Here is a 57,671-nt window from a genome sequence, read left to right as displayed (position 1 = left end):
TTACATTCCTAATATCTTCAGGTAACTCTTCATATGGTGTTTCGAGACTAAACTTATATTCTTTGGATAATGCCAGTAAAATTGCATGTGTAAACGAACCTGCATCTGTTGCTGATTGCCAACCCATAACAGCAATTGCCCCTTGTGCAAGACTTAACTTCTTATCTGGTATCATTAATTCTTCATCAAACTCCATCTTAATACCAATACCCACACACTCTGGACATGCACCAAACGGATTATTAAACGAGAAGTTTCTCGGCTCTATCTCTTCAATGCTAATACCACAATCTGAACAAGCAAAGTTTTGACTAAAGTTTAATGATTCTCCATCTACAATATCAACAATAAGTAAACCTTCTGCCAACTTCAATACACTTTCTATCGAATCCGATAGACGCTTTTCTATGCCCTCTTTCACTACAAGACGGTCTACAATAATCTCTATATTATGTTTTTTGTTCTTATCTATCTTGATTTCTTCACTAAGTTCATACAAAGAACCATCAACCATTACACGTACATAACCACTCTTCTTCGCTTGTTCAAACAATTTAACATGTTCTCCCTTACGACCACGCACGACTGGCGCAAGTAGTTGTATCTTTGTACGCTCTGGTATTTTCATGATTTCATCTACCATTTGGTCAACTGTCTGCTTTTTAATCTCCTTACCACACTTTGGACAATGTGGTATACCGATACGAGCATATAGAAGACGGTAGTAATCATAAATCTCTGTTACTGTTCCTACTGTAGAACGAGGATTTCGATTTGTCGATTTTTGATCAATTGATATTGCTGGTGGTAACCCCTCAATGCTCTCTACATTTGGCTTTTCCATTTGACCAAGGAATTGTCTTGCATAAGAGGACAATGATTCCATATATCTTCTTTGTCCTTCTGCATAGATGGTATCAAAAGCAAGTGAAGACTTTCCCGAACCACTGAGTCCAGTTAGTACAACAAATTCATCTCTTGGTATATTCAAGCTAATATCTTTTAAATTATGCTCTTTTGCTCCACGTATCTTTATATACTTTTTATTGTCTCTTTCTTCTTTTATCATGTTAATAACCATGCCTTTCTAATAGCTTGCAAACACGCGCTTGGAGTGCATGCGTATATTCGTGTGTAAAGAATCACATTTTTCACACTACACTCCTCCAGCATTGCTAGCCTATCTCGTTCAAATGCTTCTTCAATTCAAGAAGTTTATCCCTTAACTGCGCCGCCATCTCAAAGTTAAGCTCTGCTGCCGCTTTATGCATCTCTTTCGTAATCTTCTTAAGTACTGCTTCTAACTCTTTCTTCGACATAGATTCATAATCTTTATCCATATCATACATCTCTTTGTCAACTCTCTTCGAAATACTAATTAATTCTCGCACTTTCTTATTAATCGTTGTTGGAGTAATACCATGTTCCTCATTGTACTTTTGCTGAATCTCTCGACGACGATTGGTCTCCGTTATGGCTTTCGTCATAGAATCTGTCATCTTATCCGCATACATGATTACATGTCCATCCGAATTACGTGCTGCACGACCAACCGTCTGAATCAATGATGTTTCGGAACGAAGGAAACCTTCCTTATCTGCATCTAGTATCGCTACTAATGTAATTTCAGGGATATCAAGTCCCTCACGCAATAAGTTGATTCCAATTAAAACGTCAAATACATCTAGTCGCATATCTCGAATAATCTCTGAACGTTCCAATGTATCAATATCAGAATGAAGGTACTTCACCCGAATGCCAACTTCTCGCATATAATCTGTTAAATCTTCTGCCATTCGTTTTGTTAACGTTGTAACAAGAATTTTGTTTTTCTTAGCAATTTCCTTATTAACCTCACCTATCAAGTCATCAATTTGACCTTCAACTGGCTTAACCTCAATAATAGGGTCTAATAGACCTGTCGGACGAATAATCTGTTCTGTTCGGAGTAATTCATGTTCTCTTTCATAGACATTCGGAGTCGCGGATACAAACATCATCTGATTAATCTTACTTTCAAATTCTTCAAAATTCAATGGTCGGTTATCGAGTGCTGATGGCAAACGGAAACCGTAATTAACAAGTGTTTCTTTACGTGCTCTATCGCCCGAATACATTCCACGTACTTGTGGTATTGTAATATGTGATTCATCTGCAATAATTAAGAAATCCTCCGGAAAATAATCCATCAACGTAGAAGGTGTACTCCCTGATTTCAGCCCAGACATCGGCCCAGAATAATTCTCAATACCAGAACAAAATCCTGTTTCACGAAGCATCTCAATATCAAAGTTTGTACGCTCTGCAATTCTCTGTGCCTCAAGAAGTTTTCCTTCCTTTTTGAAAAACAACACTCGTTCCTCTAATTCATCCTCAATCCTTTTAACTGCTTCATTTAGCTTTTCTGGTGAAACAACATAATGTGATGCAGGAAACATAACTGCATGTTCCAGTGTAGATTTCACTTCACCAGTCAATACATCAATCTCTGTAATTCTATCGATCTCATCGCCAAAAAATTCTACACGTACTGCAGTATCTGTAGCTGTAACCGGAAAGATTTCTACAACATCTCCTCGAACACGGAAACTACCACGTTTGAAATCCATATCATTTCTTGTATATTGAATATCAATCAGCTTTCTAAGAATATCATCACGGTCTTTTATCATTCCCGGACGCAAGGACAACGTCATATTCTGATAGTCAATCGGCGCACCCAATCCATAGATACACGATACACTGGCAATAACAATAACATCTCTTCGTTCTGTCAGTGCTGCCGTAGCAGAATGTCGCAGTTTATCTATCTCATCATTAACTGCCGAATCCTTCTCTATAAAGCTGTCTGTCGATGGAACATATGCCTCTGGCTGATAATAATCATAGTAGGATACAAAATACTCAACTGCATTCTCCGGAAAGAACTCTTTGAATTCCCCATACAACTGCGCTGCTAACGTTTTATTATGCGCCATGATAAGCGTTGGTCTATTCAATGCTTGTATTACATTCGCCATTGTAAATGTTTTACCCGAACCTGTAACTCCTAGCAACGTCTGAAACTGATTACCTTCTTCAAATCCTTTAACCAAATCACGTATCGCTTCTGGCTGATCTCCTGTAGGAGCAAATTCCGATACTAATTTAAAATGATCCATCGTCATATCCTTTCTTCTGTGACTATTTCACAATTGTTTTATAACCGTTCACTTAGGATAATAAGTCTAATTCAAGCTTGTCTCAAGTGGCATTTTGAGTAAATTGCTTCCTTATCATCTTGGAATTTTATCATCCAACTTTTCTACCAATTATATCACATGCATTTTCCAAAAGCAACAAATTTCGAATGTTTGTTCTGTGTTATTATAGCAACATGTTACTGTTCACACATAACGTTCACAGCAACAGCAACATAACTCTTCACATAAAGCGTTTATATTAACAAAGAAATCTTCATCACTTATCTTAGTATCGCCAAAAAAGCTAGGGATACATCACAAAATTTGCATCTCTAGCCATTTTATCGTTACTGCCAAATTCATTCTTTGCAGACTCTTTTTTCTCTTATCTATTTCTAAAGCAATATTACATTTTAGTTTTATTTAATTTATATCTTCTGGTTTTGTTAGTCCCTAATAACTGAATTTTCTTTTTATCAACCAACTCATTTTAAATTCTTCTAGTTTGTGGTGGTTTTAAACCAATAGCCTCAGCAATCTCAGCAGTCTTGTACTCTTTATCCTTCTCCATGTAATCTAATATTTTTTCATAATTAGCTTTTGTTATTGCGGAAGTCTTTTTATCGCTGATTTTTATCGCTGATTTTTTATCGCTGATTTTTATCGCTGATTTTTTATCGCCGATTTTATTTTTTTTATTAAAATCAAACGAATATTCATCATTCAAAGGAACAATGATTTTAAACACATCGCCTTCAATCATTTCTGGTTCTAATCCCGAATACAATTTCCCATATTTAAACAAATTTCTTACTCCAGATCCTAATTGATCCGACAAGCCAATATTTCTAAAAAACGATGCAATAATTGGATTCTTCGGATTTGGCTCAAAATCATCTGGTGTCATTATACCTTCACGAACTGCCCTATTTGCGTTTTCTACAAACATTCTATCCTTTTCAATCACAAATTTCGCAATATAAGAACTCGTCATCTCCCTGTGAATCAGCGTATTCACAAGCATTTCACGTGCAATAATATTTCTTATACTGACTCTCTTGTCATCCTCAAGGAAAAACTTATCCCACAAATGCTTTTCAGCAAATCCCATTAGTTGATCATAACTCTCAATCAAATTCGTCTGAACGATTAATCTGTCATCATATCTATCAATATTCACCTTTCGCAATAATGCATCCGTCCTATATCCCGAAGCAATCGACAAAATTATATCATCTTTTCCTAACAGCATTGCTGCCGCCAAATTATAGCCCTGTTGACCAGTACTCGCATCTTTTCCATATAATCCAGCACTTTTTAATACTTCCTCATCACTCATGTTCTTCCATGGATGCTTACCACCCGCATGATTAACTGCCATCTGCTTAACCCTTGCCAATAAATCCAGTCTCAAATCTTCATATTTTAAGTATGGATATATCTTCTTCTCTGTAAAGATATTCTGCTTTCTTATATACATAGCTGCAATCTGGCTAGTTGCAGTAACCTTTACATCCGCATCATCTACTCTGTCATAAATAATTTTCTTAAAACTATGAACCTCCGAGCTTGGTGGTACATGAATATGAATAATTGTTTTACCCTCATATTTTATCATCTTCGGCTCCAAATAAGCTATTGGTTGAAACATATTCGGATTACTTATAATTTTTATAAAGTTTTTAATCATTTCAGATGCGGCTTTTTCCGATACTCCGACAGCAGTTCCATCATCTTCAACTCCAAGATAGATATCCCCATTATACCACACCACATTCATCTTTATATATCTGTTTTTTCATTCGCGTGCTCGTTTTTCTTCTTCCTAGAATATGACTACGTATTTTTCCTCGAAACATATACCGATTCTTCTGCTAGTTTATTAAATCCTTTACAAGCAAGCTATAAATAAGATAAACTCTAACCCAAAAGCTAGAGATACAACATAACCTCTGCATCTCTAGCTTTCTCTTACTATTCTATCATTTTGTTTTCAACTTACTCATATGTGACGATTTCTTTAATAAAGAACTCTTTCCCACTTAGCATCTCAAATTCCTTTGTCTTGCATTCCGGACAGACACCTTTATTGTCAATCAAATTAAAAATCTGACCGCATTGCCTGCACCTGCCATTTCCAGGAATGATTTCAATCTGTAGTTCAGAGCCATGCAAGAGTGTTCCCTCTACTGCCGCAGGATAGAGCTTTGTTAGATATTTGGGCACCATAGAGCAAAGTTCTCCGACTTGAAGCACTAGTGTTTCAATACGCTCCACTTCATTCTCTATGGCTATTTTTTCTACTTGCTTAACAACTTCTAACAATACACCCAATTCATGCATTCCACATTCCCGCTTCCCAATTAATTGAACTTGTCCTTTATCTTCTTCACTGCAATTTTGGCTTTTCTCTTTATTACAGTTTTAACAACTACTGGTTTCAAATCTTCGTAACTAACGCCTTCTTTGTCATATGCTCGAACTAATTTGATTGCGTCGAATTTACATTTTGTTGTACATTGGCCACAACCAACACACATGAATTCATCTATTACCGTCGCTCCACAACCAAGGCAACGCTCTGTCTCTTTCTTCATCTGCTCTTCTGTAAATGTAGCTCGAACATCTGCAAAAACATCTTTTTCTTTTGAATGGTCATGCTCTGCCTTTTGTCTTGGCATACGGTCATATCCACCAAAATCGATATTACCTTTATCAAGTGATTGATATGCACGTCTATCTCTTCCAAACACCAAACTTTGTCCTGGTTGAACAAAACGATGAATCGAGATTGCTCCTTGCTTTCCTGCTGCGATTGCATCAATTGCAAATCTTGGCCCTGTAAAGGAGTCTCCACCAGCGAAGATATCCGGTTCTGCTGTTTGATATGTAAATGGATCTGCTTGAATTGTCTTGTTTGGATTTAGCTTAACATTTGTTCCTGCAACAAGTTCTCCCCATTCAATCGATTGGCCAACAGATAGTAATACATAATCTGCATCTACGATTATCGTTTCATTTTCATCATACATTGGACTGAATCTGTGATCGTTGTCAAAAACAGACTTGCAACGTTTGAATTCAACACCTACCACTTTGCCATTTTCAGTAAGAATACGTTTTGGTCCCCAGCTATTATTGATAACAATTCCTTCTTCTTCTGCTTCAAGACACTCTTCCTCTAATGCAGGCATTTCTGTACGATTTTCAAGGCAATATAAACCTACTGTCTCAGCACCAACTCTTGTTGCGTTACGAGCTACGTCAATCGCTACATTACCACCACCAATTACAACAACTTTACCATGTAATACTTCTGCTTTACCAAGATTTACATTACGCACGAAATCAACACCAGCAATTACACCACTCGCATCTTCGCCTTCAATACCAAGCCCTCTTCCACCTTGTGCTCCAATCGCCAAATAGAATGCCTTGTATCCTTGCTCTCTTAATTCCTTTATTGTGATATCCTTACCAACTTCCACACCAGTTTTAAATGTTACACCAAGTTCTCGAAGCGTTTCAATTTCCGCATTAACAACATCTTTTTCTAGTCGGAAGTTCGGAATTCCTAATGTAAGCATTCCACCAAGAACTTCTTGCTTTTCAAAAACAGTTACAGCATAACCATCAATCGCTAAGAAGAATGCGCAAGAAAGTCCTGCTGGCCCACCACCTACTACTGCAATCTTCTTGCCATATTCATGTTTTTGTCTTGGTACAAATCTGTTTTCTGATTTTAATTCCTGATCCGCAATAAACTTCTTGATTTCATCAATTGCAATCGCATCATCAATATCGCCACGTGTACATGCTGATTCACATTTTCTTGGACAGATACGGCCGCACACTGCCGGAAATGGATTCTCATGTTTGATTAACTCAAGTGCTTCTCGATATCTTCCTTGCGATGCTAACTTTATATAACCTTGGATTGCTATATGCGCTGGGCATTCTGTCTTACATGGGCTCGTTCCAGTATCTACAACATTCTTTCGATTAATGCGGTAATCTGCATTCCATTTTTCTGGTCCCCATTCGGTATCTCTTGGAGTCTCTACTTTCTTCTCAGGAAGCGGATTTTTCGTACATAATTTTTGACCTAACTGCGCTGCATTTGTTGGACAATTCTCTACACATTCGCCACAAGCAACACATTTCTCAGAATCTACCTTTGCTTGATAGTTGGAACGTGACATATCAACATTTTTAAACATCTCTGCCGTTCGAAGTGCAAGACAAGAGCAACCACAACAATTACAAATCGCATGTGTTTTTCCAGAACCATCTAAGTTTGGTATCTGGTGCATAAGACCATTTTCTTCTGCTTTGCGAATAATCTCAAAGGCTTCTTCCCTTGTAATCTGGCGTCCTCTGCCTGTTCTAATATAGTATTCTGCTGCATGGTCAAGCTGAATACACATATCTTCTGCTAAATGTCCACAACCTTCTCCCATAATCTTACGAGAAGTTCGACAAGAACAATCCGACACCGAAAACATATGACTATCATTCAGGTACTTCGAGATTTCTTCATAGGATGCTTTTCTTGTCTCTCCATCAATCGCCATCTCAATAGGAATAACGCGCATAAGCCCTGTTCCTGGCGGAAAACTACCTACTGATCTTGGTCCATTTTCACGTCCATAGGCTTCGAATGCTTCTGCTATCTGTGGATACTTCACAACATTTTCTTTGTTGTTTACCATCATCTCCATGATACCTGGAACCCAAGTATCATACCAATATACGTCTACACCATCTCTTTCATTGATGAAACATACTCCCGCCATTGCTAGATCCCAGCAAAGCTCTTTTGTTCTCTCTAATGATTTATTACATTTAAGTGCTAACTGTTCTGCATTTTGTGGTTTTCTAAACTCCATAACCAATGCTACTTCTGCCATCTCATCCGTAACTACCGGTTCAAGAATTCGATATCTCGCATCATCTACCGTAATTGACCCTTTTGCACCAACTTTTTTTCCACTAACTTTATTCGCAAATTCTAATACTTTTTGTTTTGTCGCCATAAGCACACGCTCCTATTCTACTTAATACCCTCTTTTACTTGCTCTTTAAGCCAATCTGTCCATTCTGCGATACCTTCGCCTGTTCTTGCCGAAATAGGTATTACTTTAATATTAGGATTTAATTTTTTCGCTCTCTGTGTACATACGTCAATATCAAAATCAAAGTATTCTAATACATCAATTTTATTAATCAGTAGCACATCGCAAATAGAGAACATTAGTGGATATTTTAGTGGTTTATCATCACCTTCCGGAACACTAAGAATCATTACATTCTTGGTAGCTCCTGTATCAAATTCGGCTGGACATACTAGATTCCCTACATTCTCTAATATAACCAAATCAACATCTTCTGTTCCAAGCTCTCGTATGCCTTGTCTTGTCATATCTGCATCTAGGTGGCACATTCCACCTGTATGAAGTTGTATCACTTTAACACCTGTCGATGAAATCGTATGGGCATCTACATCCGAGTCAATATCCGCTTCCATAACGCCAATTCTTATCTCGTCTTTTAATCCGTTAATTGTGTTGATTAGTGTTGTCGTCTTTCCTGATCCTGGTGAAGACATTACATTTAGCAAAAATACATTTTCTGCTTTCAATTCTTCTCTTAAACGATTTGCATCGGCATCATTATCCTCAAATACACTTTGTTTGATTTCAATTACTTTAAATTTGCCCATAGACACCTCTCTATTTTTATATAGCCAATTATGAAACTCTTTTCCATATCTTTAAACTCTACAAAGAGTTCTACATTTAGCTAATTTCATGCTGCATTACTCCGCTAATTCTTTCACTTCTTGATACTTTCTTAAATCCACATATAACTCGCCTTTGTATGGATTTCTCTTTGTCTTTACTGCTTTATAAATCATGTAAACAAATACTGCAACGTTTGCTAATAACGCTAGTAAACTCCAAATAAATAATGGTGTTTTATTATAAGTAGAAGCTACTGCGAATTTACCTTCATCAATAAATGCTGGTACTGTTTGTGCAAACATACACCATAATGCTAATGTTTGTGCTCTATGCTGTAGCCAAGCACCTTTTCCAATTGTAAATGCACAAACGGTTGGAGCTAATAGCAATGCAAATCCACAATACCACGCATGTCCCGGCAAACAGTTATATGTATACGCAAAATTCCATAAATCATATGCTATAATCCAAAACCATAACATATCTGGCCATAACATGTCTTGACTTCCATCTTTCTTTGTTTTCTTACGAATACAAATTCCAAACCAACCTGTGATTGTTATAATATTGAGAATACCCGCCGCTGCATTCATATAGTTCCATGAACCACCAAGAACATACATTGCTTCATCTGCAAGAATTCCTCCACCTGCATAATTCATTCCCACTTCAATATCACGAGCTACTGCTTCTAAGATATTAATGGCAAGAATCAATGGTGGAAAACATAATGCAATCTTATTCGTTCTTAATGTCCACTCTTTTCCTGTCTTTTTGTTTCTTCCATGTAGATGACGAATACACCAAAAACCAATACAGCCTGCTGTTGATGAATATACTTTCGCCAAATGGAACCAATCTGTATACGTGGTATCTTTTAATACTGTGAACCACAGAATCGATAAAACGGTTGGCAATACTACAAAGCACGCAAAGCCTGCAATTGTTGATCTTCTTGAAAATTCATTAAGACCAAACAATATCAAAAATACTGCAATCCACACAAGCCATACGCTGAGCAGATTTGCACCTTCTGCATAATTAAATGTAAACATAATTACATCCCTCCTAATTGTGTTTTTCATCTCTGGTTATACCAGAAGAACACACTTCTCATTGTAAAAAACACTACCCTTTTTTATTCATTATATCAACTATAAATTATATTGCAATATTTTTTTAGTATATTTTCACAATGTTTTTATTGATTTTTCACCTTTGCTCGATTATACTATTTCTGTGGATTGTGGTTCTACCAAGACATTGTATTTGTATCTATACAAGGATTCATATAAATCCAATGGTTTGAACCACTATCAAAAAACAGTACCGTATCAAAAGGAGAGACAAAAATGGATTTTGAAAAACTAAGTGCCCCTTCGCTAAAAGAATTATTCATACAGCAATTAGAAACTATGATTCTTTCTGGCAAGTTACCTGTCGGAGAAAAACTTCCTCCAGAGCGCGAACTTGCTCATAATATGCAGGTCAGTCGCACCGTAGTCAACGGTGGAATTACCGAACTAGCCCGAAAAGGATTTCTTACAATTAAACCACGTATTGGTACTTTCGTTGCCGATTATCGCAGAAATGGAACTATTGAGACTTTGATTTCCATCATGAACTATAATGGTGGAATTTTAAGGGATGATGAGATTCGCTCTATATTAGAACTCAGACTAGGACTAGATACATTAGCAATTAATCTATGCATTCCAAAAATCACAGAAGAGGAACTTAGCATCCTAAAAGAAAAAGTTGATTTTCTAAAAACTGCACATACACCAGAGGAAGCTTCCATCATAGCTTTTGAATTCCAGCACGAATTAGCTTGCCTTTCCGGAAACACACTTATGCCTCTGATTTTCTCAAGCTTTAGAATTCCAGTTACTACACTATGGGAAAGATTCTGCCGTTTATACGGAATTGAAGCCTTACACAATAACACACTTACACTCTTCCAACATATCGAAGCCAAAGATACTCAAAAAGCCTTGAATTGGTTGACAACCTCCATCAACGATACCATTCAAGGCAATCGTCCTATTTATTATTAAAAAAACAGATGTGATTTTCCCTTACAGGAAACTCACATCTGTTTTCTTTGTACTACTTATTATATTTAGATATTCGCGAAACTCTCAATACACTTGACTGCTTCTTGATTCACGTACATTGACTAAAAAACAATAGCAAAACATCTACAGTACTTCTTGGTGTATACTGTTAAACCTAGAAAGGCAAGGCATGGACGCCGAGCCAGCCCGAGCTGAGGCAGGACGCCGAATCGAGGGCGATTCCGTAATTTTTAGACATCATAACCGTATACGCCTAGAAGTCCTTAGATGTGTAGCGTGTTTTGTGTCAATGTATGTGAATCAAGAAGCCTCCACAACATAAACCGAGTTTCGCTACTACCTACTTATTACTTTTGTCAAGAATAATCTTAATCGCTTCCTGCAATTGATTATCTTCTGATTTATCTATTGATACCTTTGTCTTTAACTCATCATTCAATTCCACAACCACATCTGGATCAATACCAATTCCATGAATGTTACGTCCTTTTGGTGTATAGTATTTTGATACCGTTACTTTAACACCACTACCATCAGTTAGAGGTATCACAGATTGAACAATACCCTTACCAAAACTTGTTGTTCCAAGAATTGTTCCTATTCCATAATCTTGAATTGCACCAGCAAACACTTCTGAAGCACTTGCACTGTTACCATTAATCATAACAACAAGTGGCTTATCAAAAGATTCCTCTGCTGTTGATTTCACTTCTTCTGTTCTAGTACCATTCTTATCTTCTGTATAAACAATCAATCCTTCTGGCAACATACGATCTAACATATCACAAACGGTATCAAGTAATCCACCTGGATTGTTTCTCAAATCTATTACTAAACCTTTCATTCCTTGCTTATCAAGTTCTTCTATCGCACTTCTGAATTGTGGTCCTGTAACTTCGTCAAACTCAGCAATTTCAATGTAACCAACGTTATTATCTAACATCTCATACGCGATTGTTGGTACTTCTACCTTACGTCGTTCGATTGTCAGCTTAATCGGCTCACTTTCTCCCTCACGAACGATCTCCACATCAACGCTTGTTCCTTCTTCCCCCTTCATCTTACCTACAACTTCAGAAAGGTCTACTCCTGTTACTTCATCACCTGCTACTTTATAGATAATATCACCAGGTAATATTCCTGACTCATAAGCAGGCCCACCTTCAAAAGGTTTTACAATTGAAATCACTCCAGTTTTAACATCTTGGGTAACATAAGCTCCAATACCACAATAACTTCCAGATGAAGATTCCATCAAGGAATCAAATTCCTCTTTCGTATAGTATACGGAATATGGGTCTCCTAAACTGCTAACCAAACCTTTATATATACCATCTACCATCTTCTCTTCATCAACTTCATTTAGATAATACTTATCAATAATTGACTTTATCCGATTAATCTTTAACCTAACATTTTTGTTCACTAAAGAATTATCTGTATCATCTTCTGCAGTTATATTTGTATTACCACTCCCAGTACTCTGTGCTGAATTACTCCAAACATAGCCAAACACAATACTAAATAAAAGTGTTGAAACTAAGACTCCAACCAGCATACCTTGAAAAAAACGATTTTTCATAAACGCGGTCCTATCCTTTCTTTTTCTGTCCATACTATTATTTTTATAACATATTTTTTAATGAGAACACACATAGCGAATCATTTTTAATTTACGTAATTTAATGGATTTACATAACTTCCATTGACAGATACACCAAAATGTAAATGAGGGCCTGTCGAAACGCCTGTAGAACCTACCAACGCAATTTGCTGTCCTTTACTAACCGTTTGACCTGCTGACACTTGCAATTGCGAGCAATGCATATAAACAGTGTATACACTATTGCCGTGAGAAATCATAATATAGTTACCTGCTCCTGCACTATAGGAAGCGGTTACAACTGTTCCTCCTTTCGCCGCTACAATAGCAGTACCTGTAGGTGCACTTATATCAATTCCTTGGTGATAAGTACTTGCTCCAGCCGTCGGTTGGTCACGATTACCAAAATACGAGGAGATTTTATGACTCGAAGGTACCGGCCACGTAAACCCTCCCTCTGTAGCTGCATCAGACGTTCCCGAATTATTGGACGAGTTATTTGACGAACTACCAGACGAATCATTACCATTCGATGAACTATTTCCATTTGATGAATTGTTACTATTCGAATTACCATTGCTCGAATTTCCTGTATTATTATTCTGATTATTCTGCTCTTGTTTCTTTTTTTCCTCTTCCTGTTTCTTGCGTTCTGCTTCTTCCTTCTTCTTACGTTCCTCTTCTTCCTTTCGTTTCTTTTCTTCCTCTGCCTTCTTACGCTTCTCTTCTTCCTCGATTCGCTTTCTTTCCTGTTCAAGAAGCTCTTCTATTAACGCTTCTTGTTCTTCAATTGCATTCGTATAATTAGAAACCATCGATTCCGATTGTTGAATATTCGCATTATATTTTACTAACTCTTCTGATTTTTTATCAATCAATTGCTCAACAGTATCTTTTTCATAATTAACTTCCTCTGTCAATTGTTCCAGCTCTACAATCTTGTTCTCAATATCCGTTTTCGCCAATTCAATCTGCTTCTTTGTATCTTGATAATTCGTCAGCATCGTCCGATCATATTGCATAATTTTTTCTATATATTCAGCTCGATTTAACATATCCGACATATCGGCTGCACCAAGAATGATTTCTATGTAATTCGTAGTACCATTCTCATACATATACTTTATTCTTTTCTTCATCGTCTCATACTGGTTTTTTTCAGTTTCTTTCGCTTCTTTCAGTTTTTCTTTTGTTTCCTTCAAATCCACATTTGCTATATCTATTTGATTCGTCAAATCACCAATTTCTTTATTCAAATCATTCAATTGACCATCCATCTTTTCGATATAGGTAACGATATCCCCTTTTTCCTTCTCTAGTTCTTTAATCTTAGCCTCTGTTTCCTCTTTCTTTTTCTCCAAGTTACTCTTTTCTGACTTGGCATCATTAATCTCCGAAGCAAAGATTGTATACACAGAAGTAAAAGTCAAAAGAGAGATTAACATTAGAATTCCAAACTTCCGTATTTGTTTCTTTCTTTTCATATTGTAATCATACCTTTCTTCTAATTGAAATACCTACTCTGTTCTATACTCGCAGATGTTTTCTCACTGTAATCATACTTCCAACTAAACCAATTCCCATTCCTATTGCTAGTGATAATGGTATCAACGTTGCAAAAACATGATTTACATTTAAGAAATGCAAAATATTTGATAATATACTGAATTTCTGTCCAATATACGCTATTGCTTGGTTGTATATAATATATAATAAAATCAACGGAACGCAAGCTCCTATCAATCCAATAATCATCCCTTCTACAATAAACGGCGAACGTACAAAATAGTCAGTTGCTCCTATTAATTTCATGATTGAAATCTCTTCTTTTCGCACAGATATACCCATTGTAATTGTCGTACTAATCAAGAAGATTGCAACTGCTAATAGCAATATAATAATCGCTCCTGATCCATAACCTAAGAGGATATTAAAATCACTCAACCCTTTTGCAAGCTTGTCTGAATTAACAACTTTACGTACACCACTTAAGCCTTGTACATACTCTACGAATTCAGGCTGCTTTGCTACCTCATCTAAATATACCATATATGATGCAGAATCCGCTAGCGGATTATCATTCTCAAACGTATCAATTAATTCCTGTTCCTCTGCAAATGTGTTCTTTCTGTACTTTTCCCATGCAGCATCTCCAGATATGTATTCCAGTGTAGCAACTTCCTCACATTGTTTAATTTGGTTTCCAATCTGCGTAATCTGCTCCTGCGTTATGTTCTCATCAAAGAAAATAGATACACCTACTGACTTTTCCTCTATCTTTACTGTATATTGAAAATTCGCTAATATGAAATAAAATATACCAAACAAGAACAAGCATGTTGCTATCGTTCCTATTGATGCTAGTGAAAACATTCTATTTCGTTGAATATTCTTTGCTCCTTGTTTAATGCTATATATAATCGAACTAATTTTCATTTGAATAACCACCCTTTTGTTCATCACTGGCTAGTACGCCTTTGTTCATTGTTATAACACGCTTCTGCATAGCATTCACAATGTCCACATTATGCGTAACAATAATTACTGTTGTTCCTCTTTTATTTACCTCTTCCAACAAAGTCATAATCTCCCACGAGTTCTTAGGATCTAAGTTTCCTGTCGGTTCATCTGCCAGTAATATCAGTGGATTATTCACAAGTGCTCTTGCTAATGCAACCCTCTGTTGTTCTCCACCTGAAAGTTCCTTTGGAAATGCCTCTAACTTATCCGACAATCCAACGAGCGATAGAATTGCTGGCACATTTCGCTGAATTGTTCGCAATGGTTTCTCAATTACGCGTTGTGCAAATGCCACATTTTCAAAAACGTTACGGTCTTTTAATAAACGGAAGTCTTGAAATACAATTCCTATATTACGTCTAAACTTAGGCACTAATCTTCTTCTAAGTCTTGTAATATCCCTTCCATTCACATAAATTTTACCTGATGTAGGTTCAATTTCCTTTAACAGCATTTTTATTAATGTTGATTTTCCAGAACCACTGCTACCAACTATAAAGACAAATTCGCCTTTTCTTATCTCAATTGTAACATCCTTTACTGCATCTACATCTTTTTGATATGACTTCGATACATTCTCCAATAGAATAATAGGAGGTTCTATTGACTCCTGCAATAATTCTTCTACTTTTGTTCTCATTTTAACTAGTCCCATGCCCTTCCACAGACCACAAATCTCTCATTGTCATAAATTAAAGTTCTAAAAAAATGTAGCACCAACTACTCTATTCGAGTAAATCGGTGCTATATCTGTTATCTCGGTACTAGAGTGTGTTTTAAAAACCTTTACACTATTCTGCACCCTAGTTTAATAACGTTCAAGACTATGTCCCTCCAGTTATCTAAACCAGTTACAATTTAATTAATACTCTAGGCTTTCCATATACTTCATATATTTAACTACCATAAGAGCAATCTTAAATGTTATAGCATCCTCAAATACACGCAAATCTAGATTCGTGCTCTTTTGTAATTTGTCCAAACGATAAACCAATGTGTTTCTATGAATATATAGCTGTCTTGATGTTTCTGATACATTAAGGCTATTTTCAAAGAATTTATTAATTGTAGCTAATGTTTCTTCATCGAAATCATCTGGTGATTTACCATCAAAGATTTCTTTAATAAACATCTTACATAATGGCATTGGTAATTGATAGATCAAACGACCAATTCCTAAGTTATTGTACGCAACTACGTTACGGCCACTATAGAAGATTTTACCTACATCAAGAGCCATCTTAGCTTCCTTGTATGATCTAGAAACATCTTTTATCTCATTCACAATCGTACCATATGCAACATGTACTTTTGTCATTGCTTCTGTATTCAGCATATCAAGAATTACTTTTGCTGTCTTATTCATATCTTCGTATGTTTCATTTGGTTTCATTTCTTTTACAAGAATAATATTCTTCTCGTCAACAGCAGTAATGAAATCTTTTGTCTTTGTAGAGAATAGTCCACGAACAGTTTCAAGAGCGTTCATGTCTTTCTCATTCTTTGTTTCAATAATGAATACAACACGTTTTACATCTGTATCGATATGAAGTTTCTTAGCACGGTTGTAGATATCTACTAGCAACAAGTTGTCCAACAATAAATTCTTGATAAAGTTATCTTTATCATATCTTTCTTTGTATGCAACTAATAGATTTTGAATTTGGAAAGAAGCAATCTTTCCAATCATATATACGTCTTCACTATCACCTTTTGCAAGGATAATATATTCTAGTTGATGTTCATCAAAAACTTTAAAAAATTGATATCCTTGAACCACTTGACTGTCCGCTGGAGAGTCAACAAATGTTAAGACATCACTTTCGTAATCCTCTGCATTCGAAATAGTTGAAGCCAATGCTTTACCTTCTGTGTCCATTACGCATATATCAATACGAGTAATTGTTTTTAAGCCTTCAATTGTATTTTGAAGAATTTGGTTTGATATCATATACTCACTCCTCTATTTTCACAAATCGTAATCTTACTTACTAATAATAGTATCACTATTTTTATTAAATGTAAACTAAATCCCCATTAAGTTACTATAAATTTTAGCAATTTTAATCAAAATCATAGTAAATATATTTAGTTCATTCATTAAACTATATGTTTTTTGCAAAAACACCTTGCATCAATCAAAGAAACGGTATAGCCATTAGCCATACCGTTTCTCCAATATATTCCTATTGTAATATCTGATTAGTGACAGATAACTTGTTCTGTTTCTTTGTCAAATACGTGAATCTTAGTTAAATCAAATGCAACTTTGATTGTATCGCCAGGTCTAGCAGTAGTACGTGGGTTAACACGTGCAGTAACTTCGAATTGGTCGATTGTGAAGTATAAGTAAACTTCAGCACCTAATAATTCATATACTTTAACTGTTGCATCAACAACACTTCCTGGTGAAGATTCCATGAAGATTTCTTCATCATGAATATCTTCTGGACGAATACCAAGAACAACTGTCTTGTTTTCGTAACCTTTTTCAAGTAAAATCTTAGCTTTAGCTTCTGTTAACTTAATAGATAACGCACCAAATGTTAAGATTACATCTGAACCAGATTTAACAACTTTACTTTCAATAAAGTTCATTTGAGGTGAACCGATAAATCCAGCTACGAATAAGTTGTTTGGTTTGTTGTATAATGAGATTGGTGAATCTACTTGTTGAACAAGACCATCTTTCATAACTACGATTCTTGTACCAAGTGTCATAGCCTCTGTTTGGTCATGTGTTACGTAGATAATTGTAGTTTCAAGTCTTTGATGTAATTTAGAGATTTCGATACGCATTTGAACTCTAAGTTTTGCATCAAGGTTTGATAAAGGCTCATCCATAAGGAATACTTTAGGATTACGAACAATAGCACGTCCCATGGCAACACGTTGTCTTTGACCACCAGATAATGCTTTTGGTTTACGATCTAACAAATGTTGGATATCAAGGATTTTAGCTGCTTCATTTACTAATTTGTCAATTTGATCTTTTGGAGTTTTTCTTAATTTAAGACCAAATGCCATGTTATCATATACTGACATATGTGGGTATAATGCGTAGTTCTGGAATACCATCGCGATATCTCTATCTTTTGGTTCTACATCATTAACTAATTTGTCTCCAATCCATAACTCACCTGAAGAGATTTCTTCAAGACCAGCGATCATACGAAGAGTTGTAGATTTACCACAACCAGATGGTCCTACGAAAATGATGAATTCTTTATCTGCGATATCAAGACAGAAATCTTTTACTGCAACAAATCCGTTAGGATATGTTTTATTAATATTTTTTAATGTTAAACTTGCCATTGAGCAGTTCCTCCCTAAATTCTTTTTTTATTTTATCAAGCAATTTTTATACCAATTCGATAATCTAATAATACACTATTTATCTGTCAAAAACCATACTCCATTTTACCAAATAAAAAAATAGCCTTTTGTATAATTTGTATATCGCTTAGTAAAATCGTTTGCTTTGTTAAGAAATTAGATGAAAAAATCTATTTTTCTTGTCTATATTCTATAAAACCTTCCCCCATAACCTCTCTAGCATCACTTACAATAATAAAAGCACTTGTATCTATAGAAGAAACAATCTCTACAACTGTTACAATCTCTTTCTTTGACACTACACAAAACAGCATCTGCTTCTCTGCATTAGAATACATACCACGTGCTGAAATGCCTGTGACACCTCTATTCATTTCTACTAAAATCTTATTCGATATCTCTTCATAATGATCCGATATGATATACGCAACTTTAGCAAACTTAAGCCCTTCTAATATGGCATCCATTACTTTTGAATTAATATAAACAGCTATAACTGCATATAATGCTTTATTCAAACCAAATACTGCCGCACCTGTTAATACGATTATACCATCAATCACAAGCAATAATTGAGGTACTGTATAATGTCTGAAATACTTTTGTACAATCATGCCGAATAAATCCGTTCCACCAGTTGTTGCATTTGTCACAAACACAAGTCCTAATCCAATACCTCCAATAACACCACCAAATACTGCTGCTAACAGATAATCTTGATACTCAATATTCATACTTGGCACAATATACAAAGCAACGGTAAAACATACCGTTGCAAACAATGTCTTTCCGACAAATTTCTTACCCTTTAATACGATGGCCACTATAAATAATGGAATATTGATTACAAGGTTACTAAGCCAAATCGGAATACCACCACTTATTAAACTACTTGTAAAATACTTAATAACAATTGCAAGACCAGAGACACCCCCTGTTACCATTCCTAGAGGCTCGTATACAACATTAACTGAAACTGCTATAAGCAAGGAACCTATTATAATCAATAGGGAATCCATGGCTTTTGATCTTTTTACTAACATCTCCATATTCAACTTTAACTCCGCTACTTTATCTTATTGTTATTATAATGCTCCAATTTCTTTTTTAATATACGTCTTGCATTCGCCTGTTTCAAAGGTCGCCAAGCTCTCATATGATGATAGATACCTTGTAAACCAAGCTTCTTTATTATTAAAGGAATCTCATTATACTCCTTTAACATACCATCTTTAATATCAGCTAATACAAGGCAAAGCTTTGCATTTAACTTTGTACGGTTTCTATCAATCCATAATTCCTGCTCAGGACTTTCTAATGCAAGAACTAAGATATCTGGCGCTATCGCATTAATTTCATTAATAACAAGATCTTCGTTCTCTGTTATATCTCCTATATAAGAGCCTGCAACAAGAAAACGATCCTCTACTTTTCTTTTATAATTAAAAAAACTTTCTACTTGGTTTGCCATATCAGACACAATAAACATTGTCTTCTTTGAGCAATCCATATTGCGCAAGCTTAATTGCAATTTATGAAAATCACTAACATAGTTCGTATCTTCATATCTATGCGGATACACCAACGATAAAAGTATCTCTTGCGCTGGCAATATATAATCCGCACATGCAAGACTATTTTTGAACTCTTCATCTTCATTTGCATATTCAAGAGTTTTTGCAGTAATAAGGAATACGATATCTAAACAATCATTATACAGAAACTCTTTTAATTTCTGACTGAATGCTAGAACGGATATGACATCCACATCAACCCCCATTACGCTAATTTTATTTTTCATTTCAACCTCCATACGCAACTGTTCAGCTATCTATTTTCCGAAACGCCTAATATAATCTGTATATCAAAACCTTCTGGTACATCGCCAACTTCAATTGTTGCATTCTGAAACAAAGATATCAAATCTCTTCCCATTCCTGCGTCAGTCACAATGATTTTTGTATCCTGTAATACTGATCCTGAATAGTTACCAACTTCGCCAACCGAAAATCCTGCATTTCGAATAATGCCACTGTATCTGCTTGCTAAACCAGTAATCTTACTTCCATTTAACAAAGAAATTCTTAGTCCAACTGATGAGATTGGATCAGCATCTTGCACTGCATCCTGTGTAATTTCATATGCCTCATTATTAACCAACTGTGTAATAAACTCTTTTGTCAATTCTATATCCGCATCATAGTATTCCGATTCTTGTACACCTGGAATTATATGATAGTATATATAATCACTATTTACATTTCGATATGTGGATGCATATTTTTGTTTCGATTCCAATGGCAGATTAGACTTTGCTACTTCATAAAATCTCGCTAAGTACTCTTTCATCGAGTAGGACTCGTTCTCATTTACTGATTCAAGAATACTGTCTGTAAGCACATATACAAAACCCTCTACCAAATCTCCCGTTTGCAATACTATCGTTCTTGTCTCTTCTTTAAATATAGAATCTGCCGTATCACTATTTATGATTGTATAGCAACTGAGTTCTGTTCCAAGAAGTTCATTCACTATAAGCTTTCCATATCCAAATCTCGTCGCCGCATCAAAATACGTATTCAGATTCTTCAAAGATATAATCTGTGGAATCTGCTCATTCTTTGCATACAATTTCTGATACAATTCTGTTGACAACGAAAACTGTGTATCACTTGGAATCGTAATATAATCCAAGTTATTCGTATACGAATTCAAGATTTCCAATACAATTCCTTGTATATTCTCTTCTTCATCTGTTATATATATTAAATTCTTACAAATATTATCTGCTGTACCATCATTTGCAATCGAATTGCTTCGAGCACTCGTTTGGTTTCCCTCTTTATGCGTTGCTCTATATACCCCTATAGTCAGTTTATATGTTATAAAACCAACAATAAACATTAAAAACATCATACAACCAGCACGAACAAATCCTCTTGCGAATGCTCGAAAATGTTTATTTCGTTTCATAATATTCCTTTCACTCTATAATCTGCATTCCATATATTAGTACTATTGTACTACATCAAGTAGTATAGCAGATACCGCCCAAAGTATCAACTATGGAATTTTTCTCCTTTTCTTGCTTTTTTAATATGTTCTTATTACAATAGAATTAAGTATTTTAAGAAAAGGAGTATTCTATGATTTCAAAATCTGTTATCGTAACCGGTGCTTCCCGTGGCATTGGCAGAGCAATCGCTATTCAATTCGCCAAAGCAGGATACCATGTTGCTATTAACTGTAATACAAACGCTGATTTATTAGAGAATGTAAAGCAAGAGATTACCTCTTATGGTGTGCATTGCATCTCCTATGTTGGCAATATTGGCGAAGAAGAACACGCTATGAAACTATGCTCTAATACAATAGAGGCTTTTGGACATGTTGATGTTCTTATTAACAATGCAGGAATATCCCACATCGGACTTCTTAGTGACCTTTCTCTTGCTGAATGGAATTCTATCGTAACAACAAACCTGACGTCCGTATTCCTATGTTCCAAAGGGGTCACTCCCAACATGGTTCAACAAAAATCTGGTCGAATTATTAACATCTCTTCTGTATGGGGAATTGCAGGTGCTTCTTGCGAAGTTGCCTATTCCGCAACCAAAGGCGGAATTAACTCTTTCACAAAAGCATTAGCAAAGGAACTTGCTCCAAGTAATATTCAAGTAAATGCCATCGCATGCGGTGCAATCGACACCGAGATGAATCAATTTCTCTCGACAGAAGACCGCGAAGAATTAGAGAACGAGATTCCTAGCGGCAGATTTGGCAAGGTAGAAGAGGTGGCGGAGTTTGTCTATGCAATTGCTACGGGTAGTACCTATCTAACAGGTCAGATTATTCCTTTTGATGGCGCTTGGTTATAGGACAATAATGCCAATTTGAACCTCCTTCAAATTGGCATTATCATCCTAACTTCTTATATCCATTTATTTTATCTTATCAATCAACGATACAACCGTATTATTAATCGCCTCTGCATTATTAACAAATATCACATCGTTGATTTTCTTCTTCTTAACAAGACTCGTTAAGCTTCCCTTATAATATCGATAATCTACAATATATATTTTTCTATAGTGATCTACAAGGAATGGTATCATCGCATTTCCATAGGATTCTTTTATTACAACACAGGTTTCTTTGCTCTTGCTGTTTTTATTCGTAATAACCGAATATGGGTTATCTCCTGCCACAAAGGTACTGTATTTTGAATTTTCTTTGTATTTTGAAACATCATTAACGATTGGCCAATTGTGTTCCACACCTTGCTTATCGGTATAAACCATCGAATTTGTTCCCATTGGCACATATGCCTCAATGGTATCTATATTCTTCTTCACAAGCTTAGATTGGTCTGTCGCTGCATAATACGCCCCTAAGAAGCCTGTATATTCCCTCTTCTCAAAACTTGATAACGGATTTGGTTTGATTCCTTTTGTTTCACAGAATTTCTCATATGCATAATATGCCCCTAACGCCGTCCAATGATGATCCGTCTTAAAGTAAAGATACTCTTTATTATGCGACTTAATATTATCAATGGCATCAACCGCTTTTACTTTTTTACTAAGTTTTGAATAGATATAATCAAATGCTGCCTTTTGGTCACTCGAACCAATCATTTTACTCTTTTCTTCATCTACGTAAATTCCAACGCTTGTCGGTGCTAACAAATCATATACATTTGCCACACCGTCTAGCTTCTTCGCAATCTTATTAATCGTCTTCGCATAGTTGTCTGCTGCCGACAAACTAAAATAATACAAACTAAATGATCTTTCTTTTGTTACATAGATACTGCCAAATGTCTGTCCATTATTGATATCTTTCTTGCTTACAGATACTGGTTCTTCTTTTTCACCCTTGTCTTTCGCAATGTTATTATCGTCTACCGTCGTGTTCTGTTCGTCCACCTCTGCAAATTCCGCATCCTCAGTTGTTGTATCTTCTACATGTATATCCGTATCTTTTTGGGCATCTTCCAAATCATCATTTTTACTCGTTTCATCGACTTCGACTTCATCCCAAACAAAATCACCTTCCTCTTCAAAAGTAAGATCCATATCTCCTTGTGCTACCTCTTCATTTCCAACCTCAGGTATCTCATCTGCAACCACTGCCGACCCAGTAATTTGCTCCGTTTGAATCCCATATAAATCGTCAAGCACTCCATCTGCCTTTATTAATTCCTCACGGAAAGGATAGGTATCTGCATACCATGTAGTCAATGTACTAAAGTACTGCCCATCCCACACTGTAGAAAATTCAGGCTTAGGCAAGTTTTGTAACTCTCTTTTTTCTATATCCGAGTACTTTGGTCTCAACGTATAGATAGCTCCCAATATCATACCACCAAATAGTATCACTACAAAAACAACTATTTTAATTCGGTAATATATATGCTTTCTTTCATTATTATTCATTTAATAACCATGCCTTTCTTATAGCCTGCAAACGTTAGGCACTTTCATTCCGCTGTTTTTCGCTCTAAAATTGAAAATATATAAATGGATTATAACTATTTCCCACTAGTGACATTACAGACACAATTAGCATAATTGGAACAGCCATTATCTCAACTACCATAGATGCATGCATAATCCAACGATATCTATACTCTAAGTCACTCACTACCTCACTTAAAAACTTGACAATTTTTGTCGAACCAATTACTGCTATTATAATAAAGAACATATTATTTTCTAATAGCAATGAAGTTCTGATATCTATAAACGATAACTCGCCTGCGCCAAACAGTTCTTTTCCTATACGAAACATAAGGTTCATATCCGAATAGCGGAAGATTAACCAACCAAACAACGTGATAATAAGTAAATAGATATGTGAGATACCCTTTCCATTCTTTCTAACCCTCTTCGGTACGATTAACTTCTCAAGTACAATAAACACGAAGAAATAAATCCCCCACAACAGATAGTTATAGGAAGCCCCATGCCATAAACCTGTCAATGCCCATACAACAAACAAATTAATCATTGTTCGAATTGCGCCTAAACGATTTCCTCCTAATGGAATGTATACGTAATCACGGAAGAATGAGCCTAATGATATGTGCCATCTTCTCCAAAATTCACTTACTGATTTCGACATATATGGATAATCAAAATTTTCTTTATATTCAAAACCAACCATTTTTCCTAAACCAATTGCCATATCTGAATATGCTGAGAAATCCATATAAATCTGCAACATATACATAAATAACCCTAGCCAAAGACCAGCAATACTAGATGTCTGCAAATCATTTGTACTCGTTGGTAACAGTGTGTCCGCTAACGAGGCTAAATGATTCGCCAAAACTGCTTTCTTTGCTAAACCAATGCAGAAACGATTAATTCCCTTGCTTATCAATTCTTTTGTTACAACTCGATATTCCATCTGCTCCGCAATATCCTGATAGCGAATAATTGGCCCCGCAATACATTGATGAAAAAGACTTGAGTATAACAATAATTTCGCAAAAGATCTTTGCTCTTCACAATCTTCTCTATATACATCCACCACATAACTAATCAATTGAAATGTATAGAACGAGATACCAATCGGCAATATAATATCAACTGCCTTTAAATTATAATTCGAAACATGATTCATAATATCTATAATAAAATTTGTATACTTAAACACAATTAATATCATTAGTTGTAGAGAAACAATCATAACTAAGCATAAACGACGCACAAACGACGTTTTTGATGAGGCAATCAGCAAGCCTCCTATATAACTAATAAACGTCATTCCAATTATTACATATATAAACTTAACGCCACCGAACGAATAAAAAATCAGTGAGCTTATTAACAATACCCAATTTTTATTTCTACTAAAATAATACGCTATCAACGACAATGGCAAAAATAAAAACAAAAAAATAAGACTAGAAAATACCATCGTTTTTCCCCTTTTCCAATTACTGTATAACCTTGTACCAAAAACAAATATTTCATTAATACTCTCTATTATTATATGTATTCCACATAGTATTTACTTATACCATACCAATTTATCAATATAACAAAATCACACCGATAAAACAAGAGGACTTATGGATTATTTTTTGCCAATTTGTCCTCTTATTTGTAGTTTCAGTTAAAAATTAGTACTTTTATTGCACGAACTAAATTTTAAGGAGTAACTCGGTTTACATCCCTTGGAAATAACGTCGCCAATCTCACATTTTCTTGTTCCAGAAGTCTGCTTGTAAAACGCTCTAGCCCCATGCCTAAACCTCCATGTGGTGGCATTCCATATTTATGCATCATCAAATAACTTTCAAACAATTCTACTGTCATTCCACGCTCTTTCATCTTCGCCACTTGCATCTCATAGTCATGAATTCTTTGCCCTCCCGTAGTAATTTCTAAACCACGGAATAGCAAATCGAAGCTCAATGTTACTTCCCTATCTTCTGTATCCTCCATCGCATAGAAAGGACGCTTCCTCGTTGGATAATGTGTAACAAAAACAAATTCGCTTCCTGTCTTTTTCTTAATCACTTCACATAATAGCTTCTCTTCTTCTGGCTCAAAATCGTCATAGTCTTTTATTTCTCTTTTATATTCTTTTGCAACCAGTTCCTTTGCCTCCATAAATCGAATCGTTGGAATTCCTTCCACCTCTGGAAGTTTTACTTTTAGAAGATTAAGTTCATAATGATAAATCTCTTTCAAATGTTCCATCGCATATTGAATCATAGCTGTTTCCATCTGCATAATATCTTCAAAATTCTGAATATATCCCATCTCAAAGTCAACACTTGTATATTCATTAAGATGTCTTGATGTATCATGCTTCTCTGCTCGAAACACGGGTGCAATCTCAAACACCCTTTCATATACTCCAACCATCATCTGCTTATAAAATTGTGGGCTTTGTGCCAAATATGCTTCCTTCCCAAAGTAATTCAATTGAAAAATATTCGCTCCACCTTCTGCACCCGCATACACAATCTTAGGTGTACGCACCTCAGTAAACTTTTGATTAGAAAGATACTCACGAAATGCCTGGCACAACCCTTCCTGAATCTTAAATATTGCTCTTTCCTTCTCATTACGCAATGTAATCGGTCTATAGTTAAGTAGATTATCTATTGATGTATCTACTCTCTTATTATTAATTACGATAGGTGATTCCGCTACTGGCTTTGATAGTACTTCTATATCTACCATCTGTAGCTCCACTCCTGTTTTTGAACGCTCCTCTTTCACAACATTTGCAGTAATAACAACCGAGTACTCTTCCCCTATCTCATTCAATGAAAACTTCGAGAATTCCTCTCCATAGATACACTGAATTACCTCTCTTTTCGTTCTCAATAATACAAATGCAAATCCACTCATCTTACGAATCTTATAGATACTTCCATGTACCTTGATTGTTCCACCTATATATTCACTAAATTGTTCTGGCTCTATCGTTCTTTGCTCTATCATTCCTGTCATTCGATTCATAATGTTTACCTATTCCATATGCTATGGTTCTTTCTTTATTATTTTTGTAGTTATTCCTAACCTTATATGCAGACCCCATAGTATCCATATAGGCATCGTCTCTATGCCTCATATTATCACCACCTCTCACATATGATTTAATAGGTTCTTATGAATCCACTTCATCATATCAACGTTTTGCATCAAAAATGCATAGTATTAAGTCCAATTATGCAATATAAACTCAAATCTTATCAATTTTTCAAAAAAAGCATACAAAAAAGAACCACAAAGGTAATATCTCATTTACCAATGTGGTTCTTTATAGTCTTACTGCTATCTATAATCATCCCACATAGGCACAACACTTCTAGCGTGTGTACCTATGAGTTTTCACATTACTATCTCACAGCTACACACGCTATCTATCATCGTCCCTATTGATTTGACTAAAGTTAAGATTTGTCATACTATATTCCTCTTTTCTCTAAGCAATTCGCTTAACAATTAAATTACGTGTAGTTTGCTTGAATATTTTCTATACTCTACCATGTTATTTTCTTGCTGTCAACGGTAATTAATACATTTCATATGCAATTCTATTTGACCGTTAGTGATATGTTGCAATTAGCTCCATAAAATATTGACTAAGTTCATCCGGAACATCCACCACTACTATTTCTTCATATTTTCCATAACCATGATCATAATAGTATACAAACACTAATTTATCATTATCTACATAGTAATCAAACCCTTTAACTGAAGCCAAAAATCCATCTTTACTTTTTTTATAAAAAGAGAGCGTTTCCTCACTGTTAGGCATTGGCAGTCTGCGTGTCTTTTTATTTGTAGCACCAAAAGGCTTATAACGATTTTTATCAGCAAAGTTCATAAGCGCATCAAACTTTTCAGCATCAATATCAGGGATGGTAATAACTACAGGCTCTGAATTTTTTTTGACATTTTTTACCCCAATTGTGTAATAATACTCAAAGTTATCACCATCCGCATAATAAGCCTTTGCTTGCCCCCATTGTTCTTCCACACAATAGAGCACTCCGTTAATGTCACCCTTTCCTATACTTTGTACAATATCAAATCGTTCAAAATCTACATGCTGAATCTTCTTATGATCCACCGTATAGAAATCTTCCTGTAGTGTGATATCTATCGGATACAATAAATTGTCATCATAGAAACCTCCGCGATATGTTACCCCCTCTACCTCAACCGTCAACTCACTTGACTCTGTCTCCAAAAGGGAGCATGCCGTAAAACTCAATACAACAAAGATACAAAATATAATCCCGACTATTTTTTTCATCCCCAATAACATCTCCTAATTATTTTTATACTGCAAATAATTCCTCAGTATGTATATTGGATAATTATATCACTGGTCATCATAAAATTCATCTACCTTTTTACTTATACTTCTGTCTCCACGCTAAAGTACGCCAAATCCTTCTGTAATTCAATCGACAGCACCTTAAATTGTGATGCAGTATCTGCTAACACTATTGAAGCTTCGTTTAATTCTTGCATTGAGCTGTTTGTTTGCTCTGTTGATGCTGCATTTTCTTCTGAAATTGCAGATAAATTCGTAATTACTTCTATTGTCTTTTCCCTAGATGTATTGCAATCATTTGCTTGCGCAATAATCCCTTTCATCTGTTCTCCTGATGATTGAATACCATTGCTTACTTCTAAGAATCTCTCATTTGTCTCTTCTAATTTTTCTTTTTGCTCTTCTACAATTGCAGTAATCTGCTCTACATATTGTACTGTTGTTTGTGACTCTTCTGTTAGTTTTGTTATTATGCTATCGATAATTTTTGCAGAAGAATTCGATTGTTCCGCTAACTTTTGAATCTCAGTAGCGACAACTGCAAATCCTCTACCTGCTTCCCCTGCTCTTGCTGCTTCAATGCTGGCATTCAATGATAATAGATTTGTCTCGTCTGCTATAGAAGTAATTAGATTAATTGCTGTTCTTATTTGACGAACAGAATCATCGGTAACTCTAATCTGTGTTGCAATCTTATCAAATGCAGAAGTAGTTCGATTACTTGATTCTCCAAGTTCCTGTACTACTACCAACGACTCATCACCTTGTTGTTTCATCTTAGTTGCTGAAGTTGATAATTGACTTACCTTTTCAATAATTTGGTTAATCATATCTCCCATTGTTGCAATCTCACCAGAAGATATCGTTATGTCTTCTGCTTGAGCAATCGCACCTTGTGATATGTCGCTGATAGCAGAGGCAATTGTATCCGCAACTCCATTTGTCTGCTGTGCTTTTTCTTCCATAAGAAGACCTGATTGTATCAACGTTTTTGATACCTTTTGTAACGAAAGAATTACTTCTGCTAACTTATCTAAGAACACATTCAAACTTTGTCCAAACTGCGAGAATTCATCTCCCTTTGATACGTCTGCACGAACGCTAATATTACCTGCTGTTACTTGTCCTAGCATTTTCTTAAAACTAATAATACTGCCGCGTATACCTTTTCCGATAACAAATGTAATTACGATAATACAAATCGCAGTTATTACCAAAACAATAACGATTAATAATATAATCTTTGCTTGGATCGAATCCATATCCTCTTTAATTGTCTCTTTAATAGAAGTCGATTTTTCTGTTAACTGTTTACTTAACTCTGCATTATCTGATTTAAGGTCAAGAAGAGTCGTATCTAATCGTTGCATCTCATTAAAGCAATCTTGCTCCACTTTGATATTGTTTAAAATCTCTTCCTTCAAAGACTCATTTATTGAATAAACCGCCAAGTTAGCTTCTAATTCACTATATGCACCTTGAATCGTTGTCTTATTATCTTCTACTGCTTTTCCTTCATTCACTAGTTTACTATAAGTATCTACAGCTTCAATCAATGCCGTATGCGCTTTTGTGAAATCAAATATATCTGTTACCGCTCCACCTATCTGCAATCCCGCCTTCACAGGTACTTCCATATATAAATCATAATATATCGTATCATATTCTTGAGACTCCAATGCTGTAATTGGCATTTTAACGCTGATTTCTTCCCACATTTCTCTAGATGATGTAAAATTAGCCTTTACATGGATAGCCGCATTCTTGTTAAACTCTGCTATAGAAACCTCTTGTAGTGCATCTCCATAGGAGCTTGCCAAATCTGAATCCGTAAGTGCAGACAAATCTAATTCTGCCTTTACATCACCTTTTTTTAGATAAATGTTATCAATATAGATATCTTTCTTATATTCATATCCAGTCCCACCAATACGTGCTACGAATACATCTCTTTTCCCTACCTCTGGAAGCTTGCTGCTATATGTAATTTTTATGTATTCTTTGTTTCCAATCTTAACTGTTTTCCCATCACCTTCAATTGCGGTCCATTTTGTTTCCGCCCAAGAATTATCATTCATTAACTGTTGCAACTGACTGTGAACGGTATCACTATTGCTTAGATACTGTGCATACAATCCTACTGCTTTACTAAATCCACGTTCGTTACATAACGGAATAATTTGTTGATAGTTTGCTAAATTTTTTTCAATACTTTCCTGCATTTGATTCATATCGGAATCAAATTTGCTATCGATTGTTTTCTCTATTTCTTCTGAAAGAAGTTTCATTTTGTCCAAATTATTCGTAATTGTATCAAGATATACTTGTTCCAAATAATATATGTACATACTATCTGCTGCTTCATTCTTCCCTTGAAGTTGATTGATTTCACTTATGCTTGTCTCAATATCACTGTTATTGTTATTTCTTCTAATTCCGTACACTCCTACCAAGCCTAAAATCAGTATTCCTATGAACGCAATACTACCAAGTTCAATAATCTTACCTTGTATTGTTCGAAATACATTTGTCTTTTGTTTTTTCTTCATATAAGTTTCCTTCCCTTCATGCATTCTTATGCACGGTTAATTTATCATGACTTTTCTAGCTATTTATTAGTTAATTAATTTATTTGTTAGGTTAATATTATCATAACTTTTTCAAATATACAATAGTATCAATTATATATTTTTTTAATAAATCCCACTTGAAAGTGCTGTTTTAAATATAAATCTATATTTTCCACAGACAAAAACGCAAAAAAATACCTTATTCCAAATATAATATTGCATTTACGATACAATCAATACTATATTTAGCATAAGATATTTTTAGTTTTTTAACCTTATTATTTTATTTTTTAATTACTAAGCAATTCACTTACATACTCATAAATCTTCTCAGCAGCATCTTCACCATACTGTGCAATAATCTTAACAATTGCACTACCAACAATTGCTCCATCCGCTTCTTTAAAATATTCTTGCACTTGTTCCTTTGTATGTATACCAAAACCAATTGCCACTGGAGTATCCGTAACCTTACGAATACTTCCTACGATTTCTGGTACATTTGTCTTAATATCGCTTCGAACTCCTGTAACTCCCATAGAAGAAACTACATAGATAAATCCTTGCGCTTCTTTTGCAATCATCTCAATTCTACTTGCAGACGTTGGCGCGATTAATGATACTAACTCTAAATCATATTGAGCTGCTATATCGGCTAACTCTCCTTTTTCTTCAAATGGCATATCCGGAATAACTAATCCATCAATACCAACCTCTTTACATCTCTTGCAGAAACGTTCTGAACCATATTTATAGATTGGGTTTAAATATGTTAAAAATACTAATGGAATGTTTGTTTTCTTACGAAGAGATACCACCATATCAAACACTTTATCTGTTGTACAACCTGCACTTAGCGCACGAATATTAGCCTCTTGAATAACTGGCCCTTCTGCAATTGGATCAGAGAATGGGATACCAATCTCTACTAATGAAGCTCCTGCTCTCTCCATCTCTAATATAAATTCTTCCGTCTTATCTAAACTTGGGTCTCCTGCTGTTAGGAAACCGATAAATGCTTTTTTATTTTCAAATGCGCTCTTTATTCTACTCATGTAAATCTACCCCCCTGTATCTTGCAATAGCCGCTACGTCTTTATCACCTCTACCAGATAAACAACAGATAATAATTTGATCTTTTGACATTGTTGGTGCAAGCTTCATAATATGAGCTACTGCATGACAGCTCTCAATTGCTGCAATAATTCCTTCCTGCTTTGCTATATATTCGAATGCATCTACTGCCTCTTCATCTGTAACAGGCACATAGGTTGCTCTTTTAATATCATGTAGGTAAGCATGCTCTGGCCCAATTCCCGGATAGTCAAGCCCTGCCGAGATTGAATATACTGGAGCAATCTGACCGTATTCATCTTGGCAGAAATACGATTTCATACCATGGAATATTCCCTCCGAACCAACTGCTATTGTTGCTGCTGTTTCCTCTGTATGAATACCATGACCTGCTGCCTCACAACCTATTAATTGAACAGATTCGTCTTCAATAAAGTTATAAAATGTTCCCATCGCATTACTTCCACCACCACAACAAGCCATTACTACATCTGGTAGTTTCCCTTCTGCTTTTAGAATTTGCTCCCTAGCTTCTTTACTTATAATACTTTGAAAATCTCTTACCATTGTTGGAAATGGATGAGGTCCCATAACAGAACCAAGTACATATAATGTATCCTCGACTCTTCTTGTCCATTCTCTCATACAATCATTAACAGCATCTTTTAATGTCATCGTTCCTGTTGTAACAGGGTGAACCGTTGCTCCAAGTAACTCCATACGATATACATTCAAAGCTTGGCGAACGGTATCTTCTTTCCCCATAAAGATTTCACACTCTAATCCAAGCAACGCTGCTGCTGTTGCCGTAGCAACACCGTGTTGCCCAGCACCTGTTTCTGCAATAACTCTTGTCTTTCCCATCTTCTTTGCAAGCAACGCTTGGCCAAGAACGTTATTTATCTTATGAGAACCTGTATGATTCAAATCCTCTCTCTTTAGATAAATCTTCGCCCCACCTAAATCTTTAGTCATCTTCTCTGCATAATATAGTAACGATGGTCTTCCCGCGTACTCATTAAGCAATGTTGTTAACTCTTTATTGAATTCCTCATCATTCTTATAGAACTCATATGCTTCCTCTATCTTAATTAATTCGTTCATTAGGGTTTCCGGAACATACTGTCCACCGTGTTTACCAAATCTTCCTTTACTCATAATTTACTTCGCTCCTTTTCATTGTTTTGTAAAACCCTTTTTCTATTCAAAGTATTTTACAATTGTCTAATCTCTCTTATCCTATATTCTTACGGATTTTTTCAACAAAGTTTTTGATTTTCTCTTCGTCTTTGAATCCATCTGTTTCAAGCCCACTACTTGCATCAACGCCATATGGTTTAACTTCTTGTATCGCCTGCAATGCATTTTCCTGTGTAATACCACCAGCTAAGAAAAACGGCTTATTCATCTTCTTAATCATGCTCCAGTCAAATGTCTTACCATTTCCACCTTCACATTCCACTGAAAATGTATCTAATAAAATATAATCACAATCATAGGAATTCGCACGTTCAATATCCGCCTCTTCCTTCACACGTACAGCCTTGATTATACCGGTCTTCTTATCTGTCACATCTGAATCCACTTCTGTCTTATCCAAGTATGTTCGTAACCGTGTAATATACTCTGCGTCTTCATCACCATGTAACTGCGCATATTGAATAATATCCTTCTGAATTAAACTTGCTACCCATTCCACTGGTTGATTAACGAATACACCAACTCTGATAAGTGCCGGATTTAAAGCATTTTTTAATTCTTCTGCCAATTCTTCACTAACTTGTCGTTTACTCTTTGCAAATACAAAACCAATGTAGTCTGGCATGTTTCTATTCACATACTCAACGTCTTCTAAACGACGTAATCCACAAATCTTGATTTTCGTTGTTGACAACTTTCGTCACCCCCTACTGCTTTCAATCAATTCTTGCAACTGTTCTCTACGATTTGACGCTGTCATCATTGTCTCTCCAATCAGAACACCATCAACACCATTTGCAACTAATTCTTTAATATCTTCTGTTGTTTTAATTCCACTTTCTGATACAAACAATATATCTTTAGGAACTAGTGCACGTAAGCGAATACTGTTATGAATATCTACTTTAAATGTCTTCAAATCTCTATTATTAACACCTATTATTTTTGCTCCTGCTTGTAATCCTCGTTTCACTTCCTCTTCATCATGTGCCTCAACCAAAACTGACAATTGAAGTGAATTTGCTATTTCTATATAAGTATGTAATTGTTCATCATCTAAGATTGCACAGATTAACAAAATCGCACTTGCTCCAATTGCTTTCGCTTCATAAATCTGATATTCGTCTACCGTAAAGTCTTTTCTTAACACTGGAATTGACACATTTTTTGTAATCTCCTGTAAGTATGCATTATCTCCCTTGAAGTAATGTGGTTCTGTTAATACCGAGATTGCACTTGCTCCTGCTGCTTCATAATCCTTTGCAATCTCTACATATGGAAAATCTTCTGCAATCACGCCTTTGGAAGGAGACGCTTTCTTCGCTTCACAGATAAATGATAGACCCTCTTTAGCAATAGCTTCTTCAAAAGATGCTGTTTTATTCTTCATACACTCTAATGCTTTTTGTTTCATTTCTTCTAAAGAGATTTCTTCCTTTTGAGTGGCTACTCGAAGTTTTGTTTTCTCTGCAATTTCTTCTAATATATTCATATCATTTTCTCCTATTATCTAATCAACTGATACACTGATTGCTACGCATTTCATGCCCTTGCATCATCATATTATGCTTGGCTCAATGCGATAAACCTATCTAACTGCGCTTTTGCTGCTCCACTTGCAATTGTCTCTCTTGCAAGTTCAACTGCTTCTTCTATTGTTAACTCATCCGAAGCAACATAAATTGCTGCGCCTGCATTAAGAATAACTGCGTCTGTTTTTGGTCCTTGCATACCATTCAAGATATCTAATGCAATCTTTGCATTCTCTGCTGGCTCTCCACCTACTAATTCAGACTTTTCACAACGTGTAAAACCAAATTGTTCTGGTGTAATTTCATATGTTTTAAATACATCATTCTTGAATTCACATACTTTTGTTGGAGCACTCATTGAGATTTCGTCTATGCTGTCTTCTCCATACACAACCATTGCTTTCTTAACACCAAGATTATGAAGTACATGTGCAAGTGGCTCTACTAAATCCTCACTATACACTCCTAATAATTGCATACTAGCTCCCGCTGGATTTGCTAATGGTCCTAATATATTAAACAATGTTCTTATTCCCATCTCTTTTCTTACAGGGCCTACAAAACGCATTGCTGTATGATATTTTTGTGCAAATAAGAAACAGATATTAATTTCTTTTAAAAGTTCTGAACTTCTCTCTGGCTCAAGGTCAATCTTAACGCCAAGTGCTTCTAAGCAATCTGCTGTACCACATTTACTAGAAGCAGCACGATTTCCGTGCTTCGCAACTGGTATTCCTGTTGCTGATACGACAATCGAAGCCATTGTAGATATATTGAATGTATTCGATCCATCTCCGCCTGTTCCTACGATTTCTAATACATCTAAGTCATTTAAGAATCTTTCACAATGCATTCTCATAACTCTTGCTGCTGCTGTAATTTCATCTATTGTCTCACCCTTCATTGCCATTGCTGTTAAAAATGATGACTTTTGTGCATCTGTCGCTTGATTTGTCATAATCTCATTCATAACTGCTTCTGTCATTTCTGGTGTTAAGTTTTCTTTCTTACTTAATATTGCAATTGCCTCTTTTATCATAATATAATTCCTCTACCCTTTCTTATAATCTGCTTACTTTGCATTACGGATACCTATCGTCAATGAAGAATGCGTCCTCTTCACATTTTTCTATCCCTCTAAAAAATTTCTTATCATTGTATGCCCCTCAGGTGTCAAGATAGACTCTGGGTGAAACTGTAGTCCATACACTTCATGGTCTCTATGTTTTACCGCCATAATCTCACCATCATCTGTCTTTGCCGTTACTATTAATTCCTCTGGAATTGTATCTCGTACAGCTATTAATGAATGATATCTTGCAACTTTTACTCGTTTCTCTAATCCCCTGAAAATCTTACTCTCTATATCAACATCTACTTCCGATTGCTTCCCATGCATTAACTGTTTCGCATAGGAAACCGTCGCTCCGAATTCTTGACATATCGCTTGATGCCCTAAGCACACACCAAGGATTGGTCTTTTTCCTGCAAAGTAACGAATTGCTTCTCTACAAACACCTGCATCTTCTGGTCTTCCTGGTCCAGGAGAAATAATGATATGTGATGGATTCATCGCTTCAATCTCTTCCACCGTTTTTTCATCATTTCTTATCACTGTAATATCACTGTTCATTGTTCCTATTAGTTGATATAGGTTATATGAAAAACTATCATAATTATCAATTAATACTATCATGTTCTCCCTCCATTCTATAACGCTTCCTGTCCATCGTTTACTGCGTTCATTACTGCCTTCGCCTTGTTAATACACTCTTGGAACTCATTCTCTGGAACGCTATCTGCTACAATTCCAGCTCCTGAACGAACAAATACTTTTCCATTCTTCTTATATGCAATTCGTATTGCAATACAGGTATCCATATTTCCAGTAAAATCAATATATCCGATTGCTCCACCATAGATACCACGCTTATTATTCTCTAGTTCATTGATAATTTCCATTGCACGAATCTTTGGTGCTCCCGATAACGTTCCTGCTGGTAATACCGCATCTATTGCATCAAGGCTGCAATATTTATCATCTATCGTTGACATTACTGTAGATCCAATGTGCATAACATGAGAATATCTTTGAACCTCCATATACTTCTCAACTTCTACGCTACCAAACTTGCTAATCTTACCTAAGTCATTTCTTCCAAGATCAACTAACATGTTATGTTCTGCAAGCTCTTTACCATCTGCTAGTAACTCTTTCTCTAACTCTTCATCTTCCGCTTTGTCTTTTCCTCTTGGTCTTGTACCCGCTAGTGGAAATGTATGTAGTGATCCATTCTCTAGCTTCACTAACGTCTCTGGTGACGCTCCTGCCACTTCCATATCATCACTACTAAAATAAAACATATACGGAGAAGGATTCAATGTACGAAGCATACGATACGTATTCAACAAGCTTCCTTCAAACTGCGCTTCCAAACGATTTGACAATACTACTTGGAAGATATCTCCCTCATAGATATAGTTCTTAGCCTTTGTAACCATTTCGCAGTATTCTTCTTTCGAAAACAATGTTGTGAATTCTGAAGTAAGTTTTCCTGGTTTTTCAATCAGTGGTTCACCATATCTGATTAACTCTATCATTTGGTTAATTTCATCAACACAACGATTATATTCATTCTCTAAGTCTTCTACTCTTGCATTTGCAATTACGAAAATCTTCTGCTTCACATTATCAAATGCAATTACCTTATCGAATAACATTAAATCTACATCACGGAAATTTTCTTCATCGTTGGCAGTTAATTTTAATTTTGGTTCTTTATACTTTGCATAATCATAAGCAAAATATCCAACTAACCCTCCTGTAAATGTTGGCATACCTTCAATCTTAGGGCTTGTATACTGACGTAAGATTTCTTTGATGCATTCCCCTGGATTTTGATTCATCGTTTGAATCTCTTCACCCTTCTTTACCGTTACCGTTCCATCAGCACACGCAACTTCCATCTTAGGGTCATAGCCAAGGTATGTATATCGTCCCCATACTTCTTGATTCTCTACACTTTCTAACAAATAACAATGGCGGCTTACTTTCTTTAGTGCTCGTAACACCTCAATTGGAGTACGGATATCTGATAAAATCTCCGTATAAACTGGAACAACTTGGTATCCCTCTGCAACTTGTTTTGCTTCTGCTAATGTAATCATGATATTCCTCCCTTTCATTCATCACTATTTTTAAACAACAAACAACGCCCCTGACTATTGCTCTATAAACAATAGTCAAGGACGGTTATAATTAAACTTATACCGCGGTGCCACCTTGCTTTATGGTTTCCCACACTCTCTACGAAATACTATCATATTTCTGACAACTTACGTATGCCTTCACGTCATGGAATACTTGAAGTTTATAAAACTTCTTTGACCATGCCCTCAGTGGTCCATTTAATGAACTGCAATTCTATAGGGTTCTCACCTTCCCCCACTCTCTGTAAGCGCATATTTCATTTTTATCTCCACCTCAACGGTTTAAAGATATTCAATTGATTTGAATTGGTAATTTACTTTATTATACTACTGTCACATAAAATGTCAATCGTTTTTTTAATTTTTTTATTCTATTCTCTTTGACAATGCTCGCAAAAATATATCGTACCACCAAGATAGCTCGCTTTACGAAGCTCATATCCACACTTTGTACATGGTGTCCACAATGTCTTTTTGCTTAACCACGTCTGATAATTACCTGGATTTCCAAGCAAATCTTTTTCCGTATCACGCCCACCTTCTTCACACATTTGACGAACAACCTCACATGTACAAGTATATAATTTATAAAATTCCTCTTCTGTTAAACTTGCCATATTGCATCTTGGATGTAATCCAGCTTGATATAAAATATCTTGCAACGTTCCATTACCGATACCAGGGAATCTCTGCTGTGTTCCAAGGAATGCTTTAGCTGAAACTTTCTTTCCCTTGCTTTGTTCATATACTTGTTTAAAATACTCATACGTAAATGCTTCCATCAACGGAGTTATCTTCTCTTTCGAACTAAGATAATGCTCGTTTTCGCATGTTCCTTCTTCAAACACTCCCATAAATCCATACATTTGCACTGACGCCACAACCGCCGTGTCATCATCAAAGCGGATAAACAATTGACTCTTCTTTGGAAATTTCTTTGGATCATCGTAATACCTCGGATAAGCACCATCTGCAAACACTACTCTCATATCTTCTAATTCCAACTCAATAATTCCGCTATAGTAATTCGCTCCAGTAACCTGCTTTCCTTCTAATTGCTCTTCAAACAAATCTTGTTCACCCCAGAACCATGCAAATCTATGTGGTGACTGTAACACAATAACTTCACTTACGATTTTATCTTTTAATACTTCCTTCATTTGTTTTGCAATCGTATAACTTTCTGATAATTCTAACATATAACCACCCTTCCTTTTCATTATAAGCTTTAATATTCATTCTTTCTCTCTTACTAATAATATACCACTTTAACCAGACACAGTATGTCATATATAAAAAAATATCGTAACTATTTATGACTAAGTTGTCCTTTAAGTTACGATATTTTTATATTATTTATTATAAGTGACTCTTCAAAATGTAATAATGCAATGTGTTTTCTGTCGGAAATGTATTATCGAACAAAAGCAAGTATTTATATACCGGAAAGTTCCTCCACCTTACAAAAGTGTTCTTTTGTCTTCCGATTATAGCTGATTCCAACAGCAAAAACTCGTCCTGTATATTTTTTCCTTTCACCCAATTTTCCCCTAAATCGAAAGTCATAGTTTTTATCCTTAATCTGTTGAATCGCTTCATCTGGTGAACAGTCAATCTTTAATTCAAGAATAAGTGCATCTGCCCCTTTTCTTTCAGGATAGAAAATAAAATCCACATATCCTTCACCGGCTTTATCCTCACGCTCTACCCGATATCGATCTCTTGCCGCCAGATATACCAAATTAACCACTGCCGACAATTCAATCTCACTGTTATACGAAAAAATCGGTGACTCTGTATCGTGTGCAAACTTAAGAATTTCTGTCATAGTCTTAGTATCACTGGAAAGCGTTGCCTTTAACATTTTTTCTGATTCCTTCGCTAAACGATAAACGTACCCAAATGATTCTTTCGACATTAACAGTTTTTTAAATTGATCCATAATTTCGCGATTTGGTATAAAAACTTTTCTTTCCTCATAAGTTAAAAGTCCATAAACCAGCATTGCTGAATAGATTTCCTCTTTGGTATTTAGATTCATAGAAGCTGCTGCATAATTTTGAATCTCTGTTTCGATTCCCTCTCCTGCTATCATCAAAACAAGATCCTCTCTAACCTCTTCTATGTTATTACGAACATAATAGAAAATCTCGTCATAAGGTCCTGAACTCGTCCAATAGTCTGCCAGTTCATTATCTGACAATGCACATACAACAGAGCGTGGATTATACATTCTCTCACCCATTGCTGTATAGTAACCGTCATACCAAACACGCAGATCTCCCCTGGATATTTCTGGGCTCTCGGTCTCTTTCTTATAAACCTCATATAGTGTATCAACTTCACGATCAAGAAATCCAAAGTATTCACTAAATTTTTTCTTCGTGGCCATATCGTACTCAAGAAACATATTTAATTCCGAACCACTAGAGTATTTTGCAATCGGAAGCACGCCTGTCATATATGCAAGTTCTACGTATACCTGATCTTTTAGTAAATTTTTAAGAAACAGAAGATACTCCTTTTGCTCCTCACTTGAAATATAGGACATATGAAAAACCGCATCCCACTCATCCATTACAAAGACAAATCGGTGAGTGGTCTTCTGAAAAACAACCAGAAGAATATCCCAAATCGACATATTCTTATCAATGTTCAACTCTGAATAGGTCTGCAAAATATCTTCTTTTATACCTCTTGAAATACGATTGATATAGTTCTGATAAGTATTACAATTCTCTGGCACTCTGCTGAAATCAATATAAATCACATTATGCTGATTAAGATGTTCTTCATAACCTTTCATTTTTGCAATCACCAGTTTATCAAACACATCATAAGCATCTTGCGTTTTTCCGAAAAAAGCACCAATCATATTTGCCATAACACTTTTTCCAAAACGACGCGGTCTTGTGATGCATATATACTTATTGATTCCTCCAAGCACAGGAAAAAGATCTTTCATCAATAATGATTTATCAACAAAGTATTTATTTAAAAACACTGCTTTGTAAGATGTATATGGAACATTACTGTTCAAAAACATTCCCATATTCATACACCCCTTCCTATCCGTTTACGCTTATGATAACACAACCAATGTAGTTTGTCATTCAAGTTCACACACAAAGGGGTTTTTTTACTCTCGAATCATATCTGCTGCCACCCCGCGCTTTTTATTCGCATAAAACAATACCGCTGCTATAACTACAAAGAAAATCGAGATAAACTGTGATGTTGACAGGAAACCAACTACACCACGTTCATCATCTCGTAAAAATTCAATTAAGAACCTTCCCATTCCATATAACACAAGATATAATGCCGCTGTATTTCCTTTGTACTTCGCTTTTCTCGCATAAAGAATTAAAATCCCTGCTATTAAAAAATCTCCTCCTGCCGAGAATAACTGCGTTGGTAATACTTTCACACCTGCAGGTGCCATACTATTCTCTGGAAATGTTACTCCTAATGCACAACTTGTTTCACTACCATAGCAACAGCCTGCTAAAAAGCAACCAAGTCTTCCAAATCCTTGCGCAATCGATATAGAGGGCATTACAATATCAAAGTAACTCATAAAGCTAAGTTTTTTCTTTATGCAATACAACATGCACGCTAATACACCAGCTATAATTCCACCATAAACAACAAAACCTTCTGAACCTAATACAGCTAATGGGTCTTTGATAAAATCTTTAAATTCAACAATAACATATAATAATTTTGCTCCAACAAAACCACTGATAATTGCAATTAATGCAACATCAACAATCGCTTCTTGGTTTAGCCCATAAGCTTTTGCACGGTGTGTTGCCACAAATACTGCCAACATAAATCCAATCGCAATCATAAGACCATATCCATGAACGGTAAAACCGCCAATTGTAAACATATCTTTTAACATATACTTTTTCTCCTTTGATTCAACTCACAACATAACTATTTGGGACTTTATCCTTCTAGTTACCTCATGACTTTCTTAATTATTTTATCATACATTCGATCCGAAAGTATATGTTTTGAAAATACAGACAACTTCGCTCCATATCCAACTAGATATCTTGTCTTCGGCTTCTTCGCACGAACTGCTCTTGCAATTGTGTTTGATATAAGTTCTGGCTTAGAAATAGAATTCGATGTGTATGCCTTTTTAAAATAATTCGCAACACGATTTGCTTGCTTCTTGTATGCTCCTTTCGCAGAAACCTCTTGCAGATGATTTGCTGCGATAATTCCCCAATCGGTTTTTATTGCCCCTGGCTCAATTAATACTACGTCAATACCAAATGGCTCAACCTCCATACGAAGACAATCCGAGAAACCTTCTACCGCATATTTTGTTGCATGATACCACGCTCCGAATGGCGTGCATACTCTGCCTGCCATAGACGATATATTAATTATCTTACCAGCATGTTGTTTCCTCATTGTAGGAAGTACTAATTGTGTCATACGTGCAAGACCAAATAGATTTACATCTAATTGCTTTCTCGCTTCCTCCATTGGAACATCTTCAATTGCTCCATAGAATCCATACCCTGCATTATTCACAAGCACATCGATTCTTCCCTCTTTCTTTACTACGCTATCTACACAAGCAATCATAGACTCCTCATCCGTTACATCTAACGACATAATTGAAACACCTTTTTGCTCGATATCCTTCATCTTATCCATTCGGCGTGCAGCGCCATATACTTTATATCCCATATCCTTTAAAACTAACGCAGTATCTTTTCCAATTCCAGATGATGCACCTGTTATTAATGCTACTTTCTTAGCCAAATCATTGCACACTCCTTTTTTATCAATTCTTGATTAATTCTTAGTCAATTATACTCTTATTTCTCAATTTGTCATATAGAATTTTATTTTGTAGTGTGCAAGGCTTGGGATTGAACAATAACTTTATTCCATCTTAAGTCCTATAATTAGCAGGTAACTTTATCTTGGCTTGGTTTTTTCTCTTACTTTGCTTCATATAGACTGCTCCGACAATAACCCCAGCACTGCCAAATATTCCGCCAAATATTAAAATCCCTGCTTCTTTAAATTTCAAATCATCTCTCGCTTCTTTTGCTGATAAATTTTTTTCTCTTAGATATGCACTCTTTTCAGTTGTTTTACTTGAATATCTTTCTCGATAAATAGTAGCACCACCATTACGCGCGTCCCAATACTCATCATAGTCAACACTCTCTTTGAACGTTTCTGCTGATGTAGTATCTGCATAGTAAATATAATGAAGTCCACCTACTGACCATACTTTATACGCCACTGCCTTTATCGTTTCTTCATACTTATAATCCGTAGGTATAAGAGCGCACCGCACAAAAAATGTCGCTGTTGATACTACCAAAATAGTCACTCCTATTATTAATGCCTTTTTCCCCTTCCTCTTGTCCTTCTTATTAAATTCATCGGCAATTTCGTCTCTTATTGGCAAGTGTTCTGTTTCTGCATGTTCTTGTTTTTCAACAGATAATCGTCTCTCAAGTTCGCCCACTATTTCAATTGCCGCATCTTTATCCGCAAAATCAATTGCCGCAATCTCCTTGCCTCCTACCGCATAGATATGAATTTTAATTGCTTCTTCCCCTTTTCTTATATTCCAGTCGCGCGAATCCACTACTTTTATTGATTTTGCATCATCATACTTAATAATCTGTAATCTTTTCGACAAAAATCTTGACAACGGAAACATAAGAACATATTTTGTACCAATATATATTACCCTGTTTCGTTGCTCAACACATTTTGCATTATACATATCGTTTTCTAAATCTTCTATCGTTCCAAGTCCATCCATAGCCTCTACAATTTTCTTTTTACAAACTGCTTTACGCATTGAAAATACAGCTAGTATTGCAATTATAACTGTTCCAAGAAACAGTCCAATCAAAAATTTCACTATAGGTTCACCCATGTCGAGCTTTCCTTCTTCTCCTGCACATAGATATAAAAGGAAAGGGAGTGGTATTAACAGCTTTATTAGAGCTTTCCCCATTTTCTTTTTTGCATCATCGATTTTTATGTATATATTTTTCTCTATCCAGTTTTCATTATTCATCGTTTTACTTTCCTATCCCCTCAGCTTGTTTTTTCCTTTACTCATCACTAACAATACAACACCCATAATCAACACAATCCCACCAAAAAACCAACCTACAGATATTGTTTTTGCTTCTTCTAGCCACAACTTATTTCGTACTTCTTTTGCTGATAATTCTTTTTCCTTTATAAATATACTTTTTCGCGCAGTATCACTTGAATACTTTTCGCGATAAATTGTTGCTCCACCAAACTGTGCAGAAGCACTTTCCCCCGAAGTGGCACGTTCTCGAAATGTTGCTGCCGAGGTACTATCCATATAGTGGATAAAGTGGCTATCTCCCACCGTTTCTACTTGATACGCATCCGCTCTTACATTTCCTTTATATTTATAATCTGTCGGTACTTTTGCGCAGTTTGCAATAAAATATACCGTTGATAACACCATTATAATAACACCAATTACCAATGCTAAAATCCCATATTTTTTATCTCTTGTATTAAGTTTCTTTGCAACCGCATCTCTTATTGGTAAATTTTCCATCATTTCATCTCCTATTTCTCTATTGATATATTTCTTTCTATCTCTTCAACAATCTCGATTGCATGATCCTTGCTGTTTGTGTTCACAATACCGACTTCCTTACCACTTGCATCCACTAATTGGATTTCTATTCCCCTAGCTCTCTCTTTGTGATTGTATCGGTAATCCATAACTTTCATTGTTACTGCCATATCATATCTAATTACTTGTAATTTTGCAGGATTCAGCGTTGTCCAATATACAGTAAAAACATATTTTTTCCCAACAAAGATAGAAAACACTGGCGCATCAAATCTTTTTGCGTTTTTCATGTCCTCATCAAATTCTTCTATTGTTCCTTTTCCCTCAAGAAACTTCTCAATTTTCTTTTGGTATACAGATCTGTTTAATCTCAATACCGTAATTGCTATACATAGCAATAGACCGATTCCACACATAAGTCCAATTCTTAAACTTGGAGTCTCTAAAAAATCTGTACTTGATTCCGCCTGTGCCTGCCAAAATGAAACCCCTACCGTAAGAACTAATAAAAACATTACCCTTGTTACTGTCCTTGCCTTGTTTTTCTCAATTTTTTTATATACATTTTCCTCTAACCAACTTGTAGTATTCATCACTCTACTCCTTTTTCTTTTATTGTATTTTTATAACCTTCTCGCTTTTTGCTCTTCTTATATTTATCGCCATTAATAGTGCTCCTGCAAACAATACTATAAAGCCGAATATCCAACCAAATAGCAGTACAAGGAATTCATCACCTCGCGCTTTCTCCTTGACCTCTTTTGCTGACAAGTTTTTCTCTTTTAAAAATACACTTTTTTGCGCTTTATTACTTGTATATTTTTCACGATAAACGGTAGCACCTCCAATGCGTGCTGCATTATACTCTTCTTCACTAGCTACTTCTCGAAACATTGCCGACGAAGTCGTATCTGCATAGTAAATATAGTTAATTCCACCTTGATATCCCACTTTATATGCCACTGCCTTTATCGTTTCTTCGTATTGGTAATCCATCGGAATGCTCGCACCCTTCACACCATAATACAAGGTTGATCCAATCATCAACATTGCACCAACCACAACTACTCCAATGTTCAACTTCCAATCTCTCTTATTCAGTTTGCTTGCAACCTGCTCTTTGATTGACAATTGATTCTCAGTATCCGGTCTTTGTTCCCCTCTTGATAATTGTTCTTCCATCTCTCCAATAATGCCAATCGCATCTTTTTTATTGCTTATTCCGATAAAGTCAATCGCCTTTTTTCCCAATCTATTAATCTGGATCTGAATACCTGTCTGACTACCTCTTCCTGCTTTAAAACGTGCATCAACAATTTTTACAGATACTGCATCATCATACTTAATTACTGTCACTCTTTCTTGAGAAAACATTGTAAAAGACAGATTGATAATATATCTTGAACCAACAAATGTTACCATCTCCGCATTCTCGAATTTCTTTGCATTACGCATATCTTCCTCTAAATCCTGTACCGTTCCTAACTCCTTCATCGCATATATTACTCTATCTTTATATACAGATTCATTTGTTGCTTTTATATTTAATAATGCGCATATTGTTAAAAAAATAGGTGCTACACTTACATAGATCGGCGTTTCTTTTCCTATTCGAAAATCGCCTGCAGAACATATCTGCCAAATCATAAAAGCGCCCCAAAGAACTAGAAAAGAAATTAGCATTCTTATTATTGCTTTTCTTACCTTCCTAACTTTCCCACATACATTCTCATCCAACCAACTTGTTTTCTCCATCTCTCTACTCCTCTAATATTTTATTCAGATTTTTCACAACTTCTCCTGCCATAATCAGCCCTGCAACAGATGGTACAAACGATAAACTTCCTGGAATATCTCTTCGATCCGTACATTTTCTCTGCGCTCCCGGTGGACAGATACAATGGCTTCTGCAGCTCATTGACATATCTTCTAATGGCCTTTTTGGTTTTTCCTTGGAATAAACAACAGTTAATTTTTTAACACCTCTTTTTTTAAGTTCACGTCTCATCACCTTAGCTAATGGACACATTGTTGTTTTATAGATATCAGTCACTTCAAATCTTGTAGGGTCTAACTTATTTCCTGCCCCCATACAACTAATGATAGGAATACCAGCCTCTTTTGCTCGCATAATAATATCAAGTTTAGCTGTCACGGTATCTACTGCATCCACTACATATGTATAATTCGAAAAATTAAATTGTCCTGCTGTTTCAGGAAGATAGAAACACTTATGCACTGTAACCTCTGCCCTTGGATTAATATCAAGTATTCGTTCCTTCATAACATCTACTTTATATTTTCCCACTGTCTTTCTTGTTGCTATAATCTGACGATTGATATTCGTTAAACACACCTTATCATCATCGATTAAATCAAATGCCCCAACACCACATCTTGCAAGTGCTTCTACCGTATATCCTCCAACTCCACCAATTCCAAATACCGCCACTCTTGCCTCTGCAAGTGTTTGCATATATTCCTCTCCAAGTAATAATTGCGCTCTAGAAAATTCATTTAACATATTCATATACCATCCTTATTATAAAAATATTAGTAATTTCACAGGACTATATCCTTTGAATTACATTTTCATATTAATTATATATGTTTTATATGTTAATGTACATATTACTTTTATTGAGTTAAAAATAATATATTTGACTGCAATCTTAAACAGTTATTACCATTATCACAACTATTTTACATATTAATTCAGCATTCGGCAATAGGACTTTTGCTTTATTAGACACAAAAAGACAAAGTATGTTAATCTACTTTGCCTCGTTTACAAATAATTATTGTTTTTTCTTTCTAATTTTCTATATATTCTTTCTTGCGTTTTCCAATCGTTCTGCAAATTGTTCGTAGAAATCTTTTTCCTTTTCAAACGGAGTCAAATAAAATAGTTGAAGAATATACATTGTTATTTTCTTTCTGAGTGCCTCATCTTCCGTTGATTTCATCATCAACTGTACTTCCTTCAAGAAGTAATGCCATACATTCACAAACTCTTGATTCTTCTTTAAATCAGGTGTATCAATCCATTTACTTAGCTTCACCTTTGTCTTGTTTGGCTTTGCACACTCATGAACTTGTAGAATATACCGAAATCTCTCATCATCATAATATCTTCCCAGCGGAAAGATACGGCAAAATCCTGGACGAGAAGCGTGAATACTGCATCGTCCTTCTTCATTTAAGAACACACAACGCTCCTCTTCTCCAGTCATACGAAGATTCGGAAGTATTACTCCATCTACTAGGTTAAGTTCAATCTTATCTGTTAATAACTCTTCAAATTTGCACTCTAGTTTTATAGATAAACGGTGAATATCCAGTGGGTCTAATACAAGTGAATTTCCCATTCCTTGGCAACATGCAGAACATCCATTACAGTCATCACAACCTACTTTCACCATATCATTCAACTCATAGAACTTACCATCTGATATCTCATCTAAACTACAATTTCTTTTCATACTTATACCATGCCTATCACCGATTCACTTGTGATACTGCCCACATACTTACGGTCGAAAGAATCACTGGGCTGCATGTTCACCTTCACATTATTTTCTCTCAACCTAATACCAATGTATTTTATATCTCTCGCAACATATTATAACGCGTTTCTTCTTCATCAAAAATTATGAAACCACATTTTTTATAAAGAGAAATCGCTGTTGTATTCGTCTTATATACGCCAAGTGCCACTAACCCAAGATCTTTTTCTTTTGCTTCTTCAACAACAAGATCCATTAGCTGTTTGCCATAACCCTTGCCTCAATGTTCTTCTCTCACAAGAATTAGAGCTAATCTTAAATAATCGTCTTCACTTACAACAGTTGTCCACAATGCTCCTGCTATTTCACCGTTCTCATCCACATATTCTTTTATTTTATTGTTCATAGTGTCGATACCATCTGGAAGAAGTTGATTCAAATCAGTCATCGCCTGTTCAATACAAGCTTCACGCTCTTTCCTCTCTTTATCAGATAACATCTCTATTCCTGCACATGTTGTGCCAATTATATATTCCTTTAATTTTTCATAAGACATATCTTGTTCTTTTAACATATAGTCACGTCCTTTTCAACCAATTATATATCCGTATCTATTCTAGCATATATTATGATGAATTAGAAGAAAAAAGCTCTTGCTTATCATTGATGCAGATTCTAAGTTACCATTCGCAGCAACCTCTAATAAATCTACTTCACTGATATAGCAAAGAGCTTTTCTTTTTTAACTTATAATTTTAAGAATTAGAATTTTTATTTTATTAATTAAATACAGAACATCTTTTTGATGTTGCTTTAATACCATATTGTCCATTAATAATAATTCTACCTTGTTCTGTTAAGGACGTACCTTCCCAATCATTTACCATATCAAGATAAGCCCAATCATCTCCGTTACCTTTCCATGACCATGCCATGTATCCAGCACCTTTTTCTTGACAGTAGCTCATAATTGTTGCTTCATCAACGTCACCATTTGTATGTCTGATTCCAAACTCGCCAATGCAAAGTGGATATCCGATATTTAATGCCGCATCGATGTTAGATTTTACAACGCCAGGAGCACCTGCATATTCATACATATGTATTGAGAACATTGTATTTTTAAGGTTATCAGATTGTGCTACTGTTTTACCATAGTCAAAGATAGATTGTGGGTATTGACCCCAACCAGCACAGTCAACCATGATTGTATTCTTAATTCCTGCATTTCTAAGCTTTGGTATTACAGATGTATAACCGTTACACCAGTTCTTTCCGTCCCAAGCTCCAGCCCATTCATTTGCAATGTTAAGGATAACTGTTTTTTCGTGTCCGATTAATGCATTTTTCATTTCAATCCAATATTGTCCTGCTCTCTCAATATCAGAAATACTATCTGAACCTGTAGCATCATGTACTTCCACAATAGCAACTAATTTGTTTTGTTCACACAATTGAATTAGACTTTGTAATTGTGATAACGATGTCTTATCCCATTGTTGTCCATCCCCAAGTACGATTCTTACACAATTTGCTCCAGTCTTGGCGATTGCTGGAATTGCTATGTTTTCTTTTCCTTGATACCATGCATAAGCATGATTAATTCCTCTCATAACAAATGGATTACCATTTGCATCATATAGAGTTGTTCCCTTAATATAAAATCCGTCACTAACTGGCTTTTGGTCTGGATTTGTTGCTGAAACCTTTGTGAATTTCCATCTTTGTTGGCTATTCCCATTGTCTGACCATTGTTGAACATTTGCACCATCATGAGTAAATCCACCATATACATCAAGGGCTTTCCCGCTACATTCTGCAATCAGTTTATAATAACCATCATTTGTACTTACGATTCTCCATCTTTGATGTGATGAACCATTATCTGACCATTGTTGTATGTTTGCACCGTCATGCGTGTATCCACCTTCTACATCAAGTGCTTTTCCACTATTCACAGATAACAATTTGTAATAGCCATTTCCCACATCAACTACTTTCCATTGTTGACTGCTACTTCCATTGTCTGCATTCTGCTCTACATTTGCACGATCACTTGTACTTCCCCCAGATACCGTAAGCATTTTTCCACTATGCTTAGCACTAATCTTGTAAACCTCGTTCGATACAATTCCTGTATCGTTTGATGCGCCTACGAAAATGTTGTTTGTACTCGCCTTTACATTACCAGGGAATAGTAGCGAAACAACCATTGCAGCTGACATCAATAAGGATAAACCTCTTCTCATACTTAAATCCTCCTAATACAATATAGTTTTTTCCTTTACTATCAAATGTAATGATTAAAAATCAAGACTGAAATCAGATATTTCTAATGTTCCAGTTGCTGGAGCTTCTCCTGCACCTGTGTAAATCTTAAATTGAACACCTTTCACATCAGTAGAACCTTGTAATGCATCAGCGTTAACCCATTTTGTAAGTGCTGATTTCCAGATTAATGCTCCAAAATCATATACTACATCAACAGATTCACCTGGTTCGATGATTCTTTCCGTTGTTTTATCAGTCGCAGTTTGTCCACCTGTTTCTTGCCATGTCCAACCACCACCAGTACGTAGTACTAATGATACATGAATTGCTTGTGTTCCTTTGTTTGTTAATGTACAAGAAAGACTTGCATATTGTGACCAATCTTGTCCTGTTCCTAATCCTGGTTGCGTTTCTGTTGAAACACCTGCTGCATCTTCAACGGTTACATTTTCGTATTTTACAAAGATTGTTTCATCTAGTAATCCACTTGCTGTTGTTTTAGCAAATGAAGACTCTGCGAAATCCCAAGCATAATAGCTTGCTGATTTTGGTCTATTCATTTCTGCAATTGTAGAATCGTAGATTCCATCTGCTAAATCGAAATCAATTGCATGAACTTCAAGACTACCTGCAAATCCGCCACCACCAGCTTGTACACGAAGAATAAGTCTGTTTGCTGATTTTGTAGCAATCTTTGCTAGTGGAACTGTTACCATTACAGTTGTTTTCGCTGGAATCTTAACATATTGTGCTGGCTCAACCCATTCCCAATCACCATCTTTTACGATTGTTTGAAGTTGGATTTCTTTTTCATTTGGATTTGTCACAACAATGTTCATGTTTTTGTATGCGCTTAAATCTAATGTTACTTTTGGATCAACTTGGAAACATGGATAGTTTTCTGTTGCAAGATTGAATGACATCTCCATCCCGCCAGTTTCAAGTTTTGTAATCTTTGCTACTGTTGCTGCCTGTGGCTTATCACTTCCGTTAATACCTACATACCAATCATCATAGTTCGCAATGATACCTGGATTAATTTCAGTGAATACACTCTTGTCCCCTGTTGTTAATACAAGTGGTGCACTTTTTGCTGATTCATTTCCTGCATCGTCAAATGCTGCTACTGTAAATGTATATGCTGTACTTTGTGCTAATCCAGTTACTGCATAACTTGTTTTTGTTGTAACGCCTAATTTAACTCCATCTTGATATACGATGTAACCTTCTACTCCAACGTTATCTGTTGATGCAGTCCATGATAGGTTTGCTGTTGTTACTGAAGCTGTACCTTTTACATTAGCTGGTACAGTTGGCGCTTCTTTGTCGTTACTATCAAGTGTTGTAACGCTTACTACATTACTTTTCGCTGATTCATTTCCTGCTGCATCTAATGCACTTACAGAAAATGTGTAAGCTTTGTTTGCTTTTAAATATTTTACTGTATGGCTATTTGATTGACTAATATCAACTAATACTCCATCTTGATAAATATTATATGCTACTACACCAGTATTATCTGTTGATGCTCCCCAGTTTAATTCTACAGAATTGTAGCTAGTAGCTCTTCCTGTTACATTTGATGGTACTGTTGGAGCTTCATTATCAACTACACCTGTATAACTAAATACAGAACAAACTTTTGATGTTGCTTTAATACCATATTGACCATTAATAATAATTCTACCTTGTTCTGTTAATGAAGTACCTTCCCAGTCATTTACCATATCAAGATAAGCCCAAGTGTCTCCGTTACCTTTCCATGACCAAGCAATGTATCCAGCACCTTTTTCTTCACAGTAGCTCATAATTGTTGCTTCATCAACATCACCATCTGTATGTCTAATTCCGAACTCTCCAATACAAACTGGATATCCAATGTTTAATGCAGAATCAATGTTTGATTTTACAACGCCAGGAGCACCTGCATATTCATACATATGAATTGAGAACATTGTATTTTTAAGTTTATCTGATTGTGCTACTGTTTTACCATAGTCAAAGATAGATTGTGGGTATTGTCCCCAACCAGCACAGTCAACCATAATGGTATTCTTAATTCCTGCATCTCTAAGTTTTGGTATAACAGAAGTATAACCATCACACCAGTTCTTTCCGTCCCAAGCTCCTGCCCATTCATTTGCAATGTTAAGGATAACTGTTTTTTCATGTCCGATTAATGCATTTTTCATTTCAATCCAGTATTGTCCTGCTTTCTCAATATCAGAAATACTATCAGAACCTGTAGCATCATGTACTTCTACAATAGCAACTAACTTGTTTTGTTCACATAATTGAATTAAGCTTTGTAATTGTGCTAACGATGTCTTATCCCATTGTTGTCCATCTCCAAGTACAATTCTTACACAGTTAGCTCCAGTTGCGGCGATTGCTGGAATTGCTATGTTTTCTTTTCCTTGATACCATGCATAAGCATGATTAATTCCTCTCATAACGAATGGATTACCATTTGCATCATATAAAGTTGTTCCCTTAATATAGAATCCGTCACTAACAGTCTCTTGTGGTGTCTTATTTGTTGTTACATTCACGCTACTCTTACTTGATTTGTTTCCAGCAGCATCTTTTGCTTGTACAGAGATTGTATATGTAATGTTTTGGTTTAATCCCGTTGCTGTATATGCTGTAGCTGTTGTTGTTCCAACATATGAATCATTAACATAAACATCGTATCCTACTACTCCAACATTATCAGTTGATGCATTCCAGCTTACTGTTGCTGAATTTGTTGTTTGAGAAACTGATTTAAGACCACTTGGAGTTGAAGGTGCTTCTACATCTTCATTTACACTTGGGTCTGGATCCGTACTTGGATCTGGATTTGTTGCTGAAACTTTTGTGAATTTCCATCTTTGTTGGTCATTCCCATTGTCTGACCATTGTTGTACATTTGCACCATCATGAGTATATCCGCCTTCTACATCAAGTGCCTTCCCACTACATTCAGCAATCAATTTATAATAGCCGTCATTTGTACCTACGATTCTCCATTTTTGATGTGATGAACCATTATCTGACCATTGTTGAACGTTTGCACCATCGTGAGTGTATCCACCTTCTACATCAAGTGCTTTTCCACTATTTACTGCTAGCAATTTGTAATAGCCATTTCCTGCATCAACTACCTTCCATTGTTGATTGCTACTACCATTATCTGTATTCTGCTGTACATTGCCACCATCGCTTGTACTTCCCCCAGATACAGTAAGCATTTTCCCACTATGCTTTGCGCTAATCTTGTACACCTCGTTTGATACAATTCCTGTATCGTTTGATGCGCCTACGAACATGTTGTTTGTACTCGCCTTTACATTACTTGGGAATACTAATGAAACAACCATTGCAGCTGACATCAATAAAGATAAACCCCTTCTCATACTAAAATCCTCCTAATACAATATAGTTTTTTGCCTTTATTATGAAACCTCTCTATGCTCTCCCCTCCTATTTTATTATTTTAATAAAGACATTCTATTTCATTGCTTCTTAGCAATTACTAAGAAACATTGAAATTCAAAACACTGTACACCCCTCAAATATGTACTTTAACTAATTTTTAGTCATTTTTAGCCTTTAGTCCTATTCTTATATGCTTATTTTTGTTAATTTCTACTTAAAGTTATATCTCATTTTAAGTTATATGTCAAGTTATTTTAATATATTTTTTGATTAATTTGACATTTCATTGTATGTTTTCACTATTTGCAGACTAATTTCAAACATTCCAACTGTTTTTCTTTCAAAATGCGCAAATATCATTTTAACTAAAATATATTCAAATCAAATTAATTTTACCCAACCTACTATTAATTATAACAATTCAAAATATTTACTTACTAAAACTACCTATCTCAGTATGCAAAAATTCTTTCGTTCCCGCAAAAATACTTTGTATGAACTCAAAAAGAGAGCAGGATATGTATCATCTACATCTCCTGCCCTCTAATCACAAAAGCACCTTATATCACTACCTTCTAAACAGCTTCATACAAGCTCTCTTTAAACACAATCTTCTTTCTATCCATATCCACCAAAACCTCAATCCCATATGGAATTACACAGCGTGGCAATGCATGTCCAAAATTAATATTATACATAATCGGAAGTTCTGGATTATCCACTACATCTCTAAAGATATCCTTGTATTCTTCATAATATTTTTCATCTTGTGGCTTTCCTACTATAATTCCATTCACCACATCGAAGACACCTTTTTCTTTCAATTTCAATAGTTCGGTTTTCATCAACTCTGGTTCAGGTTGCTCTTCGCATGTTTCTACGAACAATACCTTTCCACACCATTCCTCTTTCTCTGGAAAAAGAGTATATTTTTCACAGACAACTAATTCGTCCTCATACCTTGTCCCAGATAAAATGTCATACAGACTCTCAAGGCAGCCTCCTAATAACTTTCCTGAAAAACTTCCACTTCCCTGTATTATCTCATAGCCTCGCTCTTCCTTATGTGCAATTCGCTTTGTACCAATTGCAGCTCTGGAAAAGTCCGTCCGTTCCTCATACCAAACTTCACTAGCTGTAATTTCGTTTCTCTCAGCTCCAGTAAAATAACCTTCCCATGCATTTTTCGTATAAGGTAACATATCTGTCGCAATCTCACCCAAATCACAAATAAAACATGGTCCATAGTACGTTACCAAGCCCAATTTATAAAACATCAAATGATTAATTGTCGTATCTGAAAATCCCGTAAACAATTTTGGACTATTCTTTACCAATTTCACGAATTCTTCATCCCCTAATAAGTAAGGAAGCAAACGATAGGTATCATCTCCACCAATTGCACAGATAATCCCTTTAATTGAGTCATCTTTAAACGCCATCATCAAGTCTTCTGCTCGTTTTTCAGGATGCTCATGTAGATATTCAATTCCTTTTAAACTATTTGGCATAAATATTGGCTCTAATCCATATTCACGCAATCTTGCTATACCAATTTCTATATTATGACTGCAAAATTCTTCTCCAAGCATTCCACTTGATAGACTAACAATTGCTACTTTATCTCCTTTTGACAGTTGTTTTGGTTTAATCATCGTTTATTCCCCTTTCTGCTCTATATTTTTTAGAATACCATTGCCCTGAAATCAAATTATTAATTTCAATTTTTTAAATCTATATTCAGAATCTCAAAGTTTTACTAGATATTTCTTGAAAAACTCCAAAAACCCATCCTCTACAGCTAATTGATCCAATTCATCTTTATCAAGGTCATAATAATATTTACCCGACTTAATATCGATTGATATGCTATCTAACGGAAAACCTTCTTTCACTTTTTCATGCGATTTTGATGTTATTATGAATTCTCCACTCTCCATATTCTCATCCATCGCCCCATATATATGTTCTTCATCTATCACAAGACATATTGCATTTCGATATCTTGCTTTCAGATTTCCATACTTCGCAGCCAAACCAGAATAATAATCTCTCATCTCTGCATCTGTAAGTACCTTTCCAGCTACCGTTCTCACATGAACTCCTGGTTGTAACTCGTCTGGAATTGCATCAATATACAAGCCTGAATCACACGAAAATACTGGCATACCATATTCTTTGTAATAAGCCTTTGCCTTCAATGTAGCATTCTCTAACGGTGTATTCCCATCTTCAATCACTTCTGGTATCTCTTTGTTTAAGTCTTTTAGTCCAATAATTTCAATATTACTATCTGCTAATCTACGTTTCATTGCTGATATCTTAGCTGGATTTCCAGTTCCGTATAGTAGTTGCATATGTGCTCCTTTTTTCTGTTATTTTAATTAAATTCTTCAACATCGTATAACAGAATTTTACCACATCTAAAATGTAAAACATAGCACTTTACTATTCTCATAACTAAACGTAACTCTTTAGGATTTCCTTCTTCAAACTAAAATTATGCATACAAATCACACAAAACATGTGATTAGATGTTGTAATCACTTAATTAATACAATGCCAAATCTGCTCTTCCTGCGCTTTTACAAAATTAAATATTTGTATTGCACTATCCGCTAAACGTGTATCCTTCTGATTTAGAAAATAAGCAGCAAATAAAAGTTCAATACATTCCATAACATATGGTACTACTTTTTTCTCTTCCTCTGACAGTTTTATCTTTTTCTCATACCCCTCAAATACATTTTTCAATATTTCAAACCATTGATTTTCGGTTATCTCAAACTTTTCTTTTTCTGAAAGTAACCCCAAAAGGAAATAACACAAATCAAATATTCTTATATTTCTCTGACTTAAATCAAAATCGATATATCCAGAAAATTCTCTTTTATCAAATAAGAAATTTCCAAAATGAACATCTCGATGAATGAGTTGCACAGGTAAATTTTTATACAAAGATTCTAGGTTTGACACAATCATTTCATAGCTTTCTTTCTCAATATATTTCCACTCATTATTCTCTAATGATTGTTTTACCCAGCCATTCATTTCTTCCAACAAACTATTGTCCCAAAACGATTCCTGCTCTTCGCATTTTAGAAAAGCCAAGTGTAAATCAGCAATAATTTGCCCCATTTGAGATACAGTATTTATATCATCATTTATAGTAACAATATTATTTCCAGACAACCTGCTGCAAAGGATATAATAGTAATTCCCATCACTTGCAAATGTTTTATTGTCCTTTGTATCAATAATCTCCCCTACAGGAACTTTCATTCCCGCCAGTATGCTCATTATCTTTATATTTCTTTCTAACATGCTTTTATCTTCATAAACCTTTAGCATGTAATCTTCTCCAACTTGCCAAACCGTATTATATATCTGCGTTATAACATCTGATTTGACTTCCCACTTGGTAATAATTTTATCAACTTTCTCTCTCATCATATCATACTTCTTTCTTTGATTTATTATAATTCTTCTTATACTTGATTCTGCCAAATTATATAGCTGTGCTATTCTTTTATTATTTAACCCTTCCAAATGCTTTGTATATATGTGAGAATCTCTTTTCTGCAACTCAACTTTATAGTCTGTTGATTCATTAACATTTGTTTTTTCTCTTATCGGAATATAAATATATTCCCCTTGAACATAGTCTTGTATCATATCAATTAATCCCTCAGGCAATATACCATTTGCATTCTTGTATTTCATGAAATCAACTCCTTAAAACATTTCGGTTTGCCATAATTATATCATAGACTTAGATGAAATAATGTTTGTCTTTTGTTCTGACTCAAATGTAAACATAGTACATGACTCTGATACTTTATTAATATCATGAGTTGCCCGACAAATGGGCCATTTGAACCTTGAAAATTTAATATATTATCTTCAAATATGGTATAATTGAGGTATTAAGAAAAGGAGTGATCATATGTCTTTCTCATCAAATACCTCACAACAAATCAGTATATTTGA

Annotated in this window: 47 protein-coding genes and 1 pseudogene (1 of these 48 running past the window's edge); 2 read left to right on the top strand and 46 right to left on the bottom strand. The window is 35.4% G+C overall.

The features are described from left to right. The 7 genes from uvrA to RMR19_RS00695 all read right to left on the bottom strand — a co-directional run. Positions 1–1,069 carry the 5' end (the start) of an excinuclease ABC subunit UvrA gene (gene uvrA / locus RMR19_RS00725; RefSeq protein WP_310601633.1) on the bottom strand. Its footprint begins 1,784 nt before the window's first position, so 1,069 of the gene's 2,853 nt are visible here — the first part of the coding sequence; the start codon lies at positions 1,067–1,069; its stop codon lies beyond the left edge, outside the window. A 106-nt stretch (positions 1,070–1,175) separates the two neighbouring features. After that, a complete protein-coding gene (gene uvrB / locus RMR19_RS00720) occupies positions 1,176–3,161 on the bottom strand; it encodes an excinuclease ABC subunit UvrB (RefSeq protein WP_310601632.1) in 1,986 nt (661 codons plus the stop codon). A gap of 511 nt (positions 3,162–3,672) precedes the next feature. Beyond that, positions 3,673–4,962, bottom strand: a complete 1,290-nt coding sequence (locus RMR19_RS00715; RefSeq protein WP_310601631.1) for an RNA-binding domain-containing protein — start codon at positions 4,960–4,962, stop codon at positions 3,673–3,675. A 218-nt stretch (positions 4,963–5,180) separates the two neighbouring features. Further along, positions 5,181–5,525 carry a hydrogenase maturation nickel metallochaperone HypA/HybF gene (locus RMR19_RS00710; protein WP_310601630.1) on the bottom strand — a complete coding sequence of 115 codons (345 nt, stop codon included), beginning with the start codon at positions 5,523–5,525 and terminating at the stop codon, positions 5,181–5,183. 20 nt (positions 5,526–5,545) lie between these two features. Next, positions 5,546–8,218, bottom strand: a complete 2,673-nt coding sequence (locus tag RMR19_RS00705) for an FAD-dependent oxidoreductase (RefSeq protein ID WP_310601629.1) — start codon at positions 8,216–8,218, stop codon at positions 5,546–5,548. A 17-nt stretch (positions 8,219–8,235) separates the two neighbouring features. Continuing rightward, positions 8,236–8,904, bottom strand: coding sequence for a hydrogenase nickel incorporation protein HypB (hypB, locus tag RMR19_RS00700; protein ID WP_310601628.1), 669 nt, complete (start codon positions 8,902–8,904; stop codon positions 8,236–8,238). A 96-nt stretch (positions 8,905–9,000) separates the two neighbouring features. After that, positions 9,001–9,981 (bottom strand): DUF5692 family protein, encoded by a 981-nt coding sequence (locus tag RMR19_RS00695; protein WP_310601627.1) that lies wholly within the window; start codon positions 9,979–9,981, stop codon positions 9,001–9,003. Between the two features lie 297 nt (positions 9,982–10,278). On the opposite strand from RMR19_RS00695, the gene RMR19_RS00690 reads away from it, so the two are divergent. Next, positions 10,279–10,983, top strand: coding sequence for a FadR/GntR family transcriptional regulator (locus RMR19_RS00690; RefSeq protein WP_310601626.1), 705 nt, complete (start codon positions 10,279–10,281; stop codon positions 10,981–10,983). 361 nt (positions 10,984–11,344) lie between these two features. Here RMR19_RS00690 and RMR19_RS00685 read toward each other — a convergent pair whose 3' ends face one another. From RMR19_RS00685 to RMR19_RS00645, 9 genes are all read right to left on the bottom strand, one after another. Continuing rightward, entirely contained in the window at positions 11,345–12,586 is a 1,242-nt protein-coding gene (locus RMR19_RS00685) for a S41 family peptidase (RefSeq protein ID WP_310601625.1), read from the bottom strand. An 86-nt stretch (positions 12,587–12,672) separates the two neighbouring features. Beyond that, entirely contained in the window at positions 12,673–14,091 is a 1,419-nt protein-coding gene (locus RMR19_RS00680) for a murein hydrolase activator EnvC family protein (protein WP_310601624.1), read from the bottom strand. 43 nt (positions 14,092–14,134) lie between these two features. Further along, a complete protein-coding gene (gene ftsX, locus RMR19_RS00675; protein WP_310601623.1) occupies positions 14,135–15,043 on the bottom strand; it encodes a permease-like cell division protein FtsX in 909 nt (302 codons plus the stop codon). Beyond that, complete coding sequence (gene ftsE / locus RMR19_RS00670; protein ID WP_310601642.1) at positions 15,033–15,719, bottom strand: cell division ATP-binding protein FtsE; 687 nt, start codon at positions 15,717–15,719, stop codon at positions 15,033–15,035. The genes ftsX and ftsE overlap by 11 nt, the downstream gene beginning before the upstream one ends. Positions 15,720–15,989: 270 nt before the next feature. Then, positions 15,990–17,078 carry a PucR family transcriptional regulator gene (locus RMR19_RS00665; protein ID WP_310601622.1) on the bottom strand — a complete coding sequence of 363 codons (1,089 nt, stop codon included), beginning with the start codon at positions 17,076–17,078 and terminating at the stop codon, positions 15,990–15,992. Between the two features lie 251 nt (positions 17,079–17,329). Next, entirely contained in the window at positions 17,330–18,442 is a 1,113-nt protein-coding gene (locus RMR19_RS00660; RefSeq protein WP_310601621.1) for an ABC transporter ATP-binding protein, read from the bottom strand. 191 nt (positions 18,443–18,633) lie between these two features. After that, entirely contained in the window at positions 18,634–19,512 is an 879-nt protein-coding gene (locus tag RMR19_RS00655) for a YitT family protein (protein WP_310601620.1), read from the bottom strand. Positions 19,513–19,529: 17 nt separating this feature from the next. Continuing rightward, the gene (locus RMR19_RS00650) at positions 19,530–20,264 is read right to left on the bottom strand and encodes a WecB/TagA/CpsF family glycosyltransferase (RefSeq protein WP_310601619.1); all 735 of its coding nucleotides are present in this window, start codon (positions 20,262–20,264) and stop codon (positions 19,530–19,532) included. Between the two features lie 26 nt (positions 20,265–20,290). Continuing rightward, entirely contained in the window at positions 20,291–21,436 is a 1,146-nt protein-coding gene (locus tag RMR19_RS00645; RefSeq protein ID WP_310601618.1) for a LytR C-terminal domain-containing protein, read from the bottom strand. Between the two features lie 173 nt (positions 21,437–21,609). Between RMR19_RS00645 and ymfI the strand changes: the two genes are divergently transcribed. After that, complete coding sequence (gene ymfI, locus RMR19_RS00640) at positions 21,610–22,341, top strand: elongation factor P 5-aminopentanone reductase (protein WP_310601617.1); 732 nt, start codon at positions 21,610–21,612, stop codon at positions 22,339–22,341. A 63-nt stretch (positions 22,342–22,404) separates the two neighbouring features. On the opposite strand, the gene RMR19_RS00635 is transcribed toward ymfI, so the two are convergent. The 30 genes and pseudogenes from RMR19_RS00635 to RMR19_RS00490 all read right to left on the bottom strand — a co-directional run bounded on the left by RMR19_RS00635 (position 22,405) and on the right by RMR19_RS00490 (position 57,404). Continuing rightward, complete coding sequence (locus tag RMR19_RS00635) at positions 22,405–23,901, bottom strand: DHHW family protein (protein ID WP_310601616.1); 1,497 nt, start codon at positions 23,899–23,901, stop codon at positions 22,405–22,407. Between the two features lie 64 nt (positions 23,902–23,965). After that, positions 23,966–25,237, bottom strand: a complete 1,272-nt coding sequence (locus RMR19_RS00630) for an MBOAT family O-acyltransferase (protein WP_310601615.1) — start codon at positions 25,235–25,237, stop codon at positions 23,966–23,968. Positions 25,238–25,623: 386 nt separating this feature from the next. Continuing rightward, the gene (aspS, locus tag RMR19_RS00625; RefSeq protein WP_310601614.1) at positions 25,624–26,949 is read right to left on the bottom strand and encodes an aspartate--tRNA(Asn) ligase; all 1,326 of its coding nucleotides are present in this window, start codon (positions 26,947–26,949) and stop codon (positions 25,624–25,626) included. After that, positions 26,894–27,061, bottom strand: a complete 168-nt coding sequence (locus RMR19_RS00620; RefSeq protein ID WP_310601613.1) for a hypothetical protein — start codon at positions 27,059–27,061, stop codon at positions 26,894–26,896. Before RMR19_RS00620 ends, aspS begins: the two co-directional genes overlap by 56 nt. Positions 27,062–27,538: 477 nt before the next feature. Then, entirely contained in the window at positions 27,539–28,255 is a 717-nt protein-coding gene (locus tag RMR19_RS00615; protein WP_310601612.1) for a hypothetical protein, read from the bottom strand. Positions 28,256–28,359: 104 nt separating this feature from the next. Beyond that, the gene (locus tag RMR19_RS00610) at positions 28,360–30,828 is read right to left on the bottom strand and encodes a HAMP domain-containing methyl-accepting chemotaxis protein (protein ID WP_310601611.1); all 2,469 of its coding nucleotides are present in this window, start codon (positions 30,826–30,828) and stop codon (positions 28,360–28,362) included. Between the two features lie 311 nt (positions 30,829–31,139). Next, positions 31,140–31,904, bottom strand: coding sequence for a tryptophan synthase subunit alpha (gene trpA, locus RMR19_RS00605; RefSeq protein ID WP_310601610.1), 765 nt, complete (start codon positions 31,902–31,904; stop codon positions 31,140–31,142). Continuing rightward, complete coding sequence (gene trpB / locus RMR19_RS00600) at positions 31,897–33,081, bottom strand: tryptophan synthase subunit beta (protein WP_310601609.1); 1,185 nt, start codon at positions 33,079–33,081, stop codon at positions 31,897–31,899. The genes trpA and trpB overlap by 8 nt, the downstream gene beginning before the upstream one ends. Positions 33,082–33,157: 76 nt before the next feature. Continuing rightward, entirely contained in the window at positions 33,158–33,817 is a 660-nt protein-coding gene (locus tag RMR19_RS00595; RefSeq protein ID WP_310601608.1) for a phosphoribosylanthranilate isomerase, read from the bottom strand. Positions 33,818–33,823: 6 nt separating this feature from the next. Then, positions 33,824–34,615, bottom strand: coding sequence for an indole-3-glycerol phosphate synthase TrpC (trpC, locus tag RMR19_RS00590; protein ID WP_310601607.1), 792 nt, complete (start codon positions 34,613–34,615; stop codon positions 33,824–33,826). A gap of 71 nt (positions 34,616–34,686) precedes the next feature. Further along, positions 34,687–35,694 (bottom strand): anthranilate phosphoribosyltransferase, encoded by a 1,008-nt coding sequence (gene trpD / locus RMR19_RS00585; protein ID WP_310601606.1) that lies wholly within the window; start codon positions 35,692–35,694, stop codon positions 34,687–34,689. Between the two features lie 90 nt (positions 35,695–35,784). Then, entirely contained in the window at positions 35,785–36,351 is a 567-nt protein-coding gene (locus tag RMR19_RS00580) for an anthranilate synthase component II (protein ID WP_310601605.1), read from the bottom strand. 14 nt (positions 36,352–36,365) lie between these two features. Further along, complete coding sequence (gene trpE, locus RMR19_RS00575) at positions 36,366–37,823, bottom strand: anthranilate synthase component I (RefSeq protein ID WP_310601604.1); 1,458 nt, start codon at positions 37,821–37,823, stop codon at positions 36,366–36,368. 413 nt (positions 37,824–38,236) lie between these two features. Continuing rightward, positions 38,237–39,085: an endonuclease VIII gene (locus RMR19_RS00570; RefSeq protein ID WP_310601603.1), complete on the bottom strand. Its 849-nt coding sequence runs from the start codon at positions 39,083–39,085 to the stop codon at positions 38,237–38,239. Between the two features lie 215 nt (positions 39,086–39,300). After that, positions 39,301–40,917 carry an AAA family ATPase gene (locus RMR19_RS00565; protein WP_310601641.1) on the bottom strand — a complete coding sequence of 539 codons (1,617 nt, stop codon included), beginning with the start codon at positions 40,915–40,917 and terminating at the stop codon, positions 39,301–39,303. An 87-nt stretch (positions 40,918–41,004) separates the two neighbouring features. Further along, positions 41,005–41,772: a prolipoprotein diacylglyceryl transferase gene (locus RMR19_RS00560; RefSeq protein WP_310601602.1), complete on the bottom strand. Its 768-nt coding sequence runs from the start codon at positions 41,770–41,772 to the stop codon at positions 41,005–41,007. A gap of 59 nt (positions 41,773–41,831) precedes the next feature. After that, entirely contained in the window at positions 41,832–42,653 is an 822-nt protein-coding gene (locus tag RMR19_RS00555; protein ID WP_310601601.1) for an oxidoreductase, read from the bottom strand. A gap of 133 nt (positions 42,654–42,786) precedes the next feature. Then, the gene (locus RMR19_RS00550) at positions 42,787–43,938 is read right to left on the bottom strand and encodes a hypothetical protein (RefSeq protein ID WP_310601600.1); all 1,152 of its coding nucleotides are present in this window, start codon (positions 43,936–43,938) and stop codon (positions 42,787–42,789) included. 12 nt (positions 43,939–43,950) lie between these two features. Then, positions 43,951–44,463, bottom strand: a complete 513-nt coding sequence (locus RMR19_RS00545) for a hypothetical protein (RefSeq protein ID WP_310601599.1) — start codon at positions 44,461–44,463, stop codon at positions 43,951–43,953. 11 nt (positions 44,464–44,474) lie between these two features. Continuing rightward, positions 44,475–45,077, bottom strand: a complete 603-nt coding sequence (locus RMR19_RS00540) for a DUF6709 family protein (RefSeq protein WP_310601598.1) — start codon at positions 45,075–45,077, stop codon at positions 44,475–44,477. 19 nt (positions 45,078–45,096) lie between these two features. Then, positions 45,097–46,239 carry a hypothetical protein gene (locus RMR19_RS00535; RefSeq protein WP_310601597.1) on the bottom strand — a complete coding sequence of 381 codons (1,143 nt, stop codon included), beginning with the start codon at positions 46,237–46,239 and terminating at the stop codon, positions 45,097–45,099. A 4-nt stretch (positions 46,240–46,243) separates the two neighbouring features. Beyond that, positions 46,244–47,008 (bottom strand): tRNA threonylcarbamoyladenosine dehydratase, encoded by a 765-nt coding sequence (locus RMR19_RS00530; protein WP_310601640.1) that lies wholly within the window; start codon positions 47,006–47,008, stop codon positions 46,244–46,246. A gap of 298 nt (positions 47,009–47,306) precedes the next feature. Then, positions 47,307–47,966, bottom strand: coding sequence for a YkgJ family cysteine cluster protein (locus RMR19_RS00525; protein ID WP_310601596.1), 660 nt, complete (start codon positions 47,964–47,966; stop codon positions 47,307–47,309). A gap of 121 nt (positions 47,967–48,087) precedes the next feature. Further along, positions 48,088–48,258, bottom strand: a pseudogene (locus tag RMR19_RS00520) (GNAT family N-acetyltransferase); the annotation flags it as partial. A 12-nt stretch (positions 48,259–48,270) separates the two neighbouring features. Continuing rightward, the gene (locus tag RMR19_RS00515) at positions 48,271–48,564 is read right to left on the bottom strand and encodes a hypothetical protein (RefSeq protein ID WP_310601595.1); all 294 of its coding nucleotides are present in this window, start codon (positions 48,562–48,564) and stop codon (positions 48,271–48,273) included. 205 nt (positions 48,565–48,769) lie between these two features. After that, the gene (locus tag RMR19_RS00510) at positions 48,770–50,239 is read right to left on the bottom strand and encodes an RICIN domain-containing protein (RefSeq protein ID WP_310601594.1); all 1,470 of its coding nucleotides are present in this window, start codon (positions 50,237–50,239) and stop codon (positions 48,770–48,772) included. Positions 50,240–50,293: 54 nt separating this feature from the next. Next, positions 50,294–53,659, bottom strand: coding sequence for a cellulase family glycosylhydrolase (locus RMR19_RS00505; protein WP_310601593.1), 3,366 nt, complete (start codon positions 53,657–53,659; stop codon positions 50,294–50,296). 597 nt (positions 53,660–54,256) lie between these two features. Next, a complete protein-coding gene (locus tag RMR19_RS00500) occupies positions 54,257–55,336 on the bottom strand; it encodes a S66 family peptidase (protein WP_310601592.1) in 1,080 nt (359 codons plus the stop codon). A 93-nt stretch (positions 55,337–55,429) separates the two neighbouring features. Next, entirely contained in the window at positions 55,430–56,038 is a 609-nt protein-coding gene (locus RMR19_RS00495) for a non-canonical purine NTP pyrophosphatase (RefSeq protein WP_310601591.1), read from the bottom strand. A gap of 190 nt (positions 56,039–56,228) precedes the next feature. Continuing rightward, positions 56,229–57,404: a CD3324 family protein gene (locus tag RMR19_RS00490; RefSeq protein ID WP_310601590.1), complete on the bottom strand. Its 1,176-nt coding sequence runs from the start codon at positions 57,402–57,404 to the stop codon at positions 56,229–56,231. Positions 57,405–57,671 lie beyond the last annotated feature (267 nt).

The sequence above is a fragment of the Anaerosporobacter sp. genome (assembly GCF_031551385.1).
GTDB lineage: Bacteria > Bacillota > Clostridia > Lachnospirales > Lachnospiraceae > Anaerosporobacter.
The sequence above is the reverse complement of the archived record's forward strand: the minus strand, read 5'-3'. Positions and strand labels throughout refer to the sequence as shown.

Bases quoted from the DNA above. Each gene is read 5' to 3' on its own strand.
- RMR19_RS00680 (WP_310601624.1), bottom strand. From the start codon at position 14,091: ATGAAAAGAAAGAAACAAATACGGAAGTTTGGAATTCTAATGTTAATC.
- trpA (WP_310601610.1), bottom strand. From the start codon at position 31,904: ATGAGTAGAATAAAGAGCGCATTTGAAAATAAAAAAGCATTTATCGGT.
- trpB (WP_310601609.1), bottom strand. From the start codon at position 33,081: ATGAGTAAAGGAAGATTTGGTAAACACGGTGGACAGTATGTTCCGGAA.
- RMR19_RS00540 (WP_310601598.1), bottom strand. From the start codon at position 45,077: ATGAATACTACAAGTTGGTTAGAGGAAAATGTATATAAAAAAATTGAG.
- hypB (WP_310601628.1), bottom strand. From the start codon at position 8,904: ATGGGCAAATTTAAAGTAATTGAAATCAAACAAAGTGTATTTGAGGAT.
- RMR19_RS00495 (WP_310601591.1), bottom strand. From the start codon at position 56,038: ATGCAACTACTATACGGAACTGGAAATCCAGCTAAGATATCAGCAATG.
- RMR19_RS00565 (WP_310601641.1), bottom strand. From the start codon at position 40,917: ATGGGAATGTTTTTGAACAGTAATGTTCCATATACATCTTACAAAGCA.
- RMR19_RS00545 (WP_310601599.1), bottom strand. From the start codon at position 44,463: ATGGAAAATTTACCAATAAGAGATGCGGTTGCAAAGAAACTTAATACA.
- RMR19_RS00685 (WP_310601625.1), bottom strand. From the start codon at position 12,586: ATGAAAAATCGTTTTTTTCAAGGTATGCTGGTTGGAGTCTTAGTTTCA.
- ftsX (WP_310601623.1), bottom strand. From the start codon at position 15,043: ATGAAAATTAGTTCGATTATATATAGCATTAAACAAGGAGCAAAGAAT.
- RMR19_RS00530 (WP_310601640.1), bottom strand. From the start codon at position 47,008: ATGTTAAATGAATTTTCTAGAGCGCAATTATTACTTGGAGAGGAATAT.
- RMR19_RS00705 (WP_310601629.1), bottom strand. From the start codon at position 8,218: ATGGCGACAAAACAAAAAGTATTAGAATTTGCGAATAAAGTTAGTGGA.
- RMR19_RS00525 (WP_310601596.1), bottom strand. From the start codon at position 47,966: ATGAAAAGAAATTGTAGTTTAGATGAGATATCAGATGGTAAGTTCTAT.
- uvrB (WP_310601632.1), bottom strand. From the start codon at position 3,161: ATGGATCATTTTAAATTAGTATCGGAATTTGCTCCTACAGGAGATCAG.
- RMR19_RS00710 (WP_310601630.1), bottom strand. From the start codon at position 5,525: ATGCATGAATTGGGTGTATTGTTAGAAGTTGTTAAGCAAGTAGAAAAA.
- RMR19_RS00715 (WP_310601631.1), bottom strand. From the start codon at position 4,962: ATGAATGTGGTGTGGTATAATGGGGATATCTATCTTGGAGTTGAAGAT.
- RMR19_RS00630 (WP_310601615.1), bottom strand. From the start codon at position 25,237: ATGACGTTTATTAGTTATATAGGAGGCTTGCTGATTGCCTCATCAAAA.
- RMR19_RS00655 (WP_310601620.1), bottom strand. From the start codon at position 19,512: ATGGAGATGTTAGTAAAAAGATCAAAAGCCATGGATTCCCTATTGATT.
- RMR19_RS00570 (WP_310601603.1), bottom strand. From the start codon at position 39,085: ATGAAAAGGAAGGGTGGTTATATGTTAGAATTATCAGAAAGTTATACG.
- RMR19_RS00610 (WP_310601611.1), bottom strand. From the start codon at position 30,828: ATGAAGAAAAAACAAAAGACAAATGTATTTCGAACAATACAAGGTAAG.
- RMR19_RS00645 (WP_310601618.1), bottom strand. From the start codon at position 21,436: ATGAAACGAAATAAACATTTTCGAGCATTCGCAAGAGGATTTGTTCGT.
- RMR19_RS00535 (WP_310601597.1), bottom strand. From the start codon at position 46,239: ATGGAGAAAACAAGTTGGTTGGATGAGAATGTATGTGGGAAAGTTAGG.
- RMR19_RS00505 (WP_310601593.1), bottom strand. From the start codon at position 53,659: ATGAGAAGGGGTTTATCTTTATTGATGTCAGCTGCAATGGTTGTTTCA.
- RMR19_RS00580 (WP_310601605.1), bottom strand. From the start codon at position 36,351: ATGATAGTATTAATTGATAATTATGATAGTTTTTCATATAACCTATAT.
- RMR19_RS00615 (WP_310601612.1), bottom strand. From the start codon at position 28,255: ATGAAAAAAATAGTCGGGATTATATTTTGTATCTTTGTTGTATTGAGT.
- RMR19_RS00660 (WP_310601621.1), bottom strand. From the start codon at position 18,442: ATGGCAAGTTTAACATTAAAAAATATTAATAAAACATATCCTAACGGA.
- RMR19_RS00500 (WP_310601592.1), bottom strand. From the start codon at position 55,336: ATGATTAAACCAAAACAACTGTCAAAAGGAGATAAAGTAGCAATTGTT.
- RMR19_RS00510 (WP_310601594.1), bottom strand. From the start codon at position 50,239: ATGAGAAGAGGTTTATCCTTATTGATGTCAGCTGCAATGGTTGTTTCG.
- RMR19_RS00560 (WP_310601602.1), bottom strand. From the start codon at position 41,772: ATGTTAAAAGATATGTTTACAATTGGCGGTTTTACCGTTCATGGATAT.
- RMR19_RS00635 (WP_310601616.1), bottom strand. From the start codon at position 23,901: ATGAATAATAATGAAAGAAAGCATATATATTACCGAATTAAAATAGTT.
- RMR19_RS00695 (WP_310601627.1), bottom strand. From the start codon at position 9,981: ATGTTTACATTTAATTATGCAGAAGGTGCAAATCTGCTCAGCGTATGG.
- RMR19_RS00550 (WP_310601600.1), bottom strand. From the start codon at position 43,938: ATGAATAATGAAAACTGGATAGAGAAAAATATATACATAAAAATCGAT.
- aspS (WP_310601614.1), bottom strand. From the start codon at position 26,949: ATGAATCGAATGACAGGAATGATAGAGCAAAGAACGATAGAGCCAGAA.
- ymfI (WP_310601617.1), top strand. From the start codon at position 21,610: ATGATTTCAAAATCTGTTATCGTAACCGGTGCTTCCCGTGGCATTGGC.
- RMR19_RS00650 (WP_310601619.1), bottom strand. From the start codon at position 20,264: ATGAAAAATAAAATTAGCGTAATGGGGGTTGATGTGGATGTCATATCC.
- trpC (WP_310601607.1), bottom strand. From the start codon at position 34,615: ATGAATATATTAGAAGAAATTGCAGAGAAAACAAAACTTCGAGTAGCC.
- RMR19_RS00620 (WP_310601613.1), bottom strand. From the start codon at position 27,061: ATGAGGCATAGAGACGATGCCTATATGGATACTATGGGGTCTGCATAT.
- RMR19_RS00665 (WP_310601622.1), bottom strand. From the start codon at position 17,078: ATGATATCAAACCAAATTCTTCAAAATACAATTGAAGGCTTAAAAACA.
- RMR19_RS00490 (WP_310601590.1), bottom strand. From the start codon at position 57,404: ATGAAATACAAGAATGCAAATGGTATATTGCCTGAGGGATTAATTGAT.
- RMR19_RS00515 (WP_310601595.1), bottom strand. From the start codon at position 48,564: ATGTTAAAAGAACAAGATATGTCTTATGAAAAATTAAAGGAATATATA.
- trpD (WP_310601606.1), bottom strand. From the start codon at position 35,694: ATGATAAAAGAGGCAATTGCAATATTAAGTAAGAAAGAAAACTTAACA.
- trpE (WP_310601604.1), bottom strand. From the start codon at position 37,823: ATGATTACATTAGCAGAAGCAAAACAAGTTGCAGAGGGATACCAAGTT.
- RMR19_RS00690 (WP_310601626.1), top strand. From the start codon at position 10,279: ATGGATTTTGAAAAACTAAGTGCCCCTTCGCTAAAAGAATTATTCATA.